A 56,377-nucleotide genomic window follows, 5' to 3' on the forward strand; every position below is an offset into this window, starting at 1 on the left:
CTGCTCTGCGCTGGACTACGTGATCGACGGCGACAAGGAGTTCCGCTCACTGGAAGCCCAGCTGGCCCAGGCCGAGCTGGATGACAACGGCATACTGGTGGCGGAGTTGCACGGCAAGCTCGACACCATAGGCGCTTACAGCATTCGGGCCCGCGCCGCCGAGCTGTTGCACGGTCTGGGTTTCAGCGACGAGCAGTTGAGCTCGCCAGTGCGCAGCTTCTCCGGTGGCTGGCGCATGCGTCTGAACCTGGCCCAGGCCCTGCTCTGCCGCTCCGACCTGCTGCTGCTCGATGAACCGACCAACCACCTGGATCTCGATGCCGTCATCTGGCTGGAAAAGTGGCTCAAGGGCTATCAGGGCACGCTCGTGCTGATTTCGCACGACCGCGACTTCCTCGACTCTGTCATCAGCCGCATCATCCACATCGAGAACGGCAAGCTCAACGAATACACCGGCGGCTACTCCGACTTCGAACTGCAGCGTGCCGAGCAGCTGGCCCAGCAGCAGTCCATGTACGAGAAGCAGCAGCGGGAGGTGTCCCACATGCAGGCCTATGTGGACCGCTTCCGCTACAAGGCCTCCAAGGCCCGTCAGGCCCAGAGTCGCCTCAAAGCCATGGAGCGGATGGAGAAACTCCTGCCCGCCCACGCCGATTCCGAATTCAGTTTCGAGTTTCGCGAGCCATCGGCTCTGCCGACCCCACTCATCGCCATGGAGAACCTCAGCGCCGGTTACGGCGACAAGGTGATCCTGGAGAAGATAAAGATGAACCTGGTGCCGGGTTCACGCATCGGCCTGCTCGGTCGCAACGGCGCCGGCAAGTCCACCTTCATCAAGATGCTGTCGGGCACCAATCCGCCCCTGTCGGGCAAGCTGGAGGTGAGCGCCGGCGTCAGCATAGGCTACTTCGCACAGCATCAGCTCGAAACCCTGCGTCTGGACGATACCCCCCTCGATCACTTGGCCCGCCTCGCGCCGGACAAGTCCGAGCAGGAGCTGCGCAACTATCTGGGCAGTTTTGGTTTTCACGGTGACAAGGCGCTCGACAAAGTGGCCCCCTTCTCCGGCGGCGAAAAGGCACGGCTGGTGCTGGCACTCGTCACCTGGCAAAAACCGAACCTCTTGCTGCTGGATGAACCGACCAACCACCTGGATCTGGAGATGCGCCACGCCCTGACCATGGCGCTGCAAGGCTTCGAGGGCGCCATGGTGGTGGTCTCGCACGACCGGCACCTGCTGCGCACCACCACAGATGACTTCTATCTGGTGCACGGTGGCCGGGTCGAAGCCTTCGACGGCGATCTGGACGACTACCACAAGTGGCTCGGCGAGCAGGAGAAAGAGGCCAACGCCAAGCCAAGCGACGGCATCATCTCCGCCAACTCGGCGCTGGCACGCAAGGATCAGAAGCGGCGCGAGGCGGAATTCCGCCAGCAGACCCGCCCCCTGCGCCAGAAGCTGGAGAAGCTGGAAGCCAGCATGGCGAAATTGCAGACCAGATTGGCGGCCGTGGAAGAGCAGCTGGCCGACCCCGCCATCTATGAAGAGGCGGCCAAGAACAAGCTCTCTGAGCTGCTCAAATCCCAGGGCCCTATCAAGGAAGAGCTGGATGGTGTCGAGCTGGAGTGGATGAGCCTCTCTGAAGAGCTGGAAACCATGGAGCAGACCTTCCTTGCATGATGACCCGCTGATAGCGACCGAGCGGGTCGCCGTACACGAATTGCCGACGCCCATCGGCTTCTGGCACTGGAGCGGCAAGGTCTATGGCGAACGCAGCCAGGACTGGCTCACGGTGCAGGCACAAGGGGGCAACGTCAACCTGGCCCTGCTGCTGCATCGACTGGATCAGACAGGCATAACCGTCGACCTGACCGATCTGCAGCCGGCACTGGTACAGACAGAAGCGGTATTGGCTCCCTGGCGCGCCCTGCGCCAGAACGCCAAATCGCGACTCGATGAGCAGGAATACCAGGCAATGCTGGCCCATGAGCTGGAGCTGGAGCGCTTGCAACAAGGGGTCCTGCTGCAGACACTGCGCGGCCTCACCCTGTTTCGCGGCAAGGGCCGCAATCTGTTGAACTATTTATCGTTACTGGGTGCCCAGCAGGGCCCCCTCAGAGATCTGACATGCTGAGTTATCGCCACGCTTTTCACGCCGGCAACCATGCCGACGTCCTGAAACATGCCGTTCAGGCCCTGATCATCGAGTCCCTCAAGAAGAAGGATAAGCCCTTCATTGTGCTGGACACCCATGCCGGCGGCGGTCTCTACGACCTGCGCGGCGACTGGTCCCAGAAGAAGGCCGAGTATGCCGATGGCATAGGCCGGTTGTGGGATGAGCGGGCCCAATGGCCCGCCATGGCCCCCTATCTTGGCGTCATCGACGAGATGAATCAGGGCGGTGAGTTGCACTACTACCCGGGCTCCCCCGAACTGTCGCGCCGTCTTGCCCGCGAGCAGGACAAGCTGGCCCTGATGGAGCTGCACAACAACGAAGTGGAAGACCTGCGCGCCAACATGGGCTATGACCCCAGAGTCGTCGTGCACCACCGTGACGGCTTCGAAGGGCTGGTAGCCCTGCTGCCGCCGACCCCGCGCCGCGGGCTTGTGCTGATCGACCCACCCTATGAGCTCAAAGAAGATTACTTCGCCGTGGTAGATACCCTGAAAAAGGCACAGAAGCGCTGGGCCACCGGCATCTACGCCCTTTGGTATCCGATCCTGGGGCAAGAGGCGGACAAATCCCGCGACATGCTGCGCGCCATCAAGCGGGAAAACTTCGGTAACGTGCTGGTGGCCGAGCTGGAAGTGGCCGAACAGACCGCCGACTGGGGCATGAACGGCTCCGGCATGCTCATTATCAGCCCCCCCTGGATGCTGGACGAGCAGATAGAAGCCTTTCTCAACCCCCTGTGCGCCAAGCTGGCTCAGGGGGCTGGCGCCAAGTACAAGGTGGAATGGTTAAGCAAAACGGAAGCCTGAGGCCAGCCCTGATATTTGAAACAAAAAGCCCCTTTCGGGGCTTTTTGTCATTCCGGGCCGGGATATTCATGACTGGGCGACTGGCAAAGCCACCACCCTTGATAGGTTCTCCCTATCCAATCATTAGATGAGAATAGTTTTCATTTAATGTAATTGTGGCGGATACTGCTGTCATCACCAGAGGGAGTCACCATCATGAAAAAGACCATCAGCTTTGCCATCCTGCACTTCGGTGTCGCCTTTACCGTGGCTTACCTGCTGACCGGTGAGCTGCTGACCGCCAGCCTGATCGCCCTGATAGAGCCAGCAGTCAACACGGTCGCCTTCTACTTTCATGATCTGGGCTGGCACAAGTTGAAGCCCCGTCACAGCCTGCAGGCCAAGACCAGCAGCTTCGCACTGGTACACTTCAGCGTGGCGTTTGCCGTCGCCTTCCTGCTGAGCGGCGAGCTGCTCACCGGCGGCGTGATGGCCATCATAGAGCCCGCCATCAACACAGTTGTCTTCTTCTTCCACGAGCGGCTGTGGCGCGCCCGCCAGCAACTGGCGCTGGCCTGAACCCCTTGCCTTGTTCGGGGCCGCCCGGCGCAAAAAAGCGCTCGGCGGCCCCGTCTCATTGTGTTCTAGTAGCCGGGTATCCCACTCTTTTTGCTGGAGTCTTTCCGATGAACAAACTGCTGCTTGGCCCTCTTCTCTTTGCTCCTGTGCTGGCCTGTGCTGCCACCCCTTCCTTTGATTGTGCCAAGGCAGCAGGCGCGGCCGAAACCCTGATCTGCAAGGATGCCGCGCTGGCGGCGCTGGATAACGAGCTGGCCACCCTCTATCCCAAGGTGCTCGCCAACCTCTCCCCCGAACAGCTCAAAACGGAAAAGGCCATGCAGCGCGGCTGGATCAAGGGTCGCAACAACTGCTGGAAGGCCAAGGATCTGCGCCAATGCGTGGAGGAGAACTACCAGCAGCGGATCACTGAGTTGCAGATAAAAGGCGGCCAGCTGATGGTCACGACGCCGGTCGACTACAAGTGCGGCAACAAGGTCATCCTCTCGACCTACTTCTATAACGATGCCAAGCTGCCCGCCGCCGTGATCAACCTGAGTGAAGGGGATAGCCAGCAACAGGTGCTCGCCTATGAAGTGCCCAGCGCCAGCGGCGCCCGTTACGAAGGCCAGAACCTCAGCCTCTTCACCAAAGGGGACGAGGCCAGCCTGGAGCGTTACGGCCAGCCGGCACTTAGCTGTACCGAGATCCCGACCAAGGGCAACTAACCGCAGTACGGGGGCCGCCAGCAATCGGCCCCCTTGCCGAACACAATGGCGCCCCCGCTATGCCAGAGAGTGGCATCAGCGCCCCATGGTCACACATGCGCTTTCGAAAAACGCCACCCACAGCTCCCCGCCATCTATCGATCAAACTGCCTTATTTATTAATTTGTTGATCCTGCCCAGAGATCTTCCATCTCGTCCTTCCCCTCCGCACCACGCCCGCTAACATACCCGATTGGCAACAAACGCCTCGTCGGAGTCACCCCATGAGCCCTGCCAACCCTACTCCGTTGGTTAAACGCAGCAGACTGGAGGCTGAAATTCAGGGGCGGTAGCCATGCTGTTTACCAGCGCGACCACCCAAATCCGCACCATGCAGCAGGTCGATATGGCTGGCAGATAAAGGGGGGATTTATAAACCAGCAACTGGTCAGTCAAATGATTGGATATGGTGTTTATGAGTAACATGTTTGCTTTAGATGCTGAGAGTGCCAAAGCAATCAAAAAAACTCATTGAGCAGAAAGAGCAGGTAACCAACAAAACGATCAAGAAAAAGCCCCAAACAGGGTGGATTGACTGCTTGCCTGCCGCTTAGCTTTGCGTAATTAGGATTATTCGTGAAAATAACAGAAGCAACACTGTCAGATTTGGAACCATTTTTTACATATTTGAGTGTCCAGCTTTTAGATAATGCGGCTGACGACTCGCCACTCTTTCAACCCATGGCTAAAAAACACTGCCTGGTTACGGAGTCACTCCAAGCAAAATTTCGAGCTGGCTTTGGATCTGGCGTAGGTCAAGCTGGCTGGCGAAAGCTTTGGTTGATCAAAGACGCGAGTGATAATATTTTTGGACATATAGATTTACGTCATTACAACGAAGAGTACAGATTTCACCGTGTTATGTTGGGCATGGGGGTTGACTGTCGCGTAAGAAAGCAGGGTTTGGGTGTAAAGCTAATAGAAACGGCCATCACGTTTTGTCGTGAATCAGAAGAAATTGAGTGGCTTGATTTAAATGTGCTTACAAACAACCTGCCAGCTAAGAATTTATATTTAAAGTGTGGATTCAACGTCGTTGGTGAGATGTCAGATTATTACCGCATTGACGGTGAGTCAGTATCTGAAACCACGATGACACTGTGTACAAAACCTCCCTCCTCACAGAGTATTATTGTGGAGCACACCCGTCGTTGACGTTAATACACTCTATTATTTTCCGCATTACATATCTATGGTTTGATTTATAAAAAGATCACTCAAATATTTATATGCATACCTGTTTTTATCTATGGCTTGTTGGCTTTATTGATAACCATTGGGCTTCAACAAACCCGCAGCCGTAAAGTGAATAGGGCAGTAGCCTATATCCTGCCTTTCAGGATGATGGCCTTGTCGCTCGCAGGGATCAACGCCAGTTTCGAGACGCATAGCCGTAGTGCCAACCCTTGTTTTCCCTCCACATTGCTACAGGAAATATCAGCTTTATATTTAACTTTATATCTGAAGCTAGATGAACGTATTTTAGGAAAAAAAATGCGCATAACATTTCGATTGGTACTTTCTTTGCTGATTTTTATGTCCACGTTATCCCATGCACATGAAGTGGGATTTCGTAAAATGGAAGTGTCCTCATCAGAGACAAATGATAGTTTTCCGATGGTTTTGTTTTATCCAACCAGCAGCAAGCCAAAACTGGTTGAAATGGGGCCATTTAAGATGAATGTCGCCATAGGTGGGAATATATCAGCAGGCAAGTTCCCATTAGTCATGGTGTCCCATGGTTCGGGTGGCAGCAATTTATCATATAAAGATATAGCCGTTTCATTGGCAGCAAATGGCTTTATGGTTGCAATACCACTGCACCCTAAAAACAACTATATGGATAACTCACTAGAAGGATCTCTTGCCAATTATATAAACAGACCCAAGCACATTACCTCTGCACTGGATATGCTCCTTGGCACCCCAGGTTTAAATAGCCATGTTGACTCAAATAAAGTCGCAGTGCTGGGCCACTCTGTTGGCGGCTATACTGCGCTCGCAACCGCAGGCGGTATTGCAAACACAGGCAGTTTAATCTCATTATGCCGCAGTAAACCATCGTTATCAGACCCATATTGTGGCCCGGTACGTGAGGGCACTATAACGCAAGAAATTATAAACAACACCAAAGACAATCGAATTAAAGCCCTGATATTAATGGCTCCAGTAAGTGTCCTGTTTTCGGCTAAAGACTCTCTCACTGAGATCGACATTCCAATCTTATTGCTGAGGGCTGAAAAAGATGAAGAATTGACAGAGCCATATAATTGCAAGCTAATCGAGAAGAACATTGTAGATCGAGGTAAACTAACCAGCATCACAATTGCCAATGCTGGGCATTACTCATTTTTAACACTATTTCCTGAATCTCTTAAATCAGAACTCGGCGCGATAGCACAAGATCCCGCAGGATTCGACAGAGAAGAATTTCAAAACACACTTGGCTTGCTCATTATTGATTATCTCAACTCAACACTGGGACAATCAAGGAGATAAGGTATGGAAAAATTTCTGCTGTGCTCCAAATTCCCAGCAGAGCACGGAGTTATACGGCCAAGCTCTAAACTTACTTTAGATATAAAAATACACGAGGTAGTTATGTCTCTATATGATAGTAAGTATGAAAAATTTCTGTTTCAGAAAATTGATGATTCAGATTTTTTGTCCGGCTTTTTAATTGGACATCTTGTCATAGAGCATCTTCTCGAAGAAATCATAGTATCCTATGATCCAAAGCTTAAAATTCACTTTTCCTCCTTAAGCCATAGTAGAAAGATTAACCTAATTAACTCACTTGGCCTAATACCAAACGGGGCGGCTAGCTGTCTTCAAGACATCAATAAAATGCGTAACAAATTTGCTCATGAGCTTGGTTACGAGCCAAATAAAGGTGAACTTAAAAATTTGGTACGAAAGTGCAAAGAAAATTTTTCTGATTTCACTGATGGCTTAGAACAGATCCTTGGGGCTTTGGAAAACTGCGATAATCTCCAAGATACTTGTAACGACTATGGTTGTGGGTTAGCTGACCTTTTTATTCAGATAGTTTATGACTTAGAAGGTTATGTACATGCTTCATTAGAAAAAAACCTGCCCCCCCCCCTCTCGATAGCAGACTAGTCAGGTAAGGAGTGTGTCCTCTATCAGTCATGGCGGAAATTGAGAATGGAACTTCGTGGGATACAATCAAAGTAATGCATAAAAATAACAGGAGCAAAATCAATTATTAGCTCGCATATAACCGATGGCTCAACATAGACTCTCAATACGTCACGCTTCAGTTCTAATAATCCGTAGTGATGACTTTTGTATATATATTGGTGATAGCACCTTGTCAGCTTAGTATCTGGGCAGCAGGCCTCAATCTAGTAGGAAAAGTCATGAAGTATTCTTTGAATTGACAATGCCCATTGCTCTTCATGAGCAAGCGCTTCTTTATATTTATCACATTGATTTTTGCAGGATTCGTTGCGCTCAGTATATACAAAACTCAACTCAACATGGAGCTGGGTGTCTGGCTCTTTTACCAATATCTGAAAATACTGCTAGCAGCCTTCGTTGTATTGTTCGTGATGGCGCAAGCATCCCGGTTGTTTTCAGTCGAATTGAGAAATGAGGATGTTACTGGTAGAAACCGACTTTTTCGAAAAGTATCCATACCATATGCGGAAATGGTGGGGGTGAGTATGGGAAAACTGCTCATCGTCAACTACATGGTCATTCGAACCAACAGCCTCAAGCGCATTTACGCCCCTTTTGATCTGGACGGTTTTCAAGATCTTTCGGATAAAATAGATGCCAAGTTAAAGCATCGCACAGCATCAAGGAATGACTAGTAACCGCTGGCATTTTGCTCGTTGCCTATACCTGTGTTCAGCTCACAGGTAGCCGGATTGTACAGATCACCAGCCCATCTACACCCGTTATGGCCCCATGACGGGTCAGCGCTGTCATATCACGCTCCTGTGGCGCCCCTTCCCCCACGGGGATTCTCTCCCGCCCGCCACTGACCTATAGTGAGCCCCTACTCGAACAACCTTCGCGAGCAGCAATATGTATATCGGCGAATTTGCCCGGCTGGCGGGCACCACTCCCAAGGCGATCCGCCTCTACGAACAGATGGGGCTGCTGCCCGAACCCAGGCGGCGCGGCAAGTATCGCGTCTACCGGGCGGAAGACTTGGAGTGGGTCCAGATCATTCGTCAGGCCCAGCAGTTTGGCTGCAAACTCAGCGAGCTCAGATCCCTGCTGGCTGGCCTGACCGACATGGCGCAGTTTCCCTGGCAGGAGGCCGAACGCCTGATCGCCTGCAAGCTGGCCCAGCTCGCCGCCGAGACGGCTCGCCTGCAACACCAACATCAGCAGCTGGAACAGTTCGCCGAGCTGCTGCAACAGCATCCCTGCCGCACGCCACTCCTCCAGCAAGACTAAGCACGGGCAAGCGCCCTTCGATGGCAAGCCAGTCGCCCTGACCAGCGATCTCATGAAAGAGGGCAACTCCCCCCCTTGACTCTGTCCCATGGGACAGAGGGTCTAATACGGGCTCACCCCATCAGGAGCCCTGACCATGCCACCCCGTCTGCTTGTCATCAACGGCAATCCCAAACCCGACAGTTTCTGCCATGCCCTGGCCCGCGAGTATGCTCGCAGCGCCGAGGAGGCAGGCGCAGAGGTCACACTGCTGCACGTGGGGGAGCTCGCCTTCGAACCGGACTTGCGCCATGGCTATGACCTTATGCCGCCGCTGGAGCCGGATCTGTTGGCGTTGCAGCAGAGCCTGAGTGCCGCTCATCATCTGGTGATCGTCTCCCCCCTCTGGTGGGGTGGCATGCCGGCCCGTCTCAAGGGCCTGCTGGATCGCACCTTGCTCTCCGGCTTCGCCTTTCAATATGTCAAGGGCAAGGCCCAGCCCCTGCGTCTGCTCGCGGGCAAGACGGCGCGCCTGCTGCTTACCATGGACAGCCCTGTCTGGTACTACCGCTGGTGGCTGGGGGATCCCGCCTCGCGCATCCTCGACAAGCAGATACTGGGGCTGTGCGGCATCCGGCTCACCCACCGCCAGCACCTGGGGCCCATGCACAAGGCCCGCGATCAGGACAGGGCCCGCTGGCTGACAGAGACCTGTGCTGCGGCCCGCGCCGATGTGCGCCGGCTAAGTCGCCGCACATGAAAAAGCCCCGCATCGCGGGGCTTTTTGTTATTGGCGGTGGCCGACTCAGTTGACGGCGACCGGCTCGCTCATGCTGGCGGGCGGCGGAGTCTGAAACTCGCGCTCGGCCTCGTTGAAGCGATCCACCATGGCCTTGGAGGGCGCCTTGTCCAGCAAGCTGAACACCACAATCGCCAGAGCGGAGAAGAGGAAGCCCGGGATGATTTCATACAGCCCCAGCCAGCCAAACTGCTTCCAGACGATGACGGTGATGGCACCCACCAGCATGCCTGCGAGGGCGCCGTTGCGGGTCATGCGCGACCAGAGCACGGAGAGCAACACAACGGGACCGAAGGCGGCACCAAAACCGGCCCAGGCGTAGCTCACCAGCCCCAGTACCCGGTTCTCCGGATTCATGGCAACACCGATGGCGACCACGGCGATCAACAGCACCATCATGCGACCCACCCACACCAGCTCCTGCTGGGAGGCGTTCTTGCGCAAGAAGGGCTTGTAGAGATCTTCGGTAATGGCGCTGGAACAGACCAGCAGCTGACAGCTTAGCGTGCTCATCACGGCCGCCAGAATGGCGGAGAGCAGCACGCCGGCAATCCAGGGGTTAAAGAGCAGCTTGGAGAGCTCGATAAAGACCCGCTCCGGGTTGCCGGTGACACCGGCGGCCTGCTCGGTGAAGGTGGAGAAGTAGGAGAGGCCGAAGAAGCCGATGGCCACGGCACCACCGAGGCAGAACACCATCCAGGTCATGCTGATGCGGCGGGCATTGACCATGGAGTGGTGGGAATCCGCCGCCATGAAGCGCGCCAGTATGTGGGGCTGGCCGAAGTAGCCCAGGCCCCAGGCCATCAGGGAAATGATGGCGATGAAGTCCAGATTCTTGAACATGTCGAGGTTGCTGGCGTTCTGCGCCGCCACCTGCACCATGGCGGTGTCGATGCCGCCAACGGCGATGATGACGAATACCGGCGTCAGGATCAGGGCAAAGATCATCAGGGTCGCCTGCACCGTATCGGTCCAGCTCACCGCGAGGAAGCCGCCGAAGAAGGTGTAGGTGATGGTGGCCGCGGCACCGACCCAGAGGGCGGTGTCATAGCTCATGCCGAAGGTGCTCTCGAACAGGCGGGCACCGGCCACCACGCCGGAGGCGCAGTAGATGGTGAAGAACAGCAGTATCACCAGGGCGGAGAGGATGCGCAGCACCCGGCTCTTGTCCTCGAAGCGGTAGGTAAAGTAGTCCGGCAGGGTCAGGGCGTTGCGGTTCTTCTCGGTGTGAACCCGCAAGCGACCGGCGACCCAGCGCCAGTTGAGATAGGCCCCTATGGTGAGGCCTATGGCGATCCAGCTCTCTGAAATACCGCCGATGAAAACGGCGCCCGGCAAGCCCATCAGGAGCCAGCCGCTCATGTCGGAGGCCCCGGCGGAGAGGGCGGTGACCCAGCTCCCCATACGGCGGCCGCCGAGAATGTAGTCGTCAAAGTTGCGGGTGGCGCGATAGGCTATAAAACCGATCAAGACCATCCCGAGGATATACACCAGAAAGGTGATAAGCATGGGGGTGCTGGCTGTCATTCAAAACTCCATTAGGTGACGTGTGTACCCGTTCTGACGACGGGCTCTTCCTTAAAAAACCGCCCTAGCTTAATCAGCAGATCCCATGACCTCAACCACTTTTAACAAATAAAAAACACAATATAAACGTTTCATCTCTAACTAACGAACCACTCAAGGAGAGATGCGCCGGATTTTATCCTGAGACAGCAAGGGCTTGTCTGCTCCCCCTCCGCCTGGCGCCAGGCGGCATGAGCGTAAAAAAAAGCCCCGACCAGAGGCCGGGGCTTGAGACGATGAACGACAGGATCAGCGATTGATGGCGATCGGCATGCCGCTGCGCTGCTCCAGCGCCTGCTTGACCAGCTGGGAGTCGCTGTCGGCATGGGCGATAAAGCGGGTCGCGGCCTGGGTCATGGGCAGCGGAGCAGGCAGACTGGAGTTGAACTCGGCTTCGCTGCGAGACAGAGGCTGGTGCACTTCCAGATAACGGCGGCCATCGGGCTCGACGGTGGCCTTGATCGGCTGGTTGACGAACTGCACTCGCGTGCCGACCGGGATCTGCTTGAACAGGTACTCTATGTCTTCGTTACGCAGCCGCACGCAACCGTGGCTCACCCGCAGGCCTATACCGAACTGGGCATTGGTACCGTGGATGGCGTACATCTTGCCGATGTAGAGCGCAAACAGCCCCATGGGGTTGTCCGGGCCTGCTGGCCAGACTGCCGGCAGGCTCTCGCCACGGGCGGCATACTCGGCATGCATCTTGGCGGTCGGGGTCCAGGTCGGGCCCGCCTTCTTGCGCTGCACGCTGGTCACCCAGTTTTCCGGGGTGTCGGTGCCGAGCTGACCGATGCCGATGGGCAGCACTTCCACCACCTTCTTGCCTTTAGGGTAGTAGTAGAGGCGCATCTCGGCCACGTTCAGCACTATGCCTTCGCGGGGGGCATCCGGCAGTATCAGCTGATGGGGGATGACCAGCTTCTCACCCGCCTGCAGCAGCAGGGGATCCGCCTTGGGGTTGGCTTCGAGCATATTGGTCAGCCCCAGCTGGAATTTGGCGGCCACGGCCTCCAGTGGCTGACCGTTTTCGGCGGCCGGCACCACGTATTCCATATTCTCGCCCACCAGACGGCTGTTGGCCCCGGGCAGATCGTATTGAACGGCAAACACAGGCGCGGCGGCCAGAACAAGGCTGCAGCACAGAGCAGCCGCACTATTACGAAGGAGCTTCATAACTTTCCCATGATGATGACTTGATTGACGTCTCAGGGCTGACAGCTGATTCAAGAGGGATCAGGGGCGCGAAGAGAAGGCCGCCATTTTTCTCCTCTGCACACCAAATTTCAACTGACAACTGGATACGGGTCGATGATTAATATGGCGTTTCCCCTGCCACCTCGACCCGTGTCCTTACTCCGTTTGTCCCCTCTGCCAGGCACGCATATCGTAACCTGTGGGAGATTGATGTAACCGCAGATGAAATTGCTCAATGATGGCGAAGATATGGTCGAAAATATCAGCCTGGATCCCTTCGTAATCCGCCCAGGCCGTGGTCGCCGTGAAGCAGTAAATTTCCAGCGGCAGACCGTCAGTGGTCGGTGCCAGTTGGCGCACCATCAGCGTCATGTCCTTGCGAATACCGGTATGGGCGCGCAGGTAGGCGTCCAGATAGGCGCGCAGGGTCCCGAGATTGGTAAGGTGGCGCCCATTGATGGGGCAACTGAGGGCATCGCTGAGCTGCTGGTTATAGGCGCTCAACTCCTGCTCCTTGCGGCCCAGGTAGGGCGCCAGCAGCTGGGCCTGCTTGAGCTGCATCTGCTCATCCGCGGTCAGGAAGCGCACGCTGGTCATGTCGATATTGACGCTGCGCTTGATGCGGCGACCGCCGGATTCCGTCATCCCCTGCCAGTTCTTGAAGGAGTCGGAGATGAGCGCATAGGTGGGGATGGTGGTGATGGTCTTGTCCCAGTTCGACACCTTGACGGTGGTGAGGCCGATATCGGTCACCTCGCCGTCGGCACCGTACTTGTCCATCTGCAACCAGTCGCCGACGCTGAGCATGCGGTTGGCGGAGAGCTGGATCCCCGCCACCAGGCCGAGGATGGGGTCCTTGAACACCAACATCAGCACGGCTGTCATGGCACCCAGGCCACTGAACAGGAAGAGCGGTGACTTGCCGAGCAGCAGGGCGATCATCAGGATGCCGACCAGTATGCTGGCCACCAGCTTCACCCCCTGAAAGATGCCGCGCAGGGGCAAGTCTCGCCCGAGCCGGGTGTAACGGCTCACCGACGACATGCAGTCGAGCAGGGCAAACAGGGCCAGCAGCAGGAACAGCAGGATCCAGAACTGGGTCACCATCTCGATCAGCTGCAAACTGTCGGAGCCGCTCGGCAGCCAGATCTCCGCCTGACCGAGCATAACGGCGCCCTGCAACACGAAGGCAAGTCGATAGAACAACCGCTGTTGCAACTGGGGGGGCAGCCACACCTGTTTGGACTTGGCGAGCACTGTCACCAGCCGCACCAGCAGGACCCGGTGCAACAACACGTGCAATATCAGCGAGGTAAGGACGATAAAGCCCAGGGCGATCACCAGCGCCATCATGTTGCTGACTTCAACACCCATGCTCGCCAGCCAGTTAAAAAATATCACCTTCATCCCTACCTCCTGTACATGAAACAGCCGTCAGGGTACGTATCTGCCACCCCATGTCAAATGACAACTTGCTCAGCCGGAGGCCTGAAACGACAACGCCCGGCGCAGGCCGGGCGTTGTATCGGAGCGAGGGGCGTTAGCCGACCAGACTCAGGGCATCGCGGGCGATGACCAGCTCTTCATTGGTGGGCATCACCAGCGCCAGACGGCTGCCTTCAGCCGTGATGGGGCCTTCTCCACCGAGCACGGCGGCATTGTTGGCCTCTTTATCGACCTTGAAGCCGAACAGGGCCAGACGATCCAGCACCATCTCGCGCACCATGGCGGCGTTTTCACCGATACCGCCGGTGAACACCAGAGCATCGAGGCGACCCTCCATGGCAGCAGCGTAAGCGCCAACATACTTGGCAACTCTGTAGGTGAAGACATCCAGCGCACGCTTGGCACCGGCGTCGGTCGCATAGTTGGAGGTGACATAGCGGCAATCGCTGCTCACCTCGGTCAGACCCAGCAGACCGGATTCGCGGGTAAGGGTGTGATTGATCTCGTCCACGCTGTAACCGAGCTGATCGTGCATGAAAAAGACGACGGCGGGGTCGATGTCACCGGAACGGGTGCCCATCGCCAGCCCTTCCAGCGGGGTCAAGCCCATGGAGGTATCGACGGACTCACCGTTCTTGATGGCGCAGACGGAAGCACCGTTGCCTAGGTGGCAGTTGATGATGTTGAGCTCGGCCAGCGGCTTGCCCAGCGCCTTGGCGGTCTCTTCTGCGATGAAGCGGTGAGAGGTGCCGTGAGCGCCATAACGACGGATGCCGTTCTCTTTATAGAGCTTGTAGGGCAGCGCGTAGAGATAGGCTTCCTGCGGCAGCGTCTGGTGGAAGGCGGTGTCGAACACGGCCACGTTCTTCTCGGCAAGTTGCGGGAAGACCTTGAGCGCAGCACGAATGCCGATGAGGTGCGCCGGGTTGTGCAGGGGGGCGAACGGAATGGCGGCCTCGATGCCGGCGATCACGCCATCATCGATGCGAACGGAGCGGGAGAACTGCTCGCCACCGTGCACGATGCGATGGCCGATGGCCACCAGCTGCTCGGCCAGGGTCGGATCCTGAGGCAGGATGTGGCCCACTATGTGGTCGAGGGCGGCCTGGTGAGCGGCACCCGCTCCCAGCATGGCTTCGCCCTTGACCCCGTGGAGTTTCCATTTGATACGTGCATCATCCAGATTGAAGCATTCGGCCAGGCCGGACAGCATGTCCTCACCTGTTTCGGCGTCCATTACGGCAAATTTCAGGGAAGAGCTACCGCAGTTAAGGATCAATACCAACTTGCTCATGTTCTACATCTTCCTGTGCTTCGGCTTTATGCCGACAGTGTCGTGTCATCCAACAATGGATGGGATTCCCCTGCCGGGGGCTTATGGTCGCAGGAAAGTGCGCCCAATTTTTCAATACGTTAAGTGCGGGTCCCGAAGACGCTGTGCACTCGATTCATCATGGGGTCGGTGTGAACCCGGAGGGTGCCGCGCACCCGTTGAGCTGCCGTGCTGACGGCTACAGGCCGGCCAGCAAATCCTTGTGCACCTTGACCACCAGCTTCTTCACGTGAGCCGGCTGGTTGGGGGTACAGAGAGGGCGATGCAGTTCTCCCGGCCAGAAGATGGCAAAGTCGCCGGGCTGCAACGCCAGATAACTGGTCTGTTCGTCGTCGACGAACCAGAGATCGGGGTGGGGATGATCGGCGCCGTCATTGACGTAACTGTGAGGCCCGACACCTATCCACTCTTCCCCGCGCAGCAGCAGTTGTATATCCAGATACTGCTGATGGAACTCGCCACGGCGATCCGCTGCCGGCTCGGTCAGCTCTTCGCTCACCAGACAGAACAGCGTGAGGCCGTCGATCTCTGTCTTGCCGAGCGGCGCACTCAGCCAGTGGTCGACGCTCTTCACCACCTCGACCATGATACGGGCCAGCGGGGCGGGCAGCGGCGTTCGCTGCAGGGTATTCAGACTGCCGGTGATCATGGCGAGCGGATCCTTAGGTGTATTCAGGCGGCATCTTTGCCGCAAAATGAAAAAGGACCCTGTTCAGGTCCTTGTGTCGCACCATCTGCAATCCATGCAGACAGGAAGCGCCTATTTGCTCGTGCCGAGCGTCTGAGGTCACTGTTACACACTCATCCGCTGCTTGCCAAGAGACGAAAACGCATTCTCCCAGTGATCGTACCAGCTGAAACAATATTATTCACTACTCCATCGTCGTCGACTTTGACCAGACGCAAAAACGGGAGCATCTGCTCCCGTTTTTTTCACACAACCGGTGTCATTCAAGCCTTGCGGGCGTTTTCCACCGGCTTGGCATACATGGCGCGCCAGATGGCCTTGTGCTCTTGTGGCACCTCTGACTGACGAGTCAGGAAGGCCGCCTGCTCTATGGTATTGGCCTTGCCGGACACATCTGCAGCCAAGTAGTTGCCCGGGAAGAGGCGATAATTGCCCCAGATTGCCTTGTCGATCAGCGCCGCCAGCTCGTCCGGATCGCTGAAACCCTCGCTGATGGGGGCGCCGAAGGAGACATGTACCCGTCCCTTCTGGCCGACGATGCCGGCAACGATGCTCTCGATATCCTCGAACTCGCCTTTTTCGTAGCTGCCGTTGACCGACTTCTCGTACAGCTCGCGCGCCTTGGCCTTGTCGGTGGGATCCAGCTCATAGCTGATGCTGACCGGCACTATGTTGAGGCTGCGCATGTAGTCGACGAAGTCGATTTTCTGCTTCTTGCCGTCTACATAGAACATCTTGAGGATGGCGGGATCCGTCTTGTCATCGCCATTCTTGGCGCGCCCTTCCTTCTGGGCGATCCAGATGGAGTGGCCTTCGTGTACCGACTGGCCGATATAGGCGGACAGCTCGCCGAGCATCTTCATCATCTCCCGCGGTCCCTTGGCGGAGCGCTTGACGATGAAGCTCTTGTTGAGCTTCATCAGCTCGGTGGCGCAGGGTTTGCGCAGCAGGTTGTCACCGATGGCGATGCGTACCGTATCAAAACCATGGGTATGCAGCCCCCAGTTGACGAACGCCGGATCCATGGCGATGTCCCTGTGGTTGGAGACAAACAGGTAACCCTGCTCTTTCTTGAGGTGTTCGAGGCCGGAGAAGGTCACGCCCTTGGTGGAGGTGGCGATCATGCGGGACATGTAACGGGTCACCCCCATCTGCACCTGATGGATGGTGGTCACCTTGGACCACTTGTAGCGCAGGAATTGGCGGATCAGCGGGCGAATGGCCCAGCCAAGCCAGCTCATCAGGGAACCGAAACGATACTTGGCGATGGCGCCGATAAATTCATCATCCTGGATCAGCCGTTCTATGGCTGCCGGCACTTCTTCATCGCGGTAGGGGCGAATGTCCGCGAATCTATCTACTTCAATCACAATGTCAGCCTTGCGTGTAAGGAGTCGCGGCCAACCGAGTTGGCCGGGAAATTCAGGGCGCAATTTTACACGCTTTTATGGCAAGGGGTATGGAGCGAGTACGAATAGTGAGATCTGACCAGTTAATCAGGCTGCAATGCCAGTGTCACCGCCGCTTCGGCATGAATCGCAGTGGTGTCATAGAGCGGAACGGCCGCTTTTGAGTCACCCACCAGCAAGGCAATCTCGGTACATCCCAGGATCACGGCCTGGGCACCCGCCTCGGCCAGCCCGGCGATGATGGCGAGATACTCGGCGCGCGATGACGCCAGGATCTCGCCAAGACAGAGCTCGTCATAAATGATGCTATGCACCCGTTCGCGCTGCGCCGCTGGCGGCACCAGCACCTCAAGCCCGAACAGGGTTTGCAGGCGGCCCTTGTAAAAATCCTGCTCCATGGTGAAACGGGTGCCAAGCAGCCCGACTCTTTGCACACCGTCCGCCAGCAACTGGCGAGCGGTGGCATCGGCGATATGGAGCAGCGGAATATCGATGGCAGCCTCAATCTCGGGCGCCACCTTGTGCATTGTGTTGGTGCCGATCAGCAGAAAATCGGCGCCGCCAGCCTGCAGCTTGCGCGCCTCGGCAGCCAGCAGGCGCGCGGTCGCGGGCCAGTCACCAACATGCTGCAGCCGCTCTATCTCGGCAAAGTCGACGCTGCTCAGCAGCACCCGCGCCGAGTGCAGGCCGCCGAGCCGTGCCCGCACATCCCGGTTGAACGCCTGATAGTAACTGACGGTGGATTCCCAGCTCATGCCACCCAGCAGACCGATACATTTCATGGGGACTCCTTTAATACAGTGCCAGTGCAGTATGGCGCTGCCAGCGAGATAAAAAAGGCCCCGAAGGGCCAACAAGACAGAAGGTAAGGCCAAAGGTCCAGGGTCTGTTGACGTCTGTCGCGGCCGAGCTGACACGTCAAAGGATCTTGGACGCCTAAATCCAGATCATCAGCACGCAGGCTGCCGTGGCGAGCCCCATGCCAAGGTTGAAACGACGCCAGCCTGTGGCGGTGCGGATGAGGCGGCGCACCTGGGCACCGAACAGCACCCAAAAGGCACCGGTATACAGGCCGGTCACAAAAAAGATGCCGAGCACCCAGCTGGCCGAGGGCCAGTAAGCCTCCCCCGCCAGGGTAAAGCCACTGATGGCGGAGAGCGCCATCATCCAGGCCTTGGGGTTGAGCAGTTGCAGCATGGCTCCCTGATGGGCCGGAATGAGCGGTCGGTTGCCCTCGGTCGGGCCACTGGCGGTCGCCACCTTCCAGGCCAGCCAGAGCAGATAGGCCGAGCCAATCAGCTTGAGACCGTCATGCAGCAGCGGCGCCTTTTCAAACATCACCCCGAGCCCCAGCGCCGTGGCCAGGATCATCAGGTTGATCCCCCCCACCACCCCCACCAGCAGGGGAAGAGTGCGGCGAAATCCCTGGGCGGCACCGGCACTGGTGAGCAGCATGTTATTGGGGCCCGGCGTGCCACAGGTAATAAGGGCAAAGCCCGCCAGGGGAAGCAACCAGTTCAGATCCATCTCAACCTCTTGGTGATACAAAGCGTCCGATATACGGCAAGCCTTCTAATATGCAGAGCCAGCCCCGTGGCGACAAGTCAGAAATGGCTCTTTCTTGCCTGCCAGCGGCGCGCGCTCAATACCAGAGCATCACCACGCAAAGCGCCGTCAGCACACCAAGGGAGCCGTTGAGGCGCCGCCAGCCCCTATCCGTGCTGATCCAGTTGCTCAACTGGTGGCCGAACAAGACCCAGACAAAACAGACCGGGAAGCCCACCAGCGGAAACACCAGCATGATCCCCCACAGGCTAGGCCAGTAACTGGCACCTGGCAGACTGAACAGACTGATGGCGGAGATGGCCATCATCCAGGCCTTGGGATTGAGAAACTGAAAGCCCAACCCTTCCAGCAGGGTCAACGGACGGGCACGCCGGGCCGGATCACCGGGGGCACCGGCTACGGCGATACGCCACGCCAGCCACAGCAAATAGAGGCTGCCGAAGATCTGCAGCCCCAACCGCAGCAGAGGCCAGCTCTCGAACAGGGGATAGAGCCCCAATGCCATGACCAGTTGCAACACGGGCTGACCCACGGCCACGCCGGTCAGGTGTGGCAGGGTACGGCGCACCCCGAAGTTGGCGCCAGATGCCGTCAGCATCAGATTGTTGGGGCCCGGCGTACCGCAGGTGAGCACGGCAAAGCCGAACAGGGTGACATACCATTCCATCGTCATCTTGTGACTCCTTCATTGCCACATTGTATCGATACAATGTGGTGTATTTGATTGTGAACAGGTTGGCTTTCACGCTATATTGAGGACAATTTTGGATCAATGGATTTATTGTCACCATGACAATCTGGACCCCGGACCTAACCCCCTTCGATGGCCCCCTCTATCTCAAGCTGGTGAAAGCCATAGAGCAGGCCATTCTCAGTGGCGACCTGTCACCCCGAACCCGCTTGCCGACCCACAGGGCCCTGGCGGATCGGCTGGGAGTGACCGTCGGTACCATCACCCGTGCCTATGGCGAGGCGGAGCGGCGCGGCCTGCTGGCGGCCAAGGTGGGACACGGCACCTGGGTCAAAGGGACAGGCATGGATCCGGCCAATGAGTGGGTGATCCGCAAGGAAGAGGGGCATCGCATCGAGCTGTGGCAGAACCTGCCGGTGCAGCTGGACAGGGCCGCTATCATACGTCCCATGCTGGGAGAGCTGGCCGACGGGGATCTCAATGCCCTGCTCGGCTATGACAAGGAGGCGGGCCAGCCCGGTCAGCGCCAGCTGTTCATCGACTGGCTGGCCGAGCAGGGGGTACACGGCAGCGAGGATCGCCTGCTGTTCAGCCACGGCGCCCAGCACGGCATCATGCTCTCTCTGCTGGCCACCGGCTGCGTGGGGGAAACCATTTTGTGTGAAGGCCTCAGCTACCCCGGCATGCTGGGCAATGCCCGCCAGCTGAAGAACCAGGTGGTGGGGCTGGCGATGGACGAGGAGGGGTTGATCCCCGCCGCGCTGGAGGCCGCCTGCCGCACGCGGCGGGCCAAGCTGCTCTACCTCACCCCGACCCTGCAAAATCCCACCACCGCCATCATGAGCCAGGCACGGCGCGAGGCCGTCGTCGCCATCGCACGCCACCATGACCTGCTGATCATCGAAGATGACGTCAACGGCCTGCTGCCCAGTATCCCGGTAGCCCCCCTGGTCAACCTGGCGCCGGAGCGGGTCATCTATCTGGGCAGCCTGGCCAAGATCGCCTGTGGCGGCCTGAGGGTCGGCTTCGTGCTGGCGCCGCCCGCCCTGCGCAACGCCTTCGCCCAGGCGATGCGGTTGTCGAGCTGGATGGTGAGCCCGCTCTTGATCGAGCTGGCCTGCAAGCTGGTCAGCCAGCGCCAGATAATGCCATTGGTCGAGCAGCAGCGGCAGATCCTGGCACGTCGCGGCGAGCTGTTGCGCCACCTGTTGCCGGGGGCTCACTGGCAGGCGGGCTCAATGCACGCCTGGCTGCCATTGCCGGAGCCGTGGCGCAGTCAGGAATTCGCCGAGGCTGCCAACGCCCTTGACGTCGGGGTGGCGAGCGGAGAACACTTCGCAGCCGGCCAGTTCGCCGCGCCGCAAGGGGTACGGCTGAGCCTGAGCCAACCGGCCACAGATGCCCGTGTCGCCGAGGGACTGGAGCGGCTGGCACAGCTGCTGCGCACCGTGCCGCCCACCAATCCCCTGCTATAGTCAGCCACCATCAGTCAGCCACTATCCGGCCCAGCGCGCCAAGATCCGGGCGCCCAAAGGAGAGCCCATGCACCCGACCCGCGTCTCGCTTCTGCTTGTCACTCTGCTGCTGGGGGGCTGCGCTGCGCCCGGTCATCAACAGCTGGGCACGGCACTGAGCGGGCTGGAGGGGGAGCTGCAACGGCTGGAAGAGGAGCTGGCCGCCATGAACGGCCTCCATTACCAGAAGGCAATCGATGCCCCCTTGAGCCTGCGCCGCCATCTGGTTGCCGCCTCCCCTCCGGTAGCAGGAGTAAGGCTCGAGCGTCGCCAGTTGCAGGATGGGCCACGGCTCAATTATCACTACCGGCTGCCGGATGGCATGACGACCCTGCCACTCGACAATCCCTGCCTGCGTTATGAGTTCGAGTTGCGCCATCTGGGTCGTCTGGGCCAGCTGGCGCTCAGCTGGCAGGGACGCGACGCTCAGGGCTCCCGCCTGATCCACCAGCGCGATTGCCCCTTCTCGGCCAGTGGGCCCGGCCTGCAATAAGCCGCCTTTGCTCAATCCAGGCGCCCCCTATGGTCAGTTGAAAGGCGCCCCCACATCTTGTAGCTTGCCTCCATCCCCTTCTCTTGACTCCCTTGGCCGGAAACCGCCCCATGAAACTGACTCCCCTGTGGCTGGCGCTGTGCAGCCTGCCTGTGCTGGCCTGTGGCCCGGATGGCTGCGAAACGCCGCTCACCCTGCAACTGACTGCAGCCCAGTGCCATCTGAACGGACTGCCATTTCTCTCCCCCGATAACGACACCCGTACCAATCTGGCCTTGCTGCTGGCCGATGAGCAGGCGTTCTCCCTGCCCGGTGGGGCTCTGCCTCTCCCATTTCGGATCGATGAGCTGATAAGCCCGACCGTTGGCGATACCGCACCTGCCGGACCGGATCCCCTGCTGGCGCTGGCCGCGTCGCTCGGCATAGAGGCCGCCACCACTGAAGCGGCCATCACCCGGGCCGGCAGCTGGAGCGAGGGGCGCTGTATCAGCAACAATCCAGTCTCTGCCGAGGCCTTCTTGCAGGCACTGGTGCAAACGCCCGCCCTTACCGCCGGCGATCGCAGCCAGCTGGCAAGCCAGCGGCTCGCCATGCTGGGTCAGTGCGGCCATGCCCAGGACGCGGCAGAAAGCATGCCCCAGGGCGAAAGCAAGACGGCGCCGCTGTCCGTCGCCGCCAAGGGGTTTGCCGACTACCTGACCGCCAGCCAGCATTTCTATCAGGGGGAGTTTGCGCAAGCCGACGCCCTGTTTTCCGCCCTCGCCGAACAGGACCAGCCCTGGCTCAAGGAGACGGCCGACTACATGAAGATCCGGGTCGCCCTCAACCAATCCCAGCAAAGCGCCTTCGACGATTGGGGCAGCCTGGACCGCAGCCAGATCGATCAGGCTCAGCTACAGCGCTGCGAGCAGCTCATCACCGACTACCGTACCCGCTACCCACAGGGGCGCTATCTGGATTCCGCCACCGGCTTGTTGCGTCGACTTGCCTGGTTCAAGGGGGATAACGAGCTGCTGGCCAGTCACTATCTGCAGGCGAGCCAACAGCAGAGCGAGCCGGATCTGGTCAACGAGATCGATCTCAAACTGCTGATGCAACCCGGCTTCACCGGCTCGGCAACCATGCCCATGCTGACCCTGGTGCAGGATCTGCGCCGGCTGCGGATCCATGACAGCTGGGATGAGTGGCAGCCGCTGCTCGCCGCCGAGATCGGCCAGCAGGCCCCCCAGTTTGCCCGGCACGCCCCCTGGCTGGCCTATCTGGAGCAGTCCAGCCGCTACTATCTCGCCAAGGATTATGCCGCAGTGGTCGCTGCCGCCCCTGCGCTGGCCAACGGCCCCCTGAATAATCTGGCCTTCAGCCAGCAGGTATTGAAAGGGATGGCACTGGCTGCCCAGCAGCAGTGGGCCAAAGCTGAACAGCAGTGGCGCGCCCTGCTCGCCAACCAGCCAACCCCCTTGCAGGATCAGCTGTTGCAGCTTGCCCTGGCCATGACCCTGGAACGGGTAGGTCAGCTGGAGCAGGTGTTTGCCAAGGAAAGCCCCATCAAGAGCGATCACTACCGCATCCCGCTGCTGGAGTATGTGGCACCGGCGCCCCTGCTGCGCCGCATGGCCCGGGATGAAACCGCCTCCGAGCCCCTGCGTCAGCGCGCCAGTTACACCCTGAGTTACAAGCAGCTGACCCATGGCGACTACCAGGGCTTCCTGCAAGATGTGGCGGGCACTCCCCCTGCGGCACCGTTCAACTGGCAAGGCAGCCAGGGTTATCAGTGCCCGGCCCTGACCGAGGTGGTCGCCACCCTCGCCAAGGCGCCTGGTACGCCCAAAGCCCTCAACTGCCTGGGCGAGTTTTTCCTGGCACAAGGGCTGGATTGGGATCCCCTGCTCCATCGACCAGGAGCCGATACCCTGGCGGGGAGCCAGGACCTGTTTGCCGGCAAGCAGCGCAGCCGCCTCGACTGGTATCAGCAGATCATCTCCAATCCCAAAGCCGCCAAGGACGACAAGGCCTACGCCCTCTATCGCGCCATCAACTGCTACGCCCCGAGCGGCAGCAACGGTTGCGGCAGTCAGGATCTGCCCGTCAGCCAGCGCAAGGCCTGGTTCAACACCCTCAAGCAGCAACACGGGGCAAGCCAGTGGGCAAAACAGCTCAAATATTACTGGTGATGCTGACGCTGCTCGGCACCGAGGCCAGGGCCGACGTCGAGGCGAGCCAGTACCGCCAGTTCTGGCTGTGGGCCGGGGTCAGACCCCAACCCGTGTTGCAGCAGGCAGATCGCCTCTATCTGCATCAAGGGGAGATAGGCCCCCTGGACCCGGCCCTGCCCCTGCGCTTTCAGGGTCAGGGCATAGCGCCGAGCAAGCTGCCGGTGGGCGAACTCTGGCTCGCCTATCGGGTGGAGCGGCTCGACTGGAATGACACCCTGCTGCAGAACCTGGAAAACCAGCTGGCGGCCTGGCAGCGAAAGGGCAATGAAGTGCGCGGCGTCCAGATAGATTTCGATGCCCGCACCCACCAGCTGGCCGACTATGGGCACTTCCTGCGTCAGCTGCGACAACAGTTGCCCGCTCGCTACGCCATCAGCATCACAGGCTTGCTGGACTGGACCCGCACCGGTGACATCAGGGAGCTGAACGCCCTGACAGGTGTGGTCGACGAGCTGGTGGTGCAGACCTATCGGGGCCGTCATACCGAACCCGGCTATGCCCGCTATCTGCAGACGCTGCACCGGCTGACACTGCCATTCAAGCTGGGGCTGGCACAGGGGGGAGAGTGGGATCCCGCCTGGGAAGCGAGATTGGCACAGATCCCCGCCTATGGGGGAGCTGTGGTGTTTCTGATCAATCCGCCCCCCCCTTGACCCCGGCGGGGTATTGACCAGAGTACAATTTACAGACAATAGTGAAAGCTCTTTTTGACTCCATCCCATGCCATACTTTTTCGTAACGTGAACCAGCAAGGGAGCGCCAAGGATGCAGATCCTTCTGATCGAAGACGATGCCATGCTCAGCTCGGCCCTCTCCCAAGGTCTGAGTGATCATGGCGTCACGCCATCCCAACTGACCTATTGCAAGGAACTCTCCACACTATCCGCCCTGCTGCGTCAGCAGCCGTTCGACGCCATCATCTGCCGCCAGTATCGCCATCAGGCCCATGAGGGGATCCGTCTGCTGCAGGAGGCCCACTATCTGGGCCTGCTCGAACCTGGCTGTGTGCTCTTGCTGCTGGATGGGGACGATGAATTGCTCCAGTACCCCCCTTCCGAGCTCTATTTTCCACTGCACCTGTCCATGCCCTTTACCACGGATCAGCTGACACGCAGTTTGCACGAACTGGTGTTGCTGACCGGGCTGACCCGGCCCTTGCCCCCGTCAATGAAGCTCAGGGAGTGGCGCCTCGCCTGCTCCCTGTGCGAAGACCTGCTCTACCAGCAGCAGAAGAAGAACAAGGCGCTGGGCCCACTGCTGGACAGGGTCAAGGGTTACATGTTGCTGCAGGAGAAGGATCACTTCCAGGCCACCCAGCACTATGCCATGTGTACCACTGAACACGACGCCTGGTGGCCACGCAAGGGGCTGATCCACGCTCTGCTGGGACTGAACAAGCTGGACAGCGCCCGCAAAGACCTGACCCGCAATCAGGAACGGCTGCCGCCGACAATACAGCTGGAACTGATGTTGGCCTGCCTGCTGCACGAGGCGCAGTGGGAATCAGCCTGGGAGGTCCTCGGCAAGCTGCTGCAAAAACAGTCCTGGCAGCCGGAATGGCGTCAGGCGGCCATCTTGCTGGCCCTGCTGCTGAAAGATGAAGGGAAGGCACTCGAACAGGCAAACGCGCTCAGCCTGCGATTTTTCAGTGAGCACAGGTTCCGCCTGTCTATCGAGAATTTCGTCCTGAATGCCAGTCTGGCCGTACTCTGGCACTACCCCACGGCAGCCAGGATCAGTGCCCTGCAACAGGAGTTTGACTATCTCAGCAAGGCCGCCACCCTGCGGGCCCACGAGGCTGCATTGCTGCAGGCCCTTATGCTGGGTCTGGATTATCGCTTCGATGACGCCATAGTGCTGCTGGCCAAACACCCGCCAGAGGCGGCGCGGGACAATCATCTCAACCAGTTGCTCGGCTTTGCCGTCAGCCAGTTTTGCGGCCTGCCCCACCACGCCCAGCGCTATCTGGCAAAGCTCGGCCAGTACCAGGCCAGAGTGGCACCGTCGCCGCTGCTCCAGCGGATGTTCAATCAAGTCGTCACTGAACTCAAACTCCAGCTGGACCGCCGTGAGCAACGCCTGACCTACCTGCGCCAGGAACGGCAGCGGGCCAGCGCATCGGGTCAGCATCAGCTCGCAGTGCAATACGCCATGACACTGCAGGAAGAGTTCCCGGCACTGCCGGGGGATGCCTGGCAACTGCTGGAGTTGCTGCAGCTGTGCTGGCCTGCCGGCATGCCCGCCCCCAAGGTGGCATTGCTGGTTGATCGGCTGGAGCGGCGCCTGACCCACAGCGCCACCTTCATGGAACACCATGCCGATGCGTACCAGAAGACCTTGCTGCAGATCAGATCACACCTGCACCCCAAGTCATCCTCTTCTCCGCCCAACTGAGCCCGCTGATGGCCGGGCTGGCGGACCTCGCAAGAAGCCCTCTTAAAACAGACCCCGCACCAGAATACCGGCGATCAGCAGCGGTGCGACCAGTCGCCAGCACCAGAGCAGGCCGAGCCGCAGCACGGGTGATAAACCGGCGGGCAATATGGTGTCCCCCAGTCGCCAGCCCAGCAGCAGAGTCAGCACCAGGCCGAACAGCGGCATCATCAGGTTGGAGGTGAGGTAGTCGAGCAGATCGAAAATCGTCTTGCCAAACAGGGTCAGCTCGCTCCAGAGGCCGAATGAGAGGCTGACCGGAATACCTGACACCATGATGAGCAGGGTCAGCACCCGACAGGCACCGCGCCGTGACCAACCCCACTCCTCCGTGGTGAAACGCACCAGATGCTCCAGCATGGAGATGGAAGAGGAGAGTGCCGCCACCAGCAGCAGCAGGAAGAAGACCACTCCCAGCCCCTGACCGAACGGCAGATGACTGAACACGGCAGGCATTGTCATGAAGGTGAGGCCGGGACCGGCAGTGGGATCGATACCGGTCGAGGCCAGCGCCGGGAAGATCATCAGACCCGCCAGCACGGAGATAAGGCTCGCCAGCGTCACCACCCAGACCCCGGAGCGCAGCACTCCTTCGCTGTTAGGCAGGTAGGCGCCATAGGTGGTATGCACCCCGAGGCCAATGGAGAGGGAGAAGAAAGCCAGCCCCAGCGCATCCAGCACGCTCTGGCCGGTCAGCATGGAGAAGTCCGGCACCAGCAACTGACGTACCCCTGCCATGGAACCCGGCATGGAGAGACCCACCCCCACCAGCAGCAACATCATGATGAACAGCGCCGGCATCATCCAGCGCAGTGCCCGCTCCACCCCTTTCTGAATGCCGCCCTGCACGAACCACCAGGTCAGTCCGGCAAAGACCAGATGAGTCAGCACGGGCCACCAGGGGTCACTGACATAACCGTTGAACAGGGCGGTGAGGGCGCTGCCCTCACTCAGGTTGAGCTTGCCCGCCACCGCCAGCGCCGCATACCCCACGGTCCAGCCGCCCACCACGCTGTAGAAGCTGTAGATGAAGAAGCCGCACAATATCCCCATGTAGCCCATCCAGCGCCAGTTCGGGCCGACCAGCTTGTGGAAGGCACCGAGCACGCCGCGCTGACTGCGGCTGCCGAGCAATGTCTCCCCCACCAGTACGGCTACCCCCAGGGTGAAGCTGAACAGCAGGAACACCAGCAGGAAGGCACCGCCACCATTGGTGGCCGTCACATAGGGAAACTTCCAGATGGCGCCAAGGCCGATCGCCGTACCGGCCGCTGCCAGCACATGACCGAGACGGGAAGACCACTGAACCTGGCTCATACAACCTCCGGGGAACACAACATCGAATCGATACTCCATGGGTAAACATCAAACGGGCAACAACAAAAAAGGCCGCCTGGCGGCGACCTTTGCAATGAACATTCAGACAAACTGCGCGTGCAAGGTCACCTCTCCTGAGAGCTGCAAAATCGGCCTGACAGCGCGAAAACGGGTGACATGAATAGGATGACCTGAACGCCAAAAAGGAGCCACAGCCTAAACCATGGCAAGAAAAATTGACACAATGAGAAATAAAAATTTTCAACTCCCATTGAAAACCCTATATTTATCAATCAGGGACGCCCTGTTGACCATGATAATGTCCTCCCTGCGACCAGCCCGTTGGTTTAATCTTTATGGGTAAGTGACGTCCCGTCACCGATCAGACGGCTAGCCTGGTTCGGCCACTTGATTCAGCATATGCAACAGGACAGTGCATGAAACGAACTCTGCTCATCGGAGCACTCTTCAGCCTCAGCCTGACACTGTCGGCACAACCCTCGCTGACCCTGCTCAGCCATGAACTCGTCCCCTTCACTCATCACCATGATGGCAAGCTCGACGGGCTCGCCGTTCGCCTGATCCAGCAAATACAAGATGAACTGGGAGAAACGTATCCCATCCGGATTTACCCCTTCAAACGGGCCCTGGCACTGACCAGACTGGAGCCAGGATATGCGCTGTTTGTTACCCAGTGGGCACCCGAGAGAGAACCCTTCTTTAAATGGGTAGGACCACTGTTTCGGAGCAAGGTGATCATCTATCAGCCCCCGTCACCCAGACACAAACTGAAGAGCCTCGACGACTTGCGTCATTTGCCAAGGGTCGGGGTTGTGCTCGGTAATGCCGATGACGAACGACTCACCCGCGAGGGATATACCAATCTGGTGCGCTACCAATCGGTTGAGGAAGCCTTGCAACGCTTGGTACTGGGCAAAATTGATGCATTTCCGGTAGGTGAAATGGTGCTGGATGCCACCTTGGAACAGCGAGGGTTATCACATCGCAGCGTGACCAACTCGGGGGTAGTCCTTCATGAGTCATGGCTCTACCTCGCCTTTTCCAGGGATCAGGATGATGCCGTCATAGCCCGTTGGCAGTCCGCGCTCGACAAGGTCAGGTTGAAAAGTGGGAGGGACATGCTGCCCCCCCATCAAGATCGAACCTCACATCAAGCCGCGCAACAGGATCCCGCCGATCAATAAGGGGGCCAGCCAGCGCCAGCAACCCATCACCAGGGTCCGCCAGTGCTGAGCCAAGCTCTGGGGCAGCGCTCGCTGACCCAGCTTCCAGCCCAGCAACAGGGTGAGCGCCAGCCCGAACATGGGCATCATCAGGTTGGAGGTGACAAAATCCAGCAGCTCGAAGATGTTCTTGCCAAACAGGGTCACATCCGCCCAGGGGCCGAACGACAGGCTGACGGGAATGCCGTTCACCATCACCAGCAGAGTAATGAGGCTGCAGGCCGCGCGGCGTGACCAGCCCAGACTCTCGCAGATGAAGCACTGCAGATGCTCCAGCAGCGAGATGGCCGAAGAGAGCGCCGCCACCACCAGCAGGGAGAAGAAGATCACCGCCAGTCCCTGACCAAACGGCAACTGCTGGAACACCGCCGGCATCGTCATGAAGGTGAGGCCCGGGCCGGAGGCGGGGTCTATGCCGGTCGCCGCCAGCACGGGGAAAATCATCAACCCCGCCAGCACGGCGATGAGGCTCGCCAGCAGTACCACCCAGAGGCTGGAACGGCCTACGCCTTCGCTGGAAGGCAAGTAAGCTCCATAAGTGGTGTGAATGCCGAGCCCGATGGAGAGGGAGAAGAAGGCCAGCCCCATGGCATCGAGCACGCCGGACATGCCGAGCTTGCTGAAGTCCGGCATCAGGAAGTGGCGTACCCCGGCCATGGCATTGGGCAGGGTAAGACCGAAGGCCACCAGCAGCAGTATCATGATGAACAGGGCCGGCATCATCCAGCGCAGGGTGCGCTCCACCCCCTTCTGCACGCCCCCCTGCACGAACCACCAGGTGAGAGCGGCAAACAGCAGGTGGGTCAACACGGGCCAGAGAGGATCGCCGACGTAGTCGTTGAAGCGGGCGGTCAGGGCGGCGCCATCCCCATGCTGCAGGCTACCGGCCAGCGCCATGCCGGTGTAGCCCAGGGTCCAGCCGCCCACCACGCTGTAGAAGCTGAAGATAAGCAGGCTGCAGAGCAGGCCCATGGCCCCGACCCAGCGCCAGCGCTTGCCCATCAGGGCGCTAAACGCCCCCACCACACCACGGCGGCTCATGCTGCCGAGCAGTGTCTCTCCCATCAGCACCGCCACCCCCAGGGTGAAACTGAACAGCAAAAAGACCAGCAGGAAGGCACCGCCACCATTGGCGGCGGTTACGTAGGGAAACTTCCAGATAGCGCCGAGACCGACGGCGGAGCCTGCGGCGGCCAGAATATAACCAAGCCGGGATGACCATTGGGACTGCTTCATAAGAACTCCAATACAGGTGCCCACGAGCTGGGCCCAAAACGGCGCTCAGAGTACGGTCAAGGCCACGCAATCACAACGCCGCTTATCGGGCTAAAAAACGATTTATTGGCATCATTACCTAATAATATTCAGTTTTACGCGTTATCGTGCCGAAAAATAAAAACCGGAGCATTTTTGCTCCGGTTTTGACTGTCATGGACTCGCATTGAGCGCCTAGATAACCCCCAGTTCCCGCAGTCGCTCCATCAGGTAGCTGTGGGCGGTATGACGCTCGGAGAGCACCACATCCGGCCGCGGGTGAAGGAACAGCGGCAGGGAGATGCGGGACTTAGCGGCGCTGCCGCCGGTCGGATTGATGACGCGGTGGGTGGTGGAGGGGTAGTAGCCGCGAGAGGCCTCCTGCAGCATGTCGCCGATGTTGATGATCAGGGTGCCAAAATCGCACGGCACGTCCATCCACTCCCCGTCGGCTCCCTTCACCTGCAGGCCCGGCTCGTTGGCGGCGGGCAGTATAGTCAGCAGGTTGATGTCTTCATGGGCGGCGGCGCGAATAGCACCCGGCGCTTCGGTGCCGTCAAACGGCGGATAGTGCAACACCCGCAGCAGTGTCTTCTGGCTCTCTTCAATCATGGAAGAGAGCGGGCAGCTGTAGTGAGCGGCGATGTCGCTCGGGGTGTATTGCTCCACCCAGCCCAGCAGCTCGGCGGCCAGATCGTTGGCGAGGCGATAGTACTCCATCGCCTGCTCCCTGAGCGCTTCCGGCATCTGGCCCCAGGGATAGAGGTGGAAGTACTCCTTGATGTCCTTCTGGCTGTGCCCCTTGGCCACCTCGGACACAGACGGCGGGAAGTAGCCGTCCTGGGTCTCGCGGTTGAACAGGAAATCCTGCTTCTGTTCGCTCATGAAGAAGCGATACCAGTTGTCATAGATGGACTGCACCAGCTCTTTCGGGATGGGGTGGTGGGTCAATACCCCGAAGCCCGTGGTACGCAGGGATTCGGTGAAGCGCTGCGCCGCATCGGGCGAGCGGTAATCGACGGTCAGGACTTTCATTATTTTTGTTACGCGCCAGTTAAAAGATGGCGCAGTTTACCTCGCCCATGACCACAAGGAAAGTGAGCCGCCCCTCCCGCCCCGGCCGGTCGCGAATAGTGACAAAAACGTCAAAAAACGGCGCCAGCCAAGACCCGAGATCCTCCCTTGTTCTGACCCGGCATCCTCACTAGAATGCCTCCATCATCCACGCTGGAGCCCGTTTATGTCCCCCAAGATCCTGTTGCTGACCCTGCCTTTTCTGCTCGCCGGTTGCAGCTCGCTGTCGGAAGAGGAGTGCCGTGCCATGAGCTGGTACAACCTGGGCTATCAGGATGGGGAGCAGGGCAAGACCCGTCAGGCGACCCGTGACTATGTATCGACCTGTGGCGAGTACGGCCTCAAGGTGGATGAAGCAGAGTGGAAACGGGGCTATGCCAAGGGGCTGGAGCTCTACTGCATTCCTGAACTGGCCTACAGCAAGGCCAAGTCAGGTCATGAGTATCTGGGGGTCTGTCCCAACGATGCCAGCTTCCTCACCCAGTACGATCGCGGTCGCAAGGAGTACCTGCTGGAGAAGCAGCTCAGCGAGATCAAGAGCGACTTGCAGCAGACAGAACGGGATATCGAACAGCTGGAGCGCCAGATCCGCAACGAGAACGACAGCAAGCAGCGCGACTACTACCGTGCCCAGCGCGAGCGGGCCATCCGTCATTACGAGGGACTGCGCCGAGACTACAACCGGATCCGCTTCCCTGATCGGGTGATCCAGTTCTCTTTCGGCAATTAAGACTCGGGCTGCACCGAGTACAGCAGACACCTCCTCCCGGCCTGGGCGATCCCCTTCTCTTTCGGGCATGGATGCAAAAAGAAAAGGCCACCCGGGCTATTTCCCAGCCTGGATGGCCCCTTTCCTCTGGCCACGGATCCTTACGAGGGCAGCACCCAGCGCTGCAGCGCCAGCGCGATCCCGTCTTCGTTGTGATCGGCGGTCACAAGGTCGGCATGGGCCTGCACATGGGCGGCGGCATTGCCCATGGCAACCGCCAGCCCTACCTGCTCGAACATGCTGATGTCGTTGTTGTTGTCACCAAACGCCACCACGTTTTCCATCGCTATCCCCTCGCTCTCGGCCCACAGGGCCAGCCGGTTGCCCTTGCTGCACCCCGGTTGCACCAGCTCCACCGCATATGGCGCCGCCCAGTCACGGGTAAAGGGCATGGCCTCGACCACCTCCCCCATGAACTGATGCAGCAGGGCAGGATCCTGGTTGAACAGCTCCAGCTTCCAGATCGGATTTTTCAGCCAGCTCGCCAGATCGTCCGCAGGCAGCAGGGAGATCTTGAGATGATCCGGCTGGTTTGCCGACCAGTGGCGCATCCGGGTGATGTGATCCTCGCAGCCGATATAGCCGATCCCTTCGCTAAGGTGGAACAGGGCCCCCATCTGCTGCGCCTCGACCTGAGCCAACAGCTCGGTGAGCGGGGCTACCGCCAGCGGGGCTACCGCCAGCGGGTCCCCCGCCAGGATCCTCTCCTGCGCCGGATCATAGAGGTAGGCACCGTTGCTGCAGATGATGGGGGTATCGAGGGCCAGCTCGTGATGGAAGGGGCGCGCCGTCATGAAGTGGCGGCCCGTCACCAGCAACACCTTGATGCCGTGGGCCCGCGCCTGGGCCAGCGCCGCTCGGGTCGCGGACGAGATCTTGTGATCCCGGGTCAGCAGGGTACCATCCATATCCAGCGCGATGGCCTTGTACTCACTCATAGCTCCTCCAGCCTCAAACAAATCAGCAAAGAGCCTTACCGTCCCAGAGCCGGCGCCCCGATGCAAGCCCTGTCAGGGACCGGGCCCCCAATCTGTGATCTGACCGGGGCACACGGCAAGTCCCTCCCGTCCACGGCTCCTCAACCCGGCTCGGCACAGCTCGCCAGACGCTGGCGTCGATCGGCCCGTTTGCGCAAACCATAGAAACCGATGGCACAGATCACACCTGAGAGGGCAGCCAGATAGAAGGGCCACTCGATGCCCGCCAGCAATGCCAGACTGCCCACTACGACCGCCAGGATTGAGCCGACCACATTCAGCCCACGGTAGAGCCCCATCGCCTGCCCCTGCTGCTCGGCATGGCTGCGATTGGAGATGGCCACTGAAATGGCCAGCACCCCCAGGCTCATGCCGATGCCTGCTGGAATGAAGGTGAGCGTCAATCCCCACCAGTGGCTGGGCAGGATAAAGAGCAACATGCCCGCCGCCATCAACAGATGACCGACGATCCCGAGAGAGCTACCGCGCCAGTGGTGAGCAAACCTAGCACCTAACCAGGAGCCCGCCATCATCGGAAGGCTCACCAGTACCGAGGCCTGCGCCAACTGTGCCGGATCCCAGGCCAGCCGCTCCACCAGCCAGACGTTGAAATAGGTGAAATAGAGCTGCACCGCGCCGTAGCTGAGCAGGGTCAGTACGAAGTAGGGCAGCAGAGCCGGTTGCAACAGCAACTGGCGGCTGGAGAGGGTAGGCGCCTGCCGGATGGCTATCACGGGTGAGTGATAGGGCACCAGCCACCATACCAGCAGCAGATTGACCAGGGTCATGGCCACCGCCAGCCAGGCGGCCAGACTGTAATCCCCCGATACCACGGCCGCATAGCCCCCTATCATAGGCCCTACTACCCAGCCCAGGTTCATGCCGATGTTGATCCAGGCGAAGTTGCGGGTCTTGGTCTTGGTGGTGCTCATGTCAGCCGCCATGGCCTGCACGATGGCTATGTTGCCATTGAAGAATCCCTCCACCACCCGACTCAGCAACAACAGTGGCAAGGATCGCCAGACGATCCCCAACGCCATCAGGGCATACCCTGCCAGTACGCCGATCAGACAGAGCATCAGGATCGGTTTGCGGCCGTGGCGGTCCGAGAGTCTGCCCAGCCTGGGGGATCCCACCAGTTGAAACAGCGGATAGAGCCCCATGATGACCCCCAGCCACACCTTGCGACTCCAGTCAGATGCCTGTGGCGTCAACATGCCCTGCGCCGGATCCAGCATCAGTGGCGCCAGCACGGGCGAGGGCAGGCTGAAGCCCGCTATAGCCAGTATCACCGTCATCACCAATACCCAGAGGGTCGCCTGCCCCTTGATCCCTTCCATGTCAGCCTCATTAAATAAAGTTATTGGTTTATTTATACTGAGCAAGGCGTATTATTAAGTAAAGTGAATTGTTGATTTAAAAACCGCCGCTATCCATAATGACCCCATGAACATCCGTACTGACAAGATCCTCCTCCGATACCCTGGATCCTTGGCGCACCTGTCGATAACGAGAGCCATCGAATGAACGCCAGCACCGACAAGATACTGTTTCTGCTCAAGAGTCACGGCCCCCAGAGCGCAGCCGCGCTGGGGGAGCAGTTGCAGATGACTTCCATGGGCGCCCGCCAGCATCTGATCGCGCTGGAATCCGACGGCTGGGTGGGTTTTAGCGATGAAGCGCGCGGCCGTGGCCGCCCCGTGCGCCTGTGGCATCTGACCGAACAGGCCTGGCAGCGCTTCCCCGATACCCACAGCGAACTGACCTTGCAGCTTATCGACAATATCCAGCAGCTGTTTGGCGAGGTGGGCATGGAGCGACTGATCCAGCAGCGTGAGCAGCAACAGCTGGGCCGTTATCAGGCACAGCTGACCCAGCCTGCGCTGGCAGACAGGCTGGCCACGTTGAAAGAGCAGCGCACGCGAGAGGGCTATATGGCAGATATGCGCCAGGAGGAGGACGGCAGCTGGTTGCTATGGGAGAGCCACTGCCCCATCTGCGCCGCAGCGCGGGCCTGTCGGGGCTTTTGTCGCAGCGAGCTGGAGATGTTTCGCCAGTTGCTGGCACCGGCCAGGGTGGAGCGGGAACAATACCTGCTGGACGGGGATCACCGCTGCCTCTACCGCATCACGCCGCCGACCTCGTGATCGCCGAATGCCAGAAACAACAAAGCAGGCGCCGGGATGCCTGCTTTGTTGCCTTCGGGGAGGAGGTGCTCTCGTTCCAGCCCGTCGTTTCCCGATAAGGTCGGACGGCTGATGGGGTGTGTGACCCGGTAAGGTCCTTCACCACAGAGACCGGGTTGGGTATCTGTCTTGCCACCGGAAGATGCAACCATAGTATCCCTCCCGGTGCGGTGAGTGGTTGCGAAGTAGCATGTATTTTCAGTTGTTTTTGCAATAGTTCACCCTTAATCTAGGAAAAGTGAATTAATAATTGCAACGAGGAACGGAGAATGCTGAAACTTGATCGCATAGACAGGCATATTCTGGAGCTGATGCAGGAGAATGGCCGCATCAGCAACCTGGAGCTGGCCGAGCTGGTCGGGCTCTCCCCCTCCCCCTGCTCCCGCCGGGTCAAGGCGCTGGAGGATGCCGGTCTCATCGATACCCACGTCACCCTGCTCAACGCCCGCCAGCTGGGGCTCACCCTCACCGCTTATATCCATATCTCCATGGACAGACACACGCCGGAACGGTTCGAGAACTTCGACAAGGCAATCAAGGAGCTGCCCGAAGTGCTGGAGTGCGACCTCATCACGGGCAACGATGCCGACTATCAGCTCAAGGTAGTGGTGCGGGACATGGAGCACTACCAGCACTTCCTGCTGGACAAGCTGACCCACATACCGGGCGTGACCGGTGTCCGTTCCAGCTTCGTGCTGCGCCGCATCAAGCACAAGACGGCACTGCCACTGAACCATCTGGGGTAAGGGATCAGCATGCTGGCATGTGTCCACCTCGACACGCGAGGTGAGGCGGATTGGAGCATGAGAGACCCCTGACGAAGAGAGGAGGCCCCAGGGCCTCCTCTCTTTATTGATTGCTATCTATTGGCGCTCGCTCATGTCGCGACCCAGTGCCCTGAGACCGGGTCTGATCAGACCGCGACCTGGCTGACATCCTGCACCTGCAGCAGCCAACCAGCCTGCTCCTGCTGGGGCTCACCGCTCACCCGCAATCGCTCACCGGTCGGTATCCACTGCCCCTCGGGCAGGGAGACCAGCAGACTCTCGCTGCCATTGTCGAACAGCCAGCGATCTTCCCCCAGCGACTCTATCAGATAACCTTCCATCTCCACTCTGGACTCGGCTTGCCAGGAAGGCGCAACGGAATCACGGCTCTCGATGAAATCCCCCTGAACACCAAAACTGGCTAGCCCCCACAGAATGGAGAGCCCGACCAAAGATGTTTGCATCTTGTCTCTCCTCTTTTGGAACTGTGGAGCCAGTATGGGAAGAGAAGCGTGAGCACACCATGAACAAGGTGGCAAAGTGCAGGCGAGATCGCGAAAAAAACCGGCCAATGGGCCGGCTGTGTCATTTTATGGCGCCGAGATCACACTATTTGGCGGCTTCCTCTGCCATCCGGGCCGCTCTTGGCTTATTCGTCCACATGGCAACGCCTCTATGATCTGCGCAGATCCCCTCTTCGATCACGGCACGTACCCGGGTGCCATCCTTGCAGATGGCCTGCCAGGCATCGGCATCATCGATCGCCATCGAAGGAGAGCGAGAACCTGTGCTGCAGGCGGTCAGCAACAGGGCAAACAGGGGCAACAGGATTTTCATGGGGTGGATCCTCAAGCTGTATGGGTCGGCCGAACTCAGCGCGCCAGCTGCGCCGAAATGCGATCGCAGAGCTGCTTGAGCTGGGCCAGTTCAGCATCGGCCAGATCCACCTGATTGCGCAAGTTGTCTGCCAGGCAACACGCTTTGACCTCCCGTTGCAGCTGGCGCCCCGCTTCGGTCAGGCAGATGCATTTTTGCCGCTCGTCCTCGCTGGAGACGGTGCGGGTCAGCCAACCCTTGCTCTCCAGCCGCTTGACGATGGGGGTCAGAGTGCCTGCATCCAGCCCAGTCTCCTGACCAATCTCCTTGAGGCTGACCTCATCCCGCGCCCACAGCGACAACATCACCAGATACTGGGTATAGGTCAGGTCCAATTTGTCCAGCAGCGGCCGATAGGCGCGCATCACGGCATTGGAGGCGCTGTAGAGGGCAAAACAGACCTGCTTTTTCAATTCACTCATGGGGGCACCTCGTTGGCAAGTGGGGCCAGTATACCCCAGCAAGGTGGAGGGAAAAATGATTTGCACACAAAACAGTTGCCAACCTTCGCGTTCAGGACTAGTCTGATTTTACTTTGCACACAAGACAAATCAGAGCACCCGACATGAAGACACTCTATCGCACACAGGCCATCGCCCAGGCGGGCCGCAACGGCGAAGTTCACACCCTGGACAACAGCCTGCAACTGGCACTGGCCCTGCCAACCGCCCTCGGCGGCAACGGCAAGGGCAACAATCCGGAGCAACTGCTGGCCGCTGGCTACGCCGCCTGTTTCTCCAACGCCCTGATCCACGTGGCCCAGAAACTCGGCGCGCCCATCACCAGCGCGCCGGTCACGGCCAGCGTCGAGTTGCTGGCACTGGCCGATGGCCGCTTCAACTTCGCCATCACGCTGGACGTGGCGCTCGCCGCAGCGCAGCCTGAACAGACGGCACAGGCCGAGCAGCTAGTGCGGCTGGCCCACCAGACCTGCCCCTTCTCAAATGCCATGCGGGGCAATGTCGTCACCCGCCTGCGGCTAAACGATATCGAACTGGAGGAAAAACAATGAGTCTGCTCAGTCATCAAATCCAGCTGCTGCGCCGCCCGGTCGGTATGCCCAGTCAGGACGATTTCATCCAGGCCGAGGTCGCGCTGCCCGAGTTACAGGAAGGGGAAGTGCTGGTCGCCAACCAATGGCTGTCAGTGGACCCCTACATGCGCGGTCGCATGACAGAGGCCAAGAGCTATGTACCGCCCTTTGCCCTGCACAGTGCGCTTGATGGCGGTGCCATCGGTACTGTGCAGGACTCGCGCCATCCCGACTTTGCTGTTGGTGATCGGGTGAGCAGCATGCTGGGCTGGCGCGATAGCCTGGTCGCCAAGGCCGATCAGCTGACTCGCCTGCCCGACACAACACTGCCAGCCCAGTTATTCTTGGGAGCCCTCGGCATGCCGGGCATGACCGCCTGGGTCGGGCTCAACCGCATCGCCAAGCTGCAAGCCGGCGAAACCGTGCTGGTGTCGGCGGCCTCCGGCGCGGTCGGATCCATGGTGGTGCAACTCGCCAAGCGGGCGGGGGCCAGAGTGATCGGTTCCACCGGCTCGGCCGACAAGGTCGCCTACCTCAAGACGCTGGGGGCTGACGAGGTGATCAACTACCGTGAAACCCCGGATCTCGATGCCGAGCTGACGCGACTCGCCCCGGAAGGCATCAACGTCTACTTCGAGAACGTGGGCGGCGCCATGCTGGATGCAGCTCTCAACAACATGGCGGTACACGGTCGCATAGTGCTGTGTGGCCTCATTGAGCAGTACAACAGCAAGGGCGAGGCGAGCGGCCCGCGCAACCTCTCTCAGGTGATCCGCAAACGCCTCACCATGCAGGGGCTTATCGTGTCTGATCACTGGCAGCACTACGGCGAGTTTCTGGCCGAGGTGATCCCGGCATTCGAGGCCGGTGCACTGCAAGCCGAGGAGACCATCTATCAGGGGCTGGTCAGCATGCCGCAGGCCTTCATCGGTCTGTTCGAAGGACGCAATACCGGCAAGATGCTGGTCAAGCTGGACTAAGTCACCGGACTGGACCATCACACAGCCAGCAACTTGCATGACGGGCCCAACCGACCTAAGGTGGGCCCGTTTTTATGGTGCAATCCCGTTTCGACAAGGAGCCTCGCATATGTCCGCTCTCTACCCCCGCGTCGGTGGTCGATGACAGTGTTATCTTGACCTACCCGTTTGTCCCACATAACCACAGTAAGGAGCCTCGCATATGTCCACTCTCTACCCCCACGTCGGTGGTCGATGACAGTGTTATCTTGACCAACCCGTTTGTCCCACCTAATCACGCAAGGAGCCTTGTATATGTCTACTCTCTACCCCCGCGTCGGTGTCGGCGTTATCCTGACCAACAGTCAGGGCCAGGTGCTGCTTGGCAAGCGCAAGGGCAGCCATGCTCCCTACTGGTCCATCGCAGGCGGCCATCTGGAACTGGGGGAGAGCTTCGAGTCAGCGGCGATCCGGGAAGTGGCGGAGGAGACCGGCTTTGTCATCACGGCGCCCAGCGTCATCGCCGTCACCAACAACCTGGAGACCTGGCGCGAGAGCGGGTTGCACTACATCTCCGTCACCCTGCTGGCCCGGGTGGAAGGCGAGCCGCAACTGCTGGAGCCGGAAAAATGCGAGGGCTGGATATGGTGCGATCCCCGCAACCTGCCAGAGCCTCACTTCGACGCCAGTCGCCAATCGATAGCCTGCTGGCTTGCCGGTCGTTGCTATCTGCCACAACCAGGCCAGCCGACAGAGTGACCATTGCCTGCCCTCAGCCCCCCTGATTTGTCATAAAAAAGTCACCGCTTTGTCATATCATCCCAACCGGCTCGACAAGGACAACAAGGGAGTGACGACATGGGGCAGGTATTCATTCAATTTCTATGGCTGGGCTGTGTCAGCTTCGGTGGGCCCGCCGCCCATATCGGCTATTTCCAGCGCACCTTCGTCGAGCGGCTGGGCTGGCTGAGTCAGGCCGAGTTTGCCCAGCTGCTGGCCCTGTGCCAATTGCTGCCGGGCCCCGCTTCCAGCCAGCTCGGCTTTGCCATCGGGCGCCACAGGGCCGGCCTGGCGGGGGCCCTGGCCGCCTTTGTCGGCTTTACCCTGCCCTCGTTCCTGCTGTTGCTGGCCGCCGCCATCGGTCTGGGACAGCTGACTGCCAATGTATGGCTGGAAGCCGCCCTGCACGGCCTCAAGCTGTTGGCACTGGTGGTGGTGGCGGATGCGGTGTTCACCATGAGCCGCCAGTTCTGCAAGACACAGTTGCAACAAGGCGTCATGGTGGCCACCGCCGCAGTACTCTGGTGGCAACCTGGGCTCTTGACCCAGCTAGGCCTCTTGCTCGGCGCCGCCCTGCTCTGTGCCCGGTTCAGTGCGCAGCAACCGGCAACGCCGATCTCATCGCAGCCTCAACCCCCTGTCGCCCACCCGCCCCACTGGCCTGCCTTGATCCTGTTTGCGCTGCTGTTTATCGGCCTGCCACTGCTGGCTCACGGCTCCGTCAGCCGCCTTGTCGCCGATTTCTATCAGGCGGGCAGCCTGGTATTCGGTGGCGGCCACGTGGTGCTGCCCCTGTTGCAAGAGAGCGTGGGCCATACCCTCACTCAACAACAGTTCCTGACCGGCTACAGTCTGGCCCAGCTGGTGCCCGGCCCCATGTTCACGCTGGCAAGCTACCTTGGTGCCCAGTTGCTGCCAACGACACCACTGCTTGGCGCCCTGCTGGCAACCCTGGCGCTGTTCCTGCCGGGCTTTCTGCTGCTGTGGGCCCTGGGACCAAGCTGGCAGAGCTGGCTGGCCCGCCCCCGGCTGGCAGGTGCAGTGACAGGGATCAACGCCGCCGTGGTGGGGCTGCTGCTGGCCGCCCTCTACCAGCCGGTATGGCTGGGCGCCGTGCAGGCCCCGAGCGATCTCGCACTCGCCGCCATCGGCTTCTATCTGTTGCGCGTCTTGAAGCTGCCCATTCTGGCCCTTGCGGGACTGCTGGTGGTCGCCGCCATGCTGCTGGCCTGATGCCGCGATTTGAGTAAACTGGAAGGCCCCGTCAGGGGCCTTTCTTATTCATGTGACGGCAAGGAGCCAGGATGCAGCACCCACAAGATCACTCCCAACTGGAGATAAGCGACGACAAGGGGCGGCTAGACGTGCCGCTGATCCACCGATTTTTGTCCGAGGAGGCCTACTGGTGCCTCGGCATTCCACAGGCAACGGTACAGAGAGCCATTAACCACTCCCTCTGTTTCGGTGGCTACGTGGCAGGCCAGCAGGTGGCCTTCGCCCGGGTCATCACGGACAGGGCCACCTTCGGCTATCTGGCGGATGTATTCGTGCTGCCCGCTCATCGCGGCCGGGGCCACAGCAAGGCGCTGGTGGCGGCCATTCTGGCTCACCCGCAATTGCAGGGACTGCGGCGCCTCAGTCTGGCGACCTCGGATGCCCAAGGCCTCTATGCCGGTTTTGGCTTCGAGCCGCCGCGCAAACCGGCCAGCCTGATGGAAAAGTACGATCCCGAGATTTATCTGCGCCCTTGAGTTCTGTCACGCAGGCGGCTCGTGGCCATGCAGCACGCCCCTGCGCTGTGACGCAGGGGCGTGACAGTGCCTGATGAGGGTATCCGCGACTTGATTGTCCTTGGGGCAGGTCACTGAACCCCCTGGTCTAATTGACCTCTGTCGTACTGTGACGAGCCGCGCGACAGTGCTAGATTGGCTGCCAGGATTTTCATTCACTCTGCAGACCCGTTAACCACAAGGACGGCAACCGTGGCCCAGCATTTTGCTTCTCTCTCCCTCCCCTCCTCTCTTCCGCCCTTGCTGCAGGATCAGGCCGAGCGCCAGTGGCAACGGCTGATCGAGCTGGCGCCCGATTATGGCGCCTTGCCCGATGCGATTCGCCAGACCCTGCTGACCCTGCTTGGCCTCTCCGATTTTGTCTCCGATTCGCTCATCAAGCAGCCCGAACTGGTGACGCAGATCCTCGCCTCGGGGGATCTCGAGCGGCCCGAACGCTGGCACGCCTACCAGCGCGATCTGACCGCCCTGCTCGCCGAGGTGGATGATGAAGAGGCGCTCAAGCGCATTCTGCGCCAGTTCCGCCGCAGCCGCATGCTGGTGATCGCCTGGCGCGAACTGCTGGGCCACGCGGCGGTGGAAGAGAGCTTTATCCATCTCACCAAACTGGCGGATGCCCTGATTTGCTCCGCTCGCGACTGGCTCTATGAGAGGCAGTGCAACGAGCTGGGCACCCCCATGGACGGGGATGGCAACCCGCAGCCGCTGCTGATCCTCGGCATGGGCAAGCTCGGCGGCGGTGAGCTGAATTTTTCCTCGGATATCGATCTTATCTTCACCTTCCCCGAGAACGGCTACACGGTCGGCGGACGGCGCGAACTCGCCAACCAGCCCTTCTTCATCAAGCTGGGGCAGCGGCTGATCAATGCCCTCCACCAGCCCACCCAGGATGGTCAGGTATTTCGGGTCGACATGCGGCTGCGCCCCTTCGGCGATGCGGGCCCGCTCGCCATCTCCTTTGCCGCCATGGAGGATTATTACCAGCACCACGGCCGCAACTGGGAGCGCTACGCCATGGTCAAGGCACGGGTGCTGGGCCCCCAGTGCGAGCACGGGGTCGCGCTGGCCGAAATGCTGCGCCCCTTCGTGTTTCGCCGCTACATCGACTTTGGCGTCATCGACGGCCTGCGCCAGATGAAGGCGATGATCGCCGCCGAGGTGCGCCGCAAAGGGCTGGAGGGCAACATCAAGCTGGGGGCTGGCGGCATTCGCGAGGTGGAGTTTATCGCCCAGGCGCTGCAGCTTATTCGCGGCGGTCGCGAGCCTGCGCTGCGGGTGCGCCACCTGCCCGAGGCGCTGGCCGCCATCGCCCAGTGCGGCGCCCTCGAGGCAGAGCATTGCGACCGCTTGCTGGCGGCCTATCGCTTCCTGCGCCGGGTCGAGAACATACTGCAGGAGATAGGCGATCAGCAGACCCAGACCCTGCCCACCGAGGAGCGGGATCGGTTGCGGCTGCTCACCGCCCTGGGTTTTACGGACTGGGGCGCCTTTATGGCCCATCTCGATGAGGAGATGGCCGCCGTCCATCAGGAGTTCGCCGCCGTGGTGGGGGAAGAGAAAGAGGCCCCCGCCCATCTGGAACAACTCTGGCTCGATCTCTGGCGCACCGAGCTCGATGCTGCCGAGCTGGAGACATTGCTCGTCGCTCAGGGCGTCCAGGATCCGGTTCCGCTCTGCACCGCCCTGCTGCGCTTCAAGGAGGAGTACAAGCGCCGCCAGGTGGGCCCGCAGGGGCGCATCGCCCTGGACTGGCTGATGCCTGAGTTGCTGCGACTGGTGGTGGCAAGCCGTGAGCCTGCCCGCCTGTTTGAGCGAGTGTGCGAGCTGCTGACCCGCATCTTCACCCGCAGCGCCTATCTGCAGCTGCTGGCGGAGAACCCCGCCGCCCTGCGCCAACTGGTGCGGCTGTGCGATGCCAGCCATCTGGTGAGCGAGCAGCTGGCCCGCTACCCCATACTGCTGGATGAGCTGCTGGATCCCCAGCACCTCTACCACCCGACCCCGCTGGATCAGTACAAGCCCCAGCTGCGCCAGTTCCTGCTGCGCATCCCCGAAGAGGACGTCGAGCAGCAGATGGAGGCATTGCGCCAGTTCAAGCAGGTGCAGCTCTTGCGCATAGTGGCAGCCGACATCGCCGGCGCCCTGCCGCTGATGAAGGTGAGCGACCACCTCACCTGGCTGGCGGAGGCAATCACCGAAGAGGTGGTCAATCAGGCCTGGACCCAGATGAGCGAACGCTACGGGGTTCCGCCCGAAGTGACTGTGACCGGCCAACGCGGTTTCGCCGTGGTGGCCTATGGCAAGCTTGGCGGTATCGAGCTCGGCTACGGCTCGGATCTCGATCTGGTGTTCCTGCACGGCGGCGATCCCAACAGCTATACCGACGGCCGCAAACCCATCGACAGCCGCCAGTTCTACCTGCGCCTGGCCCAGCGGATCCTGCACCTGTTCAGCACCCGCACTCCGTCAGGCATCCTCTATGACATCGACATGCGACTGCGCCCCTCTGGCGATTCGGGTCTGCTGGTCTCGTCGCTGACCGCCTATGAGCAGTATCAGCGCAGCGAGGCCTGGACCTGGGAGCATCAGGCGCTGGTGCGGGCCCGCCCCATCTACGGCGATGAGACCGTCATCGCCGAGTTTGGGAGGATCCGCCGCGCCGTGCTGGCCAAGGAGCGAGACCTCGCCATCCTCGCAAAAGAAGTGCGCGACATGCGCCACAAGATGCGGGATCACCTGCTCAAGGCCGGCGAGGGGGAGTTCGATCTCAAGCAATCCCCCGGCGGCATGGTGGATATCGAGTTCATCGCCCAGTATCTGGTGCTGGCTCACGCCAACGGAGAACCCGAGGCCCTGACCCGCTGGTCCGATAACGTGCGTATCTTCGATGAGTGCGTGATGGCGGGAGTGCTCACCCTGGAGCAGGCGGAAGGGCTGAAACACGCCTATCTGGAGATCCGCAACCTAGGCCATCGCCTCAATCTCTCGGAGATCTCCCGCAAGGTGGGTGACGACCAGTTGCTGACCGAACGAGGCCATGTGCTGGCGGTCTGGCAACTGCTGTTGGGGGAGTGACGCAAGGCTTGGCCGGAGCAATGAAAAGGGGCGCTTCAGCGCCCCTTGTACTTTCCGGGATGGTCGGTGGCATCTGGCCCTGTCGCCCTGCGGCCAGCTCGATAAAAGTCGGCAGCATAAGCGGTATCTCTTCAGAAGCGCGCACAGGCCAATAGACGGAATCATGATTCCGTCCCTGAGAGACTATACCTGCCTCTCAGGCATATTCTGGAGGCTATTGCCCTGGATCGGGCATCAAACCAGCAAGATCTCGATACCCTGTCGTTCCAGTGCCTCACGGTCCGCATCGCTAATCCCGGGGTCGGTAATGATGATGTCTATCTTGTCGATCGGTACGACCACGTTGGGAGTTCGCTGGCCAAATTTGCAGGAGTCGGTCACCACTATGATCTTTTTCGCTGACTGGCACATGGCCTGACTCACTTGATATGCCTCGTTGAAGGTGGTGATCCCCTGTTCAACATCAAAACCATCGGCGCCGATAAAGAGTTTGTCGAAGGTGAAGTCCCGAAAAGCCTGCTCGGCCGACTTGCCATGAAAGGAAGCGGAGCGTTTGCGATAGGTGCCGCCTGGCATCAGCAATGTCAGGGAGCTCTCAAGGGCTGCCGCTTCATTCATGATGTGCAGGCTGTTGGTCATCAGCTTGAGTCCGACATGTTCAGCCAGCCAGGGCACCATCTGCAAGGTGGTACTGCCACTGTCGAGCACGATTGACTCACCATTTTGCACAAGGCTGGCAGCCTTGGCCCCGATACGCTGCTTGATGTTCAAATTGAGCGTGGTTTTCTCGTCCATGGTACGGTCTTCCAGAGCGGCACCATTGAATGCCTCCGCCCCGCCATACCGCCTCATCACCAGCTGTGCCTGCTCCAGAAAGCGAAGATCGCTACGAACTGTGGCTCCTGTGATGTTGAAATAGTCAGCCAGCTCCTTCACTGACGTTCTGCCATTTTCACGTAGATAACGAACCAGCATATCGCGTCGAGTTTCTATAGACATTCAGGATTCTCACAGTGATTAAAAGTCTGACCAGTTCAGGAATCTACCTCCATTTTTTCAAAATGAAAACAAATGTACAGGAAAAACGTCACTTAGTTGATAAAGCGCACGCTATCGCCTCCCGGATGGAGGGAGATAACCCAGTCACATCCTGCTCACTCAGGGGCAAACTAGCGTGCAATAACGCGGTTAGTGGCTTGGGGCGTGTAAAGGTGCTGATCCCTTTCATCAGGCGAGCATCAAGGATCACGCCTTCTGCATCATGGACGAGTACCACCAGGGTGCGTGGCCGCCAACGGGAAGCTGTCCGGCCTATCCTGACCACTCCTTTTCGGCTCAGCTCCTGCAACATACGGTTGAAAGATTTTAATTGGAAAAATCCCAAGACCATTTGCAAAATCCATGCAGTCAATGCAACAAAAATCAAGGCATTTACCGTATCCATTAGTTACCTCACTGACGAAAACAAAGTGAAACGGCAGTGCCTCATGCACTGCCGAAATATCTGGTGACAAGCCATGATGGACTTAAAACATGACCTGACCACCAGTAATATTGATGGACTGGCCAGTACAGTAAGAAGCATTGTCGCTGGCATAGAATTTCAACACATTGAGTACATCTTGAAAGTCACAGCCACGTTTGAGGGGAACTTTGTCGATATAAGCCTGTTCCACTTGATCCTCTGGAATGCCCAGCTTCACCGCATACTGGGGTTTTAGCGATTGGAACATGGGACTCTTGAGCAAATTTCCCAACATCAGTGAATGCACTGTGATGTTGTGCTCTGCCAGATCCAGAGCCAGAGATTGCGTCAGCCCTATACCACCAAACTTTGCAGCTGAATAAGCCGAGTTATGCTTGGAACCCACTTTGCCAGATTTGGAGTTTATCTGGATGATACGACCACCGTGAGACTCCCGTATCATGATCCGCGCCACTTCTTTTGCACAAAGGAAATAACCTGTCAGGTTGATATCCAGTGAGCGATGCCAATCAGCGAGAGGAAAGCTGTCGATCTTGGCGGCGGTAGCCGTTCCCGCATTGTATACCAGCAGGTCGATACGACCGAAGCGCTCATCAATGGCGTTTACCATACGGATGACGTCTGCTTCCTGAATGGCATTGGCCTGAATCGACATGACATTTTCTGCACCATGGTCATGAGCCACTTCATCCGCTGTTTTCCGGGCAGCCTCGCCATCCAGATCGGCGACGACCACACGATAGCCATCATCAGCCAACCCTTTGGCCAGAAAAGCTCCCAGGCTTTTACCGCTACCAACTATCAGCGCTACTTTAGACATGTTATTCTCCCAAGGTTGTATCTCACCCTCCTCTACATCAGAGCGACCAAACTCAATAATGTGTAGAGGGGGTGTGAGTTTTCAGTGATTCGATGTAAATATGATTTCTGTGCCAATCTCCAGAGCCTTTGGGCATGTGCCATTGACATGGACAGTCCCCGGATATTCAGCTTCTGAAGCGCCATCAAATCGAATGGTAATATGACCCAATGCATCAAGGTTGTGGCTTACTACACAGCCAACCGCCGTAATGGGATAGCTGATTGCGCCTAATAAAAATTGTCCACCTACCAGAATCTCACCATTCAACTCGGCATCTGGATGAATGAAACAATAGTCAGCGACATCCTTTGGTGCATTATCATTGAAGATAATCATCATATTTTCATTGAGTGATTCTGTTGCGAATTCCCCAATCTGAGTTACTTGCGTCCGATAGAGCATTGTCTGTGTCCTTCTCTACAAGCGTGATTACTGATAAATGAAAAATGAAATAAACCAGGCAAAAGCAACCGTAGGTGCTCCCGTTAGAAAACGGGAATAAAGTACCGATGGGACACCAACCTGTACCGTGTCTGGTTTTGCCTCTGCCAGGCTCAACCCAACAGGTATGAAGTCGCAAGCAGCCTGGGCGTTGATAGCAAACAGAGCGGGCAATGCCAGATGAGGCGGTATGTTACCCAAACCGATCTGGGTTCCGACCAAGACACCAATGACTTGTGCAATAACGGCCCCCGGTCCAAGAAAGGGAGAGAGAAACGGAAAAGAGCAAATAAGTGCCAGTATGATTAGACCAACCGGATTCTGAGCTAGCGGAATAAGTGCATGCGCTATCACATCACCGATTCCAGAAGCCAGTATTACCCCAATCAACATTGATACAAATGCCATGAAGGGAATAATGGAGTTGATGACAGTGTTGATGGTTTCCCGACCAGCCTGAAAGAAGGTTGCCATGACCCCGCCCATGCCAATCCCTATTTTTGCAAGCAAGCTGTCACTTTGCTCACTCAGTTTTTTGCTACTGTCGTATTGAGGTTTTTCTGCATTCTGAACCAAGGTCTGTGGGGCTGCCTCTGTAGACACATCCCCGCTGGCATTTTGCAACCTGATATTATCAGGCGTGACTCCGGAAACATAAATATCCTCAACGATAAACTGTGCCATTGGCCCGCTTTTACCGGTGGAATGAATATTCACAGTAGGAATTTTCTTTTTAGGATAGAGACCACACCGCAGCGTACCACCACAGTCGATGATGACGACTGCGATCTCTTCCTCGGGCACAGAAGACTTGAAGCCATCCACCGCCTCCATGCCGGACAATTCTACCATTCTGTCAACAATATCGGGGCGGGTACCTGCCGTGATATACAGGATTTTATTGCCAGGCTTGATCGGCACAATCAGTGGACCACCCCAACCCGAAGCGCCTTTTGTTATATAGAGTACATTATCCATGATGAAACTCCTGAGTGAACTTAAGCAGTGACTTTAATATTGACTTCGCCACTAAGATAAATCCCTTGCTGACGTTCAACAAATGCCGTCGTCAAATCTGTTACCCAGCCGCGGAAAAAATTACTTATCATGCCAACCAATAAATAACTCATGGCCAAAGGTGCCAATGGCAAACCAAGCTGAGTCAGCCCACTTGCGATACCAAGATAAACGAACAGCTCACCAGGATTAACATGAGGAAATAGACCATTCATCGAATGGCAACTGTAGGAGGCTGCTGCATAATAAGATGGCTTATATCGTTCAGGCAGAAAACGCCCCAAACTGAGGGTCATCGGGTTCATAAAAACAAATGTGCCAATGACCGGCAGTATCAAATATCTGGAAATGGGATTGCCAGCGCTTTTTGCGGCCAAGCGTTCCACTCGTTCCTGACCAATGAATGCAATCAAGGCATTCATTGCGATCATCAGGGATATGAGCAAGGGAAGAATGCCAGTCATCATGCCGACAAATACCTCACCTCCTTTATGGAACAGTCCAATGAACCATTCCGCTGCATGAATAATGATATCCATGGTGTAGTCCTCAAGTAACTCCAGTGGTTGATAAGGGCACACAGAATGTGGATGACTTCAGCTGTGTGACGGGGGTTTGGCTGCTTCCTTGATAGCGTGCGATCCCAGCGACCCAATACTTTCACAATGAAAGACGGTTTTCACAAAATGATTTTCAATGTGTGATTTAAGTAGCACTTTTTCCGTTTTTACCCTTGAGTGTCGCTAACGATGCCACCTGTGGCGAGCAAGCCAGGGCTGACAATCTCAAAAATTGTTAAACACAACAAGCTGAATCGTTACAGCAGCAATTCTACATCTATCGAATTTTTCATATTGAAAATCAAAGCTAGCCCCCATCGTTCAACTACATGGCAATTCACTGAAAAACGGGCGCACTTATTGGGCTTCAAGCTGAGCAGTGAAGCCTGCAAACCCTGTATGAGAGCGCCACGACTGATGCCCTGGTGGTCAATCAGGCCGCTGGACCAAGATGAGCAAACGCTACGGGATACCGCCCGAAGTGGCTGTGAGAGAGCAACGCGGTCTCGCGCTCGGCTACGGGCTCGGGTCTGGTGTTCTTGCACGGCGGCAACCCCGACAGCGACAAAGACGGGCACGAGCCATCGACAGCCGCCCGTTCTACCTGCGCCTGTGAGCAGTACCAACAGGCTGCTGGTACGAGCCCGTCCCATCTAGGGCGATGACCGAGTTTGTCATGGGGGGCATCCCCCAGGAGCAGACGAAAGGGCTGAAACACGCCTATCTGGAGATCCGCCACCTGGGTCATCACCGCAATCTCCCGTAGACCTCCCGCAAGGTGGGTGACAACCAGTTGCTGACCGAACGGAGCGGTCTGGCAACGGCTGTTGGGGGAGTGAAACAAGGCTCGGCTGGATCAATGAAAAGGGGCGCTTCAGCGCCCCTTGTTGCAACCACCATCCGCACGGCCTGTGCTATCGCCCCCCGGCAAGATCGATAAAGGTGCCGGTGGTGTAGGAGGCTTCGTCAGACAGCAGCCAGGCAATGGCGGCGGCCACCTCGGCTGGCTGGCCGCCCCGCTGCAGCGGGATCTGGTTTTTCACCCTCTCCACCCGGTCGGGTTCACCGCCGTCGGCATGCATCTCTGTGTAGATAAAGCCAGGGCGTACCCCGTTGACCCGGATCCCCTGTGCCGCCACCTCCAGCGACAAGCCTTTGGTCAGCACGTCTATGGCCCCCTTGGAAGCGGCATAGTCCACGTATTCACCCGCCGAGCCCAGACGAGCAGCAGCCGAGGAGACATTGACGATGGCGCAGCCCGCCGTCATGCGGTGCACCGCCTCACGGCAGCAGAGAAAATAGCCGGTCACATTGGTGGTCAGTGTCTTGTTGATGCGCTCGGCGCTCATCTCCAGCACCTTCATCTGTGGCTGCAAGATACCGGCGTTGTTGACCAGATGGGTGACCACCCCGAGCCGCTCGTCCATCTCCTCGAACAGGCGCACCACCTCGGCCTCGACGCTGATATCCGCCTGCACCGCTATGCAGGATACCGGATGTTGCGCCCGGATCTGTGCCACCAGCGTCTCGGCAGCCTGCCAGTCATGGCGATAGTTGATGCAGATATGATAACCCTGCCCCGCCAGATAGCGGGCAGTGGCCGCCCCTATCCCACGGCTGCCACCCGTGATCAGCACATTCCTGTTCATTGAACCTCCTTGTTCTTCACCCTGATTGCCGGTCTCCGATACTGGCCGATCGCGGGCCAACCAGGATGCCGGTCAGGCAGTCATGCCATGATCCATCACCCGTGTCACCAGCGTCCGGTTGAACTGCTGGTACTCATAGAGGTTGATGGGATCTGGGTAGCTCAACACCCGCAGCTTGTGCCCCTGATAGTCAGGATGATAGGGCGGATGCACATGGTCATGGTCGTTGAGACAAAAGCCCAGCGACTGGTAGAAGCGCAGCCGCCGGATGGCAATCTCATCCTCTGGCGGATCAATCTCCAGGATAACAGAGCTCCCAGCCGTCTCGCAGAAGTCAGCCAGCAGGCGGGAGCCATGGTTCTGGCCGCGCAGGGCCGGATTGATGGCCAGATGCTCGATATAGATCTGCTCGCCGCAGGCCCACCAGAAGATGAAGCCGAGCAGCAAGTCGCCTTGATAAAAGAGCTGACAGTGAAAGTGAGGATCCGCCATCTTGACCTGCTGATGTTGCGGCTGGCGTTGCTCGTAGTGCGGGAAGCTGCTGCGATAGATCTGCCAGACCAGAGGCCAGTCTGGATGGGATATCTCTCTCACTACTTCACTTCGACTCATTCATCTACTCCTTGGCAAAACAACAGTGATATCACCTTTGGGACAAGGGTACATCCCCATTTTTAACCAGAAGCAGCCATGGCTCTCTTGCCGCCTGCCCTCCGACGCATGGACAAGCGGCAGCAAAGAGCCCGCACGGGGCGGGCTCTGAATGGCAATAACAGGAAGGAGTTGCTACTTGAACAGCCCCTTGAGCAGCTGATCGGCCACCCCTTTGACAGCGTCGTTGTCAGCCTTGTCACCCAACAGCTTCTTGAGACCGCGCTCGGCCTCCTTGCGGGCCTTCTCCTCCAGCACCTTGTTGTTGGTGAGCAGGTCTTTCACATCCAGCCGATAGGTAGGGGCCTGCCAGTGGCCGCCGATGCGTACCGGTATTGTGATGTCCTTCAGCTCATCCACCCCCTTGCCCCCCTGGCCCTTGCTGCTCTCCACTATGGAGGTGAGGAACAGAAAATCGAGGGTTTGGGGCACCAATGCCGTCTGACCCTGACCCCGCACTCGCAGTGCCGGGGCGAACAGCTGGATATCGTCGCTGCGCGCCACGCCGTTCGCCAACTGGAAGCTGGCGGTGAGGGCGCTGAAGTCGGTCTTGCGTGCCTCCTTGACCTGATCTGTCCCCTTGCCGGTCAGAGTTGCTCGCGCCTCGCGGATCATCTCCGCCAGGTTGATGCCATGCAGGGCACCATCGCTTAACTTGAGGCTCACCTTGCCCTGCATCTTGTCGCGCAGCGCCTGCTCAGACAGTCCCGAGCCCTGCACCTGAACCTCGAGATCCCCCTTGCCTTCCAGCAGATCGCTCTGGGCCAGGGTTTGCAGCAGCGGGCGCACATTCACCCCTTGCACCCGTTTGTGTACCTGATAACGGGCTGGTTGCTGACGCGCATCTATTGCACCCTCGGCGGTCACCTGACCACCGGCCACACCGGCACTGAATTGCTTGAGGGTGAACTGGCCACCGGCCAGGGCAAGTTGCAGATCGACGGTGCTCAAGTCCAGCCCCTTCAACCGCAGGCTATCAAGCTGCAAGCGCCCGGCAAGATCGAATGCCTTGAGCGCGCTCAGGTCCGGTTCTACCGTCGAGAGTCCCTTGGCAGCCTTGGCGGGCACTGTGCCTTTATCACCCGCTTTCGCCGCAGCGGGCTGCGCCGGAGCGGCTGCCTTGACCGTTGCCGGTTCGCCGAGCCAGCTGTCGAGATCCAGCTTGTCGCCCTTGAGATCAAATTCAATCTTGGGCACGGCACCGAGTCGCACCGTCCCTTCACCACGGAGCAGGGCATCGTCGGCGCTCATCACCAGCTTGCTCAGGGTGATCTTCTGCTGATCCAGCTCGGCGCGGGCAAACCCTGCCAGTTTGAGGTTCATCTGCGGGCGTGGCAGTGCTTTACCTTGCAGATTGGCCGCCAGCTTCGCATCCGAGACTTCGACCAGTTGCAAACCCTTGTCTACTCGCGCCTTGAGGGTTCCCTCCAGCGAGCCGGCCAGAGTCGGTTGGTCACCTTCCAGCTGGGCGCCTTGCAGGTTCAGGGTGAGGCTACTCCACTCTCCCAGTGCCAGCCGATCGGCCTTGACCGAGAAGCTATCCAGCCGCTGTTGCGGCTGGCTGAGGCTGCCGCTCAGACTCAGGTTTTTCAGCTCGCTGGCCAGCGCATCCTGTGCCAGCTTGACCTCTCCTTCCCCCTTGATATCGAAGGCAAGCTTGCCTTGCGCCCCCTTGGCGGCCAGGGTCACCGGCACCCACTGACCCGGCGTCAGCTGGCCGAGAGCGAGATCGAGCTGATCGAGCCGGGAGAGAGTACCGTTGCGATCGTCCTGCACCAGAGCACTGGCCTGCTCCAGCACCACTCCCTGCAAAGTGATCTGCCAGGTCTGGCCATTGCTCGCAGGGGGCTGGCTCTGGCCACCTGGCGCGGGCTTGCTGTCCTTTGCTGCCTCAGGCGTCTTGATGAGATCGTTCAAGTTTGAGCTGCCATCGGCCTTGGTCTGGATAAACAGATGGGCACCGGTCAGGGTCACCTCGCCAATGTCCAGTCGATGGGAGAGCAGGGGTAACACGGCGACCGAGGCATCCCCCCGCTCGAAGCGCACCAGATCCGGCTCGGCAAAACCAGCCGGGTTGCGAAGCGCCACCCGCTCTAGGGAGAGACCCAGACTCGGCCAGAAACGCCAGCCGATATCCCCCTCCATCACCAGCTCGCGGCCTGTGCTCTTGCGTACCTGCTCCACCAGTTGTGGCTTGAACTCATTGGGGTCAATCAGCTTGACCAGGGCTGTGATGACTACCAGGGCGGCCAATGCCAGCCCCAGCAAGATGTAAATGATCTTCTTCACGATGGACTCCTTGAATGCTGATCCTGTGGCTGACTATACCACCGGGGACGGGGCAGATGGCCCCCTCCATCCAAAACGGGAGAATGGCGAGACAGGGATGGTCGCGACATGGGAGCACAAGGCGTGAGTCGCTCACCGGCCACAAGAAAAGGGCCCCGCAGGGCCCTGATGTCATGGTCTGGTCGGCAACGGCCAGTAGCCCATCCCGCATGGGTCAGGGTAGACGCGGCAACTGCCGGTAGCCCATCTCGTACAAGGTGAAGGCGTAGATGTCCGCGCTCTGCTCGATCAGCTTGGCCACCGGCGTGCCTGCTCCGTGCCCGGCATTGGTCTCGATGCGAATGAGCTGGGGGTTGGGCCCGGCGTTGTCGGCCTGCAAGGTGGCGGCAAACTTGAAGGAGTGGGCTGGCACCACACGGTCGTCGTGATCCGCCGTGGTCACCATGGTCGAGGGGTAGCTGACACCGGCCCGCACGCTGTGCAGCGGTGAGTAGCCCTTCAGGTAGTCGAACATGGCCTCGCTGTCGGCGCTGGTACCGTAGTCGTAGGCCCAGCCAGCCCCGGCGGTAAAGGTGTGATAGCGCAGCATGTCGAGCACCCCCACCGCAGGCAAGGCAACACGCATCAGATCCGGCCGCTGGGTCATGACGGCCCCCACCAGCAGACCGCCGTTGGAACCACCTCGCACAGCCAGCCTGTCGCTGGAGGTATAGCCTTCAGCCTTCAGGTATTCGGCCGCCGCGATAAAGTCGTCGAACACGTTCTGCTTGTTCATCTGGGTGCCCGCCAGGTGCCAGGCCTGACCATACTCGCCGCCGCCCCGCAGGTTGGCCACCGCATAGACGCCTCCCAGATCCAGCCAGTTGGCGACCGCCACGCTGAAGCTCGGGGTCAGGCTCACGTCAAAACCGCCATAGCCATAGAGGATGGTGGGATGGCTGCCATCGAGTTTCAGCCCCTTGCGGTAGCTGATGATGAGCGGCACCCGGGTGCCATCCTTGCTCTGGTAGAAGCGCTGCTCTGAGACGTACTCCTCGGGCTTGAAGGGGGCCGCCGAGGCGCGATAGAGGCTGATGGCCCCGCTCTTTGGCTCGAACTGGTAGAGGGTGGGGGGCTGGGCATAGTTCTCGAAACCGAAGTAGAGCGCGGGATCATCCTGCTTGCCGTTGAAGCCGCTGACGCTGCCAAGACCGGGCAGCGCCACCTCGCGAATCCGTGTGCCGTCATGGTCGAACTGCTCGACCCGGGCGGTGGCATCCATCATGTATTCGGCAAACAGATAGCCGCTGCCGCTGTGCACCGTCAGCACCTGCTGGCGCTCGGGGATGAGATCGCGCCAATGTTCGGGGCCGGGGTTGCCCGCATCCACAGTCACCAGCCGGCGGTTGGGAGCATCCCGATTGGTCAGCAAGTAAAGCGTGCTGCCCTTGTTGTCCACCAGGCTCACGTCCGCATCCAGATCCCCCTGCACCGTCAGCAGCGGCGCGTTCTCCTCGCTCAGGTCCTTCACATAGAGGCGGTTGCCGGAGGTGGAGTCCGCCGCCGAGATGAGCAGGTAGCGATCATCTTCGGTCACGGTTGCCCCCACGTAGCGGTGCTGCTGGGCCGGGATGGCACCGAACACCAGGCGGTCATCCTGCTGCGCCGTGCCGAGTCGGTGGAAGTAGAGCTTGTGCTGATCCGTCCTGGCCGACAGCTCGCTGCCATCGGGTTTGTCGTAGCTCGAGTAGAAGAAGCCCTCGTTGCCCAGCCAGCTGATGCCGCTGAACTTCACGTCCTTGAGGGGGGCCTCAAGGGGCTGTTTGCTCTCCACGTCCATCAGGTGGATCTCGCGCCAGTCGCTGCCGGCCAGGGACAAGGAATAGGCCAGGATGCGGCCGTCCCGGGAGAAGCTCAGCTGATCCAGCGCCGTGGTGCCGTCGGGGCTGAGGGTATTGGGATCGAAGAACACCTCGGCCGGCTTGCCCGCCTGCTGGCGCCACAGCACGTTCTGGTTCTGCAAGCCGTCGTTCTTGAAGAAGTAGTGGTAGCACCCCTCGCGAAACGGCGCCCCCTCCTTGGCGTAGTTCCAGGAGGCGGCCAGTTTGTCCTTGATGGCATCGCGAAACGGAATACGTGCCAGATAATCCCGGGTGACACTGTTCTGGGCCTTGACCCAGGCCTCGGTCTCCGCGCTGCGGTCGTCTTCCAGCCAGCGATAGGGATCGGCCACGGCGTGACCGAAGTAGTGATCCACCTGATCGCTCTGGCGGGTGACGGGGTAGTGAAGGCGCTCTTTCCCTGACATGACATCCTCTCGGGTTGAGTGGCTGCTGCAAGCACACAGCAGTGACAAAGCCAGCAGGCTGACAATGGATCGCATCGATGCAGCTCCCTGCGGTTCGGGTGAAACAGGCAGGTTAACAAAGAGCCGCGTCCATCGCATCCCCCTCAATACGGTAAAGGAGGGCGTAAAAAAACCGGGCACGGGGCCCGGTTGAAAAACCTGCGCAGAGCAGGGCGTGTCACGTCAATGACACAGTTCAGGCTTGCCAGACTGGCAGTCCATGCCGTCCGGCCAATCCGCACCCGGGGGTTGAAGAGGGATGAGCTCCCGTCCCCGGATGCGAATGAGTTGGCGCACGAAGGCGCCGAAAGTCTGGTTACTCCCGCTCAAGTGCATGGATGGGATCCATCCTCGCCGCCCGACGAGCCGGGAAAAAACCGAACAGCACGCCGATCAGGCTCGAGCAGAAGAAGGCAGCCAGCACGGCGCCTGCGGAGTAACGCATGGCAAACTGGCTGCTGAAGTGCTCGAACAAGACTCCGACCAGCAGGGAGAGCAGCACTCCGGCTGCGCCCCCCAGCAGGCAGACCAGCACAGCCTCGATCAGAAACTGCTGCATGATGTCGCTGGCCCTGGCGCCTACCGCCATCCGCACACCTATCTCGCGAGTACGCTCCGTCACCGACACCAGCATGATGTTCATCACCCCTATGCCGCCCACCACCAGGGAGATGAGCGCTATCATGGCGACCAGCAACGTCATGGTGGCAGTGGTGCTGGTGATGGCCTGACGGATGCTGTCAGTGTTGAGCACGAAGAAATCCTGGCTGCCATGGCGCTGGCGCAGCAGCCGGGTGAGACCATCCTCGGCGGCGGCCAAGGATACTTCATCCTGCACCCGCACGCTGATGCTGCGCAGATAACTTTGACCCAGCATCCGCTTCATGGCCGTGGTGTGAGGGATCCAGACATTGAGGTTCTCGTCGCTGCCAAAGCCGCTCTGATTG

Annotated in this window: 55 protein-coding genes (2 of these 55 cut by a window edge); 26 read left to right on the plus strand and 29 right to left on the minus strand. The window is 59.2% G+C overall.

Annotated elements, in window-relative coordinates; all coding sequences use genetic code 11:
- The 11 genes from ONZ54_RS18820 to ONZ54_RS18870 form a co-directional block, all read left to right on the plus strand.
- Window positions 1-1,681 carry the 3' portion of an ABC transporter ATP-binding protein gene (locus ONZ54_RS18820; RefSeq protein ID WP_271786890.1) on the plus strand. 230 nt of this gene lie to the left of the window's left edge, so 1,681 of the gene's 1,911 nt are visible here — the last part of the coding sequence; the start codon falls outside the window, past its left edge; the stop codon is at window positions 1,679-1,681.
- Complete coding sequence (locus ONZ54_RS18825) at window positions 1,674-2,135, plus strand: DUF2390 domain-containing protein (RefSeq protein WP_021140958.1); 462 nt, start codon at window positions 1,674-1,676, stop codon at window positions 2,133-2,135. The genes ONZ54_RS18820 and ONZ54_RS18825 overlap by 8 nt, the downstream gene beginning before the upstream one ends.
- Window positions 2,129-2,983, plus strand: coding sequence for a 23S rRNA (adenine(2030)-N(6))-methyltransferase RlmJ (locus ONZ54_RS18830; protein WP_271786891.1), 855 nt, complete (start codon window positions 2,129-2,131; stop codon window positions 2,981-2,983). Before ONZ54_RS18825 ends, ONZ54_RS18830 begins: the two co-directional genes overlap by 7 nt.
- 195 nt (window positions 2,984-3,178) lie before the next feature.
- Window positions 3,179-3,541: a DUF2061 domain-containing protein gene (locus ONZ54_RS18835; RefSeq protein ID WP_271786892.1), complete on the plus strand. Its 363-nt coding sequence runs from the start codon at window positions 3,179-3,181 to the stop codon at window positions 3,539-3,541.
- 107 nt (window positions 3,542-3,648) lie between these two features.
- Window positions 3,649-4,248: an MliC family protein gene (locus tag ONZ54_RS18840; RefSeq protein WP_271786893.1), complete on the plus strand. Its 600-nt coding sequence runs from the start codon at window positions 3,649-3,651 to the stop codon at window positions 4,246-4,248.
- A 615-nt stretch (window positions 4,249-4,863) separates the two neighbouring features.
- Window positions 4,864-5,442, plus strand: coding sequence for a GNAT family N-acetyltransferase (locus ONZ54_RS18845; RefSeq protein ID WP_271786894.1), 579 nt, complete (start codon window positions 4,864-4,866; stop codon window positions 5,440-5,442).
- Window positions 5,443-5,484: 42 nt separating this feature from the next.
- A complete protein-coding gene (locus ONZ54_RS18850; RefSeq protein ID WP_271786895.1) occupies window positions 5,485-6,786 on the plus strand; it encodes an alpha/beta hydrolase family protein in 1,302 nt (433 codons plus the stop codon).
- A gap of 3 nt (window positions 6,787-6,789) precedes the next feature.
- Entirely contained in the window at window positions 6,790-7,410 is a 621-nt protein-coding gene (locus ONZ54_RS18855) for a hypothetical protein (protein ID WP_271786896.1), read from the plus strand.
- A 299-nt stretch (window positions 7,411-7,709) separates the two neighbouring features.
- Entirely contained in the window at window positions 7,710-8,126 is a 417-nt protein-coding gene (locus ONZ54_RS18860) for a hypothetical protein (protein ID WP_271786897.1), read from the plus strand.
- A 217-nt stretch (window positions 8,127-8,343) separates the two neighbouring features.
- Window positions 8,344-8,721, plus strand: coding sequence for a MerR family transcriptional regulator (locus ONZ54_RS18865; RefSeq protein WP_096119044.1), 378 nt, complete (start codon window positions 8,344-8,346; stop codon window positions 8,719-8,721).
- Between the two features lie 136 nt (window positions 8,722-8,857).
- Window positions 8,858-9,460: an NAD(P)H-dependent oxidoreductase gene (locus ONZ54_RS18870; RefSeq protein ID WP_271786898.1), complete on the plus strand. Its 603-nt coding sequence runs from the start codon at window positions 8,858-8,860 to the stop codon at window positions 9,458-9,460.
- Window positions 9,461-9,505: 45 nt separating this feature from the next.
- Here ONZ54_RS18870 and putP read toward each other — a convergent pair whose 3' ends face one another.
- The 9 genes from putP to ONZ54_RS18915 all read right to left on the minus strand — a co-directional run bounded on the left by putP (window position 9,506) and on the right by ONZ54_RS18915 (window position 19,377).
- On the minus strand, window positions 9,506-11,026 hold the full coding sequence (gene putP, locus ONZ54_RS18875) for a sodium/proline symporter PutP (RefSeq protein WP_096119042.1): 1,521 nt from the start codon (window positions 11,024-11,026) through the stop codon (window positions 9,506-9,508).
- Window positions 11,027-11,314: 288 nt separating this feature from the next.
- Window positions 11,315-12,241 carry a L,D-transpeptidase family protein gene (locus ONZ54_RS18880; RefSeq protein WP_058395260.1) on the minus strand — a complete coding sequence of 309 codons (927 nt, stop codon included), beginning with the start codon at window positions 12,239-12,241 and terminating at the stop codon, window positions 11,315-11,317.
- A 177-nt stretch (window positions 12,242-12,418) separates the two neighbouring features.
- Window positions 12,419-13,669: a mechanosensitive ion channel family protein gene (locus tag ONZ54_RS18885; RefSeq protein ID WP_059168317.1), complete on the minus strand. Its 1,251-nt coding sequence runs from the start codon at window positions 13,667-13,669 to the stop codon at window positions 12,419-12,421.
- A 133-nt stretch (window positions 13,670-13,802) separates the two neighbouring features.
- Window positions 13,803-15,002 carry an acetate kinase gene (locus ONZ54_RS18890; RefSeq protein WP_005318706.1) on the minus strand — a complete coding sequence of 400 codons (1,200 nt, stop codon included), beginning with the start codon at window positions 15,000-15,002 and terminating at the stop codon, window positions 13,803-13,805.
- A gap of 217 nt (window positions 15,003-15,219) precedes the next feature.
- Window positions 15,220-15,690: a NanQ anomerase/TabA/YiaL family protein gene (locus ONZ54_RS18895; protein ID WP_059168318.1), complete on the minus strand. Its 471-nt coding sequence runs from the start codon at window positions 15,688-15,690 to the stop codon at window positions 15,220-15,222.
- Window positions 15,691-15,992: 302 nt separating this feature from the next.
- The gene (locus tag ONZ54_RS18900; protein ID WP_271786899.1) at window positions 15,993-17,099 is read right to left on the minus strand and encodes a 1-acyl-sn-glycerol-3-phosphate acyltransferase; all 1,107 of its coding nucleotides are present in this window, start codon (window positions 17,097-17,099) and stop codon (window positions 15,993-15,995) included.
- Between the two features lie 122 nt (window positions 17,100-17,221).
- Window positions 17,222-17,920, minus strand: a complete 699-nt coding sequence (locus ONZ54_RS18905; protein ID WP_271786900.1) for an aspartate/glutamate racemase family protein — start codon at window positions 17,918-17,920, stop codon at window positions 17,222-17,224.
- Between the two features lie 154 nt (window positions 17,921-18,074).
- Window positions 18,075-18,665, minus strand: coding sequence for a LysE family translocator (locus tag ONZ54_RS18910; RefSeq protein WP_271786901.1), 591 nt, complete (start codon window positions 18,663-18,665; stop codon window positions 18,075-18,077).
- Window positions 18,666-18,780: 115 nt separating this feature from the next.
- Window positions 18,781-19,377, minus strand: a complete 597-nt coding sequence (locus tag ONZ54_RS18915; protein ID WP_005318697.1) for a LysE family translocator — start codon at window positions 19,375-19,377, stop codon at window positions 18,781-18,783.
- A gap of 116 nt (window positions 19,378-19,493) precedes the next feature.
- On the opposite strand from ONZ54_RS18915, the gene ONZ54_RS18920 reads away from it, so the two are divergent.
- The 5 genes from ONZ54_RS18920 (at window position 19,494) to ONZ54_RS18940 (ending at window position 26,009) form a co-directional block, all read left to right on the plus strand.
- Complete coding sequence (locus ONZ54_RS18920; RefSeq protein ID WP_271786902.1) at window positions 19,494-20,870, plus strand: aminotransferase-like domain-containing protein; 1,377 nt, start codon at window positions 19,494-19,496, stop codon at window positions 20,868-20,870.
- 67 nt (window positions 20,871-20,937) lie between these two features.
- Window positions 20,938-21,402, plus strand: a complete 465-nt coding sequence (locus ONZ54_RS18925) for a hypothetical protein (RefSeq protein ID WP_271786903.1) — start codon at window positions 20,938-20,940, stop codon at window positions 21,400-21,402.
- Between the two features lie 110 nt (window positions 21,403-21,512).
- On the plus strand, window positions 21,513-23,573 hold the full coding sequence (locus ONZ54_RS18930) for a PA5441 family protein (protein ID WP_271786904.1): 2,061 nt from the start codon (window positions 21,513-21,515) through the stop codon (window positions 23,571-23,573).
- A complete protein-coding gene (locus tag ONZ54_RS18935) occupies window positions 23,543-24,268 on the plus strand; it encodes a DUF3142 domain-containing protein (RefSeq protein WP_271786905.1) in 726 nt (241 codons plus the stop codon). Before ONZ54_RS18930 ends, ONZ54_RS18935 begins: the two co-directional genes overlap by 31 nt.
- Before the next feature lie 112 nt (window positions 24,269-24,380).
- Complete coding sequence (locus ONZ54_RS18940) at window positions 24,381-26,009, plus strand: response regulator (protein ID WP_005318685.1); 1,629 nt, start codon at window positions 24,381-24,383, stop codon at window positions 26,007-26,009.
- A gap of 42 nt (window positions 26,010-26,051) precedes the next feature.
- Here the strand turns inward: ONZ54_RS18940 and ONZ54_RS18945 are convergent, their stop codons facing one another.
- The gene (locus tag ONZ54_RS18945; protein WP_131730035.1) at window positions 26,052-27,365 is read right to left on the minus strand and encodes a sodium-dependent transporter; all 1,314 of its coding nucleotides are present in this window, start codon (window positions 27,363-27,365) and stop codon (window positions 26,052-26,054) included.
- Between the two features lie 437 nt (window positions 27,366-27,802).
- On the opposite strand from ONZ54_RS18945, the gene ONZ54_RS18950 reads away from it, so the two are divergent.
- Window positions 27,803-28,570: a substrate-binding periplasmic protein gene (locus ONZ54_RS18950; RefSeq protein WP_131730036.1), complete on the plus strand. Its 768-nt coding sequence runs from the start codon at window positions 27,803-27,805 to the stop codon at window positions 28,568-28,570.
- Here ONZ54_RS18950 and ONZ54_RS18955 read toward each other — a convergent pair.
- Both ONZ54_RS18955 and ONZ54_RS18960 read right to left on the minus strand, forming a co-directional pair.
- Entirely contained in the window at window positions 28,532-29,845 is a 1,314-nt protein-coding gene (locus tag ONZ54_RS18955) for a sodium-dependent transporter (RefSeq protein ID WP_271786906.1), read from the minus strand. The genes ONZ54_RS18950 and ONZ54_RS18955 overlap by 39 nt on opposite strands.
- 213 nt (window positions 29,846-30,058) lie before the next feature.
- Window positions 30,059-30,898, minus strand: a complete 840-nt coding sequence (locus tag ONZ54_RS18960) for an isopenicillin N synthase family dioxygenase (RefSeq protein ID WP_005318677.1) — start codon at window positions 30,896-30,898, stop codon at window positions 30,059-30,061.
- A 205-nt stretch (window positions 30,899-31,103) separates the two neighbouring features.
- Here ONZ54_RS18960 and ONZ54_RS18965 point away from each other — a divergent pair, with 205 nt between their 5' ends.
- A complete protein-coding gene (locus tag ONZ54_RS18965; protein WP_005318675.1) occupies window positions 31,104-31,667 on the plus strand; it encodes a DUF2799 domain-containing protein in 564 nt (187 codons plus the stop codon).
- A 140-nt stretch (window positions 31,668-31,807) separates the two neighbouring features.
- Here the strand turns inward: ONZ54_RS18965 and ONZ54_RS18970 are convergent, their stop codons facing one another.
- Window positions 31,808-32,644, minus strand: a complete 837-nt coding sequence (locus ONZ54_RS18970) for a Cof-type HAD-IIB family hydrolase (RefSeq protein ID WP_271786907.1) — start codon at window positions 32,642-32,644, stop codon at window positions 31,808-31,810.
- A 140-nt stretch (window positions 32,645-32,784) separates the two neighbouring features.
- Complete coding sequence (locus ONZ54_RS18975; protein WP_271786908.1) at window positions 32,785-34,023, minus strand: MFS transporter; 1,239 nt, start codon at window positions 34,021-34,023, stop codon at window positions 32,785-32,787.
- Between the two features lie 183 nt (window positions 34,024-34,206).
- Between ONZ54_RS18975 and ONZ54_RS18980 the strand changes: the two genes are divergently transcribed.
- On the plus strand, window positions 34,207-34,830 hold the full coding sequence (locus ONZ54_RS18980) for a helix-turn-helix transcriptional regulator (RefSeq protein ID WP_271786909.1): 624 nt from the start codon (window positions 34,207-34,209) through the stop codon (window positions 34,828-34,830).
- Here ONZ54_RS18980 and ONZ54_RS18985 read toward each other — a convergent pair.
- Window positions 34,803-35,021, minus strand: a complete 219-nt coding sequence (locus ONZ54_RS18985) for a hypothetical protein (RefSeq protein WP_271786910.1) — start codon at window positions 35,019-35,021, stop codon at window positions 34,803-34,805. The two genes, ONZ54_RS18980 and ONZ54_RS18985, sit on opposite strands and share 28 nt — an antisense overlap.
- A 117-nt stretch (window positions 35,022-35,138) precedes the next feature.
- On the opposite strand from ONZ54_RS18985, the gene ONZ54_RS18990 reads away from it, so the two are divergent.
- Window positions 35,139-35,615 carry an Lrp/AsnC family transcriptional regulator gene (locus ONZ54_RS18990; protein WP_005318665.1) on the plus strand — a complete coding sequence of 159 codons (477 nt, stop codon included), beginning with the start codon at window positions 35,139-35,141 and terminating at the stop codon, window positions 35,613-35,615.
- Window positions 35,616-35,782: 167 nt separating this feature from the next.
- Here the strand turns inward: ONZ54_RS18990 and ONZ54_RS18995 are convergent, their stop codons facing one another.
- From ONZ54_RS18995 to ONZ54_RS19005, 3 genes are all read right to left on the minus strand, one after another.
- Window positions 35,783-36,100: a hypothetical protein gene (locus ONZ54_RS18995; protein ID WP_005318663.1), complete on the minus strand. Its 318-nt coding sequence runs from the start codon at window positions 36,098-36,100 to the stop codon at window positions 35,783-35,785.
- 145 nt (window positions 36,101-36,245) lie between these two features.
- Entirely contained in the window at window positions 36,246-36,473 is a 228-nt protein-coding gene (locus ONZ54_RS19000; protein WP_021139485.1) for a hypothetical protein, read from the minus strand.
- Between the two features lie 35 nt (window positions 36,474-36,508).
- Window positions 36,509-36,934, minus strand: coding sequence for a MarR family winged helix-turn-helix transcriptional regulator (locus tag ONZ54_RS19005; RefSeq protein WP_271786911.1), 426 nt, complete (start codon window positions 36,932-36,934; stop codon window positions 36,509-36,511).
- 143 nt (window positions 36,935-37,077) lie between these two features.
- Between ONZ54_RS19005 and ONZ54_RS19010 the strand changes: the two genes are divergently transcribed.
- The 6 genes from ONZ54_RS19010 (at window position 37,078) to glnE (ending at window position 44,149) form a co-directional block, all read left to right on the plus strand.
- A complete protein-coding gene (locus ONZ54_RS19010; protein ID WP_170946570.1) occupies window positions 37,078-37,524 on the plus strand; it encodes an organic hydroperoxide resistance protein in 447 nt (148 codons plus the stop codon).
- Window positions 37,521-38,525, plus strand: coding sequence for an NADP-dependent oxidoreductase (locus tag ONZ54_RS19015; protein ID WP_271786912.1), 1,005 nt, complete (start codon window positions 37,521-37,523; stop codon window positions 38,523-38,525). Before ONZ54_RS19010 ends, ONZ54_RS19015 begins: the two co-directional genes overlap by 4 nt.
- 294 nt (window positions 38,526-38,819) lie before the next feature.
- On the plus strand, window positions 38,820-39,263 hold the full coding sequence (locus ONZ54_RS19020) for a nucleotide triphosphate diphosphatase NUDT15 (protein WP_017411818.1): 444 nt from the start codon (window positions 38,820-38,822) through the stop codon (window positions 39,261-39,263).
- 99 nt (window positions 39,264-39,362) lie between these two features.
- A complete protein-coding gene (gene chrA / locus ONZ54_RS19025; RefSeq protein WP_271786913.1) occupies window positions 39,363-40,517 on the plus strand; it encodes a chromate efflux transporter in 1,155 nt (384 codons plus the stop codon).
- A gap of 71 nt (window positions 40,518-40,588) precedes the next feature.
- Window positions 40,589-41,035, plus strand: coding sequence for a GNAT family N-acetyltransferase (locus tag ONZ54_RS19030; protein WP_271786914.1), 447 nt, complete (start codon window positions 40,589-40,591; stop codon window positions 41,033-41,035).
- A 231-nt stretch (window positions 41,036-41,266) separates the two neighbouring features.
- Window positions 41,267-44,149, plus strand: coding sequence for a bifunctional [glutamate--ammonia ligase]-adenylyl-L-tyrosine phosphorylase/[glutamate--ammonia-ligase] adenylyltransferase (gene glnE / locus ONZ54_RS19035; RefSeq protein ID WP_271786915.1), 2,883 nt, complete (start codon window positions 41,267-41,269; stop codon window positions 44,147-44,149).
- 234 nt (window positions 44,150-44,383) lie between these two features.
- Here glnE and srlR read toward each other — a convergent pair whose 3' ends face one another.
- The 11 genes from srlR to ONZ54_RS19095 form a co-directional block, all read right to left on the minus strand.
- Entirely contained in the window at window positions 44,384-45,148 is a 765-nt protein-coding gene (gene srlR / locus ONZ54_RS19040) for a glucitol operon DNA-binding transcriptional repressor SrlR (protein WP_087757173.1), read from the minus strand.
- A gap of 88 nt (window positions 45,149-45,236) precedes the next feature.
- Window positions 45,237-45,593 (minus strand): transcriptional regulator GutM, encoded by a 357-nt coding sequence (locus tag ONZ54_RS19045; protein WP_005318643.1) that lies wholly within the window; start codon window positions 45,591-45,593, stop codon window positions 45,237-45,239.
- Between the two features lie 82 nt (window positions 45,594-45,675).
- Complete coding sequence (gene srlD, locus ONZ54_RS19050) at window positions 45,676-46,455, minus strand: sorbitol-6-phosphate dehydrogenase (protein ID WP_058395280.1); 780 nt, start codon at window positions 46,453-46,455, stop codon at window positions 45,676-45,678.
- 81 nt (window positions 46,456-46,536) lie between these two features.
- Entirely contained in the window at window positions 46,537-46,899 is a 363-nt protein-coding gene (locus ONZ54_RS19055) for a PTS glucitol/sorbitol transporter subunit IIA (protein ID WP_017413165.1), read from the minus strand.
- A 27-nt stretch (window positions 46,900-46,926) separates the two neighbouring features.
- Window positions 46,927-47,916, minus strand: a complete 990-nt coding sequence (gene srlE, locus ONZ54_RS19060) for a PTS glucitol/sorbitol transporter subunit IIB (RefSeq protein WP_155603030.1) — start codon at window positions 47,914-47,916, stop codon at window positions 46,927-46,929.
- 20 nt (window positions 47,917-47,936) lie between these two features.
- The gene (gene srlA, locus ONZ54_RS19065; RefSeq protein ID WP_005318636.1) at window positions 47,937-48,494 is read right to left on the minus strand and encodes a PTS glucitol/sorbitol transporter subunit IIC; all 558 of its coding nucleotides are present in this window, start codon (window positions 48,492-48,494) and stop codon (window positions 47,937-47,939) included.
- Between the two features lie 935 nt (window positions 48,495-49,429).
- Window positions 49,430-50,164 carry an SDR family oxidoreductase gene (locus ONZ54_RS19075; RefSeq protein ID WP_271786916.1) on the minus strand — a complete coding sequence of 245 codons (735 nt, stop codon included), beginning with the start codon at window positions 50,162-50,164 and terminating at the stop codon, window positions 49,430-49,432.
- A 72-nt stretch (window positions 50,165-50,236) separates the two neighbouring features.
- Window positions 50,237-50,776: a GNAT family N-acetyltransferase gene (locus ONZ54_RS19080; protein ID WP_271786917.1), complete on the minus strand. Its 540-nt coding sequence runs from the start codon at window positions 50,774-50,776 to the stop codon at window positions 50,237-50,239.
- Between the two features lie 174 nt (window positions 50,777-50,950).
- On the minus strand, window positions 50,951-53,104 hold the full coding sequence (locus ONZ54_RS19085) for an AsmA family protein (RefSeq protein ID WP_271786918.1): 2,154 nt from the start codon (window positions 53,102-53,104) through the stop codon (window positions 50,951-50,953).
- Window positions 53,105-53,318: 214 nt separating this feature from the next.
- A complete protein-coding gene (locus ONZ54_RS19090) occupies window positions 53,319-55,466 on the minus strand; it encodes a prolyl oligopeptidase family serine peptidase (RefSeq protein WP_271786919.1) in 2,148 nt (715 codons plus the stop codon).
- Window positions 55,467-55,746: 280 nt separating this feature from the next.
- On the minus strand, window positions 55,747-56,377 hold the 3' end of the coding sequence (locus tag ONZ54_RS19095; protein WP_416995597.1) for a MacB family efflux pump subunit. 1,319 nt of this gene lie beyond the right edge of the window; 631 of the gene's 1,950 nt are visible here — the last part of the coding sequence; its start codon lies beyond the right edge, outside the window; its stop codon occupies window positions 55,747-55,749.

The sequence above is a fragment of the Aeromonas salmonicida genome, assembly GCF_028355655.1.
Classification (GTDB): Bacteria; Pseudomonadota; Gammaproteobacteria; order Enterobacterales; family Aeromonadaceae; genus Aeromonas; species Aeromonas salmonicida.

What these genes read in the sequence shown, in the direction of transcription:
- ONZ54_RS18830 (WP_271786891.1), top strand. Translation starts at nt 2,129, where the DNA reads ATGCTGAGTTATCGCCACGCTTTTCACGCCGGCAACCATGCCGACGTC.
- ONZ54_RS18835 (WP_271786892.1), top strand. Translation starts at nt 3,179, where the DNA reads ATGAAAAAGACCATCAGCTTTGCCATCCTGCACTTCGGTGTCGCCTTT.
- ONZ54_RS18840 (WP_271786893.1), top strand. Translation starts at nt 3,649, where the DNA reads ATGAACAAACTGCTGCTTGGCCCTCTTCTCTTTGCTCCTGTGCTGGCC.
- ONZ54_RS18855 (WP_271786896.1), top strand. Translation starts at nt 6,790, where the DNA reads ATGGAAAAATTTCTGCTGTGCTCCAAATTCCCAGCAGAGCACGGAGTT.
- ONZ54_RS18860 (WP_271786897.1), top strand. Translation starts at nt 7,710, where the DNA reads ATGAGCAAGCGCTTCTTTATATTTATCACATTGATTTTTGCAGGATTC.
- ONZ54_RS18865 (WP_096119044.1), top strand. Translation starts at nt 8,344, where the DNA reads ATGTATATCGGCGAATTTGCCCGGCTGGCGGGCACCACTCCCAAGGCG.
- ONZ54_RS18870 (WP_271786898.1), top strand. Translation starts at nt 8,858, where the DNA reads ATGCCACCCCGTCTGCTTGTCATCAACGGCAATCCCAAACCCGACAGT.
- putP (WP_096119042.1), bottom strand. Translation starts at nt 11,026, where the DNA reads ATGACAGCCAGCACCCCCATGCTTATCACCTTTCTGGTGTATATCCTC.
- ONZ54_RS18880 (WP_058395260.1), bottom strand. Translation starts at nt 12,241, where the DNA reads ATGAAGCTCCTTCGTAATAGTGCGGCTGCTCTGTGCTGCAGCCTTGTT.
- ONZ54_RS18885 (WP_059168317.1), bottom strand. Translation starts at nt 13,669, where the DNA reads ATGAAGGTGATATTTTTTAACTGGCTGGCGAGCATGGGTGTTGAAGTC.
- ONZ54_RS18890 (WP_005318706.1), bottom strand. Translation starts at nt 15,002, where the DNA reads ATGAGCAAGTTGGTATTGATCCTTAACTGCGGTAGCTCTTCCCTGAAA.
- ONZ54_RS18895 (WP_059168318.1), bottom strand. Translation starts at nt 15,690, where the DNA reads ATGATCACCGGCAGTCTGAATACCCTGCAGCGAACGCCGCTGCCCGCC.
- ONZ54_RS18905 (WP_271786900.1), bottom strand. Translation starts at nt 17,920, where the DNA reads ATGAAATGTATCGGTCTGCTGGGTGGCATGAGCTGGGAATCCACCGTC.
- ONZ54_RS18910 (WP_271786901.1), bottom strand. Translation starts at nt 18,665, where the DNA reads ATGGATCTGAACTGGTTGCTTCCCCTGGCGGGCTTTGCCCTTATTACC.
- ONZ54_RS18915 (WP_005318697.1), bottom strand. Translation starts at nt 19,377, where the DNA reads ATGACGATGGAATGGTATGTCACCCTGTTCGGCTTTGCCGTGCTCACC.
- ONZ54_RS18920 (WP_271786902.1), top strand. Translation starts at nt 19,494, where the DNA reads ATGACAATCTGGACCCCGGACCTAACCCCCTTCGATGGCCCCCTCTAT.
- ONZ54_RS18925 (WP_271786903.1), top strand. Translation starts at nt 20,938, where the DNA reads ATGCACCCGACCCGCGTCTCGCTTCTGCTTGTCACTCTGCTGCTGGGG.
- ONZ54_RS18930 (WP_271786904.1), top strand. Translation starts at nt 21,513, where the DNA reads ATGAAACTGACTCCCCTGTGGCTGGCGCTGTGCAGCCTGCCTGTGCTG.
- ONZ54_RS18940 (WP_005318685.1), top strand. Translation starts at nt 24,381, where the DNA reads ATGCAGATCCTTCTGATCGAAGACGATGCCATGCTCAGCTCGGCCCTC.
- ONZ54_RS18945 (WP_131730035.1), bottom strand. Translation starts at nt 27,365, where the DNA reads ATGAGCCAGGTTCAGTGGTCTTCCCGTCTCGGTCATGTGCTGGCAGCG.
- ONZ54_RS18950 (WP_131730036.1), top strand. Translation starts at nt 27,803, where the DNA reads ATGAAACGAACTCTGCTCATCGGAGCACTCTTCAGCCTCAGCCTGACA.
- ONZ54_RS18955 (WP_271786906.1), bottom strand. Translation starts at nt 29,845, where the DNA reads ATGAAGCAGTCCCAATGGTCATCCCGGCTTGGTTATATTCTGGCCGCC.
- ONZ54_RS18960 (WP_005318677.1), bottom strand. Translation starts at nt 30,898, where the DNA reads ATGAAAGTCCTGACCGTCGATTACCGCTCGCCCGATGCGGCGCAGCGC.
- ONZ54_RS18965 (WP_005318675.1), top strand. Translation starts at nt 31,104, where the DNA reads ATGTCCCCCAAGATCCTGTTGCTGACCCTGCCTTTTCTGCTCGCCGGT.
- ONZ54_RS18970 (WP_271786907.1), bottom strand. Translation starts at nt 32,644, where the DNA reads ATGAGTGAGTACAAGGCCATCGCGCTGGATATGGATGGTACCCTGCTG.
- ONZ54_RS18975 (WP_271786908.1), bottom strand. Translation starts at nt 34,023, where the DNA reads ATGGAAGGGATCAAGGGGCAGGCGACCCTCTGGGTATTGGTGATGACG.
- ONZ54_RS18980 (WP_271786909.1), top strand. Translation starts at nt 34,207, where the DNA reads ATGAACGCCAGCACCGACAAGATACTGTTTCTGCTCAAGAGTCACGGC.
- ONZ54_RS18985 (WP_271786910.1), bottom strand. Translation starts at nt 35,021, where the DNA reads ATGGTTGCATCTTCCGGTGGCAAGACAGATACCCAACCCGGTCTCTGT.
- ONZ54_RS18990 (WP_005318665.1), top strand. Translation starts at nt 35,139, where the DNA reads ATGCTGAAACTTGATCGCATAGACAGGCATATTCTGGAGCTGATGCAG.
- ONZ54_RS18995 (WP_005318663.1), bottom strand. Translation starts at nt 36,100, where the DNA reads ATGCAAACATCTTTGGTCGGGCTCTCCATTCTGTGGGGGCTAGCCAGT.
- ONZ54_RS19000 (WP_021139485.1), bottom strand. Translation starts at nt 36,473, where the DNA reads ATGAAAATCCTGTTGCCCCTGTTTGCCCTGTTGCTGACCGCCTGCAGC.
- ONZ54_RS19005 (WP_271786911.1), bottom strand. Translation starts at nt 36,934, where the DNA reads ATGAGTGAATTGAAAAAGCAGGTCTGTTTTGCCCTCTACAGCGCCTCC.
- ONZ54_RS19010 (WP_170946570.1), top strand. Translation starts at nt 37,078, where the DNA reads ATGAAGACACTCTATCGCACACAGGCCATCGCCCAGGCGGGCCGCAAC.
- ONZ54_RS19015 (WP_271786912.1), top strand. Translation starts at nt 37,521, where the DNA reads ATGAGTCTGCTCAGTCATCAAATCCAGCTGCTGCGCCGCCCGGTCGGT.
- ONZ54_RS19020 (WP_017411818.1), top strand. Translation starts at nt 38,820, where the DNA reads ATGTCTACTCTCTACCCCCGCGTCGGTGTCGGCGTTATCCTGACCAAC.
- chrA (WP_271786913.1), top strand. Translation starts at nt 39,363, where the DNA reads ATGGGGCAGGTATTCATTCAATTTCTATGGCTGGGCTGTGTCAGCTTC.
- ONZ54_RS19030 (WP_271786914.1), top strand. Translation starts at nt 40,589, where the DNA reads ATGCAGCACCCACAAGATCACTCCCAACTGGAGATAAGCGACGACAAG.
- srlR (WP_087757173.1), bottom strand. Translation starts at nt 45,148, where the DNA reads ATGTCTATAGAAACTCGACGCGATATGCTGGTTCGTTATCTACGTGAA.
- ONZ54_RS19045 (WP_005318643.1), bottom strand. Translation starts at nt 45,593, where the DNA reads ATGGATACGGTAAATGCCTTGATTTTTGTTGCATTGACTGCATGGATT.
- srlD (WP_058395280.1), bottom strand. Translation starts at nt 46,455, where the DNA reads ATGTCTAAAGTAGCGCTGATAGTTGGTAGCGGTAAAAGCCTGGGAGCT.
- ONZ54_RS19055 (WP_017413165.1), bottom strand. Translation starts at nt 46,899, where the DNA reads ATGCTCTATCGGACGCAAGTAACTCAGATTGGGGAATTCGCAACAGAA.
- srlE (WP_155603030.1), bottom strand. Translation starts at nt 47,916, where the DNA reads ATGGATAATGTACTCTATATAACAAAAGGCGCTTCGGGTTGGGGTGGT.
- srlA (WP_005318636.1), bottom strand. Translation starts at nt 48,494, where the DNA reads ATGGATATCATTATTCATGCAGCGGAATGGTTCATTGGACTGTTCCAT.
- ONZ54_RS19075 (WP_271786916.1), bottom strand. Translation starts at nt 50,164, where the DNA reads ATGAACAGGAATGTGCTGATCACGGGTGGCAGCCGTGGGATAGGGGCG.
- ONZ54_RS19080 (WP_271786917.1), bottom strand. Translation starts at nt 50,776, where the DNA reads ATGAGTCGAAGTGAAGTAGTGAGAGAGATATCCCATCCAGACTGGCCT.
- ONZ54_RS19090 (WP_271786919.1), bottom strand. Translation starts at nt 55,466, where the DNA reads ATGCGATCCATTGTCAGCCTGCTGGCTTTGTCACTGCTGTGTGCTTGC.